At 46.4% G+C, this 57,671-nt stretch carries 49 protein-coding genes and 2 pseudogenes (1 of these 51 running past the window's edge); 22 read left to right on the forward strand and 29 right to left on the reverse strand.

Annotated elements, in window-relative coordinates; all coding sequences use genetic code 11:
- Positions 1-773 (forward strand): beta-ketoacyl synthase N-terminal-like domain-containing protein (locus Q0502_RS00045; RefSeq protein ID WP_298645684.1); only part of this gene is annotated, 773 nt, incomplete at its 5' end.
- A 1-nt stretch (position 774) separates the two neighbouring features.
- The gene (rnc, locus tag Q0502_RS00050) at positions 775-1,569 is read left to right on the forward strand and encodes a ribonuclease III (protein WP_298645686.1); all 795 of its coding nucleotides are present in this window, start codon (positions 775-777) and stop codon (positions 1,567-1,569) included.
- 71 nt (positions 1,570-1,640) lie between these two features.
- Here rnc and Q0502_RS00055 read toward each other — a convergent pair whose 3' ends face one another.
- The 15 genes and pseudogenes from Q0502_RS00055 to Q0502_RS00125 all read right to left on the reverse strand — a co-directional run bounded on the left by Q0502_RS00055 (position 1,641) and on the right by Q0502_RS00125 (position 22,398).
- Positions 1,641-2,654, reverse strand: coding sequence for an ATP-dependent 6-phosphofructokinase (locus Q0502_RS00055; protein WP_298645688.1), 1,014 nt, complete (start codon positions 2,652-2,654; stop codon positions 1,641-1,643).
- A gap of 118 nt (positions 2,655-2,772) precedes the next feature.
- Entirely contained in the window at positions 2,773-3,951 is a 1,179-nt protein-coding gene (locus Q0502_RS00060) for a lipid-A-disaccharide synthase (protein WP_298645690.1), read from the reverse strand.
- A 61-nt stretch (positions 3,952-4,012) separates the two neighbouring features.
- Positions 4,013-4,783, reverse strand: coding sequence for a 5'/3'-nucleotidase SurE (gene surE, locus Q0502_RS00065; protein ID WP_298645692.1), 771 nt, complete (start codon positions 4,781-4,783; stop codon positions 4,013-4,015).
- A 254-nt stretch (positions 4,784-5,037) separates the two neighbouring features.
- Positions 5,038-6,417 (reverse strand): FAD-dependent oxidoreductase, encoded by a 1,380-nt coding sequence (locus Q0502_RS00070; RefSeq protein WP_298645694.1) that lies wholly within the window; start codon positions 6,415-6,417, stop codon positions 5,038-5,040.
- Positions 6,418-6,428: 11 nt separating this feature from the next.
- Positions 6,429-7,403 carry a metallophosphoesterase gene (locus Q0502_RS00075; RefSeq protein ID WP_298645697.1) on the reverse strand — a complete coding sequence of 325 codons (975 nt, stop codon included), beginning with the start codon at positions 7,401-7,403 and terminating at the stop codon, positions 6,429-6,431.
- 42 nt (positions 7,404-7,445) lie between these two features.
- Positions 7,446-9,101 (reverse strand): sodium:solute symporter, encoded by a 1,656-nt coding sequence (locus Q0502_RS00080; protein ID WP_298645699.1) that lies wholly within the window; start codon positions 9,099-9,101, stop codon positions 7,446-7,448.
- Between the two features lie 137 nt (positions 9,102-9,238).
- Entirely contained in the window at positions 9,239-10,360 is a 1,122-nt protein-coding gene (locus Q0502_RS00085) for a DUF4998 domain-containing protein (RefSeq protein WP_298645702.1), read from the reverse strand.
- 25 nt (positions 10,361-10,385) lie between these two features.
- A complete protein-coding gene (locus Q0502_RS00090; protein ID WP_298645704.1) occupies positions 10,386-11,603 on the reverse strand; it encodes a DUF4959 domain-containing protein in 1,218 nt (405 codons plus the stop codon).
- Positions 11,604-11,643: 40 nt separating this feature from the next.
- Complete coding sequence (locus Q0502_RS00095; RefSeq protein WP_298645707.1) at positions 11,644-13,560, reverse strand: RagB/SusD family nutrient uptake outer membrane protein; 1,917 nt, start codon at positions 13,558-13,560, stop codon at positions 11,644-11,646.
- 13 nt (positions 13,561-13,573) lie between these two features.
- Complete coding sequence (locus Q0502_RS00100; protein WP_298645708.1) at positions 13,574-16,774, reverse strand: TonB-dependent receptor; 3,201 nt, start codon at positions 16,772-16,774, stop codon at positions 13,574-13,576.
- 564 nt (positions 16,775-17,338) lie between these two features.
- Positions 17,339-17,749, reverse strand: a pseudogene (locus Q0502_RS00105) (transketolase); the annotation flags it as partial.
- Positions 17,750-17,786: 37 nt separating this feature from the next.
- Entirely contained in the window at positions 17,787-19,130 is a 1,344-nt protein-coding gene (locus Q0502_RS00110; protein ID WP_298645709.1) for a sn-glycerol-1-phosphate dehydrogenase, read from the reverse strand.
- Between the two features lie 52 nt (positions 19,131-19,182).
- Positions 19,183-20,352: an MFS transporter gene (locus Q0502_RS00115; RefSeq protein ID WP_298645712.1), complete on the reverse strand. Its 1,170-nt coding sequence runs from the start codon at positions 20,350-20,352 to the stop codon at positions 19,183-19,185.
- Positions 20,353-20,369: 17 nt separating this feature from the next.
- Positions 20,370-20,696 carry a hypothetical protein gene (locus tag Q0502_RS00120; RefSeq protein ID WP_298645715.1) on the reverse strand — a complete coding sequence of 109 codons (327 nt, stop codon included), beginning with the start codon at positions 20,694-20,696 and terminating at the stop codon, positions 20,370-20,372.
- A gap of 61 nt (positions 20,697-20,757) precedes the next feature.
- Positions 20,758-22,398: a ribulokinase gene (locus Q0502_RS00125; RefSeq protein ID WP_298645718.1), complete on the reverse strand. Its 1,641-nt coding sequence runs from the start codon at positions 22,396-22,398 to the stop codon at positions 20,758-20,760.
- A 282-nt stretch (positions 22,399-22,680) separates the two neighbouring features.
- Between Q0502_RS00125 and Q0502_RS00130 the strand changes: the two genes are divergently transcribed.
- A complete protein-coding gene (locus Q0502_RS00130) occupies positions 22,681-23,445 on the forward strand; it encodes a DeoR/GlpR family DNA-binding transcription regulator (RefSeq protein WP_298645721.1) in 765 nt (254 codons plus the stop codon).
- A gap of 185 nt (positions 23,446-23,630) precedes the next feature.
- Positions 23,631-25,259 carry an alkaline phosphatase gene (locus Q0502_RS00135; RefSeq protein WP_298645724.1) on the forward strand — a complete coding sequence of 543 codons (1,629 nt, stop codon included), beginning with the start codon at positions 23,631-23,633 and terminating at the stop codon, positions 25,257-25,259.
- Positions 25,260-25,338: 79 nt separating this feature from the next.
- Here Q0502_RS00135 and Q0502_RS00140 read toward each other — a convergent pair whose 3' ends face one another.
- The 3 genes from Q0502_RS00140 to purD all read right to left on the reverse strand — a co-directional run bounded on the left by Q0502_RS00140 (position 25,339) and on the right by purD (position 28,260).
- Complete coding sequence (locus Q0502_RS00140; protein WP_298645726.1) at positions 25,339-25,845, reverse strand: DUF4251 domain-containing protein; 507 nt, start codon at positions 25,843-25,845, stop codon at positions 25,339-25,341.
- Between the two features lie 104 nt (positions 25,846-25,949).
- A complete protein-coding gene (locus tag Q0502_RS00145; RefSeq protein WP_298645729.1) occupies positions 25,950-26,969 on the reverse strand; it encodes a hypothetical protein in 1,020 nt (339 codons plus the stop codon).
- A gap of 13 nt (positions 26,970-26,982) precedes the next feature.
- Complete coding sequence (gene purD, locus Q0502_RS00150; protein WP_298645732.1) at positions 26,983-28,260, reverse strand: phosphoribosylamine--glycine ligase; 1,278 nt, start codon at positions 28,258-28,260, stop codon at positions 26,983-26,985.
- A gap of 213 nt (positions 28,261-28,473) precedes the next feature.
- Between purD and Q0502_RS00155 the strand changes: the two genes are divergently transcribed.
- The 5 genes from Q0502_RS00155 (at position 28,474) to Q0502_RS00175 (ending at position 33,408) form a co-directional block, all read left to right on the forward strand.
- Positions 28,474-29,424 carry a nitronate monooxygenase gene (locus Q0502_RS00155; protein ID WP_298645735.1) on the forward strand — a complete coding sequence of 317 codons (951 nt, stop codon included), beginning with the start codon at positions 28,474-28,476 and terminating at the stop codon, positions 29,422-29,424.
- Positions 29,425-29,480: 56 nt separating this feature from the next.
- Positions 29,481-30,305, forward strand: coding sequence for an MBL fold metallo-hydrolase (locus Q0502_RS00160; protein ID WP_298645738.1), 825 nt, complete (start codon positions 29,481-29,483; stop codon positions 30,303-30,305).
- Between the two features lie 7 nt (positions 30,306-30,312).
- Positions 30,313-31,170: a glycosyl transferase gene (locus Q0502_RS00165; RefSeq protein ID WP_298645740.1), complete on the forward strand. Its 858-nt coding sequence runs from the start codon at positions 30,313-30,315 to the stop codon at positions 31,168-31,170.
- Positions 31,171-31,185: 15 nt separating this feature from the next.
- Positions 31,186-32,091, forward strand: coding sequence for a glycosyltransferase (locus tag Q0502_RS00170; RefSeq protein ID WP_298645742.1), 906 nt, complete (start codon positions 31,186-31,188; stop codon positions 32,089-32,091).
- A gap of 504 nt (positions 32,092-32,595) precedes the next feature.
- Positions 32,596-33,408 (forward strand): hypothetical protein, encoded by an 813-nt coding sequence (locus Q0502_RS00175; RefSeq protein WP_298645745.1) that lies wholly within the window; start codon positions 32,596-32,598, stop codon positions 33,406-33,408.
- Between the two features lie 68 nt (positions 33,409-33,476).
- Here Q0502_RS00175 and Q0502_RS00180 read toward each other — a convergent pair whose 3' ends face one another.
- The gene (locus Q0502_RS00180; protein ID WP_298645748.1) at positions 33,477-34,193 is read right to left on the reverse strand and encodes a hypothetical protein; all 717 of its coding nucleotides are present in this window, start codon (positions 34,191-34,193) and stop codon (positions 33,477-33,479) included.
- Positions 34,194-34,257: 64 nt separating this feature from the next.
- Positions 34,258-35,709: a lipopolysaccharide biosynthesis protein gene (locus tag Q0502_RS00185; RefSeq protein WP_298645751.1), complete on the reverse strand. Its 1,452-nt coding sequence runs from the start codon at positions 35,707-35,709 to the stop codon at positions 34,258-34,260.
- A gap of 364 nt (positions 35,710-36,073) precedes the next feature.
- On the opposite strand from Q0502_RS00185, the gene Q0502_RS00190 reads away from it, so the two are divergent.
- From Q0502_RS00190 to Q0502_RS00215, 6 genes and pseudogenes are all read left to right on the forward strand, one after another.
- Positions 36,074-36,622 (forward strand): ORF6N domain-containing protein, encoded by a 549-nt coding sequence (locus Q0502_RS00190; RefSeq protein WP_298645754.1) that lies wholly within the window; start codon positions 36,074-36,076, stop codon positions 36,620-36,622.
- 51 nt (positions 36,623-36,673) lie between these two features.
- Positions 36,674-37,906: a glycosyltransferase family 4 protein gene (locus Q0502_RS00195; protein ID WP_298645756.1), complete on the forward strand. Its 1,233-nt coding sequence runs from the start codon at positions 36,674-36,676 to the stop codon at positions 37,904-37,906.
- Complete coding sequence (locus tag Q0502_RS00200; protein ID WP_298645759.1) at positions 37,893-38,615, forward strand: methyltransferase domain-containing protein; 723 nt, start codon at positions 37,893-37,895, stop codon at positions 38,613-38,615. The genes Q0502_RS00195 and Q0502_RS00200 overlap by 14 nt, the downstream gene beginning before the upstream one ends.
- Positions 38,616-38,619: 4 nt before the next feature.
- Positions 38,620-39,345 (forward strand): annotated as a pseudogene (locus Q0502_RS00205) (glycosyltransferase family 2 protein); the annotation flags it as partial.
- Positions 39,346-39,537: 192 nt separating this feature from the next.
- On the forward strand, positions 39,538-40,074 hold the full coding sequence (locus tag Q0502_RS00210) for an RNA methyltransferase (RefSeq protein WP_298645763.1): 537 nt from the start codon (positions 39,538-39,540) through the stop codon (positions 40,072-40,074).
- A gap of 89 nt (positions 40,075-40,163) precedes the next feature.
- On the forward strand, positions 40,164-40,490 hold the full coding sequence (locus Q0502_RS00215; protein WP_298645765.1) for a hypothetical protein: 327 nt from the start codon (positions 40,164-40,166) through the stop codon (positions 40,488-40,490).
- A gap of 147 nt (positions 40,491-40,637) precedes the next feature.
- Here Q0502_RS00215 and Q0502_RS00220 read toward each other — a convergent pair whose 3' ends face one another.
- The 9 genes from Q0502_RS00220 to Q0502_RS00260 form a co-directional block, all read right to left on the reverse strand.
- Positions 40,638-41,393 (reverse strand): UDP-2,3-diacylglucosamine diphosphatase, encoded by a 756-nt coding sequence (locus Q0502_RS00220; protein WP_298645768.1) that lies wholly within the window; start codon positions 41,391-41,393, stop codon positions 40,638-40,640.
- 32 nt (positions 41,394-41,425) lie between these two features.
- A complete protein-coding gene (locus tag Q0502_RS00225; protein ID WP_298645771.1) occupies positions 41,426-41,743 on the reverse strand; it encodes an iron-sulfur cluster assembly protein in 318 nt (105 codons plus the stop codon).
- A 48-nt stretch (positions 41,744-41,791) separates the two neighbouring features.
- Positions 41,792-42,481 carry a DNA repair protein RadC gene (gene radC, locus Q0502_RS00230; RefSeq protein WP_298645774.1) on the reverse strand — a complete coding sequence of 230 codons (690 nt, stop codon included), beginning with the start codon at positions 42,479-42,481 and terminating at the stop codon, positions 41,792-41,794.
- A 274-nt stretch (positions 42,482-42,755) separates the two neighbouring features.
- On the reverse strand, positions 42,756-43,517 hold the full coding sequence (locus Q0502_RS00235) for a YaaA family protein (protein ID WP_298645777.1): 762 nt from the start codon (positions 43,515-43,517) through the stop codon (positions 42,756-42,758).
- A gap of 13 nt (positions 43,518-43,530) precedes the next feature.
- On the reverse strand, positions 43,531-44,658 hold the full coding sequence (locus Q0502_RS00240) for an ATP-binding protein (protein ID WP_298645779.1): 1,128 nt from the start codon (positions 44,656-44,658) through the stop codon (positions 43,531-43,533).
- Positions 44,659-44,861: 203 nt separating this feature from the next.
- Positions 44,862-45,542 (reverse strand): DUF2461 domain-containing protein, encoded by a 681-nt coding sequence (locus tag Q0502_RS00245; protein WP_298645781.1) that lies wholly within the window; start codon positions 45,540-45,542, stop codon positions 44,862-44,864.
- A gap of 24 nt (positions 45,543-45,566) precedes the next feature.
- Positions 45,567-46,130 (reverse strand): elongation factor P, encoded by a 564-nt coding sequence (efp, locus tag Q0502_RS00250; protein ID WP_298645784.1) that lies wholly within the window; start codon positions 46,128-46,130, stop codon positions 45,567-45,569.
- 108 nt (positions 46,131-46,238) lie between these two features.
- A complete protein-coding gene (locus Q0502_RS00255) occupies positions 46,239-47,549 on the reverse strand; it encodes an NCS2 family permease (RefSeq protein ID WP_298645787.1) in 1,311 nt (436 codons plus the stop codon).
- A 17-nt stretch (positions 47,550-47,566) separates the two neighbouring features.
- On the reverse strand, positions 47,567-48,280 hold the full coding sequence (locus Q0502_RS00260; RefSeq protein WP_298645790.1) for a DUF5020 family protein: 714 nt from the start codon (positions 48,278-48,280) through the stop codon (positions 47,567-47,569).
- Positions 48,281-48,631: 351 nt separating this feature from the next.
- On the opposite strand from Q0502_RS00260, the gene cysS reads away from it, so the two are divergent.
- The 7 genes from cysS to Q0502_RS00295 all read left to right on the forward strand — a co-directional run.
- Entirely contained in the window at positions 48,632-50,110 is a 1,479-nt protein-coding gene (gene cysS, locus Q0502_RS00265; protein ID WP_298645793.1) for a cysteine--tRNA ligase, read from the forward strand.
- A 34-nt stretch (positions 50,111-50,144) separates the two neighbouring features.
- A complete protein-coding gene (locus Q0502_RS00270; RefSeq protein ID WP_298645796.1) occupies positions 50,145-51,479 on the forward strand; it encodes a sodium-dependent transporter in 1,335 nt (444 codons plus the stop codon).
- 309 nt (positions 51,480-51,788) lie between these two features.
- A complete protein-coding gene (locus Q0502_RS00275; protein ID WP_298645831.1) occupies positions 51,789-53,012 on the forward strand; it encodes a 3-phosphoshikimate 1-carboxyvinyltransferase in 1,224 nt (407 codons plus the stop codon).
- Positions 53,013-53,017: 5 nt separating this feature from the next.
- Positions 53,018-53,449, forward strand: coding sequence for a phospholipase (locus Q0502_RS00280; protein ID WP_298645798.1), 432 nt, complete (start codon positions 53,018-53,020; stop codon positions 53,447-53,449).
- Positions 53,450-53,471: 22 nt separating this feature from the next.
- The gene (locus Q0502_RS00285; protein WP_298645834.1) at positions 53,472-54,281 is read left to right on the forward strand and encodes a metal ABC transporter permease; all 810 of its coding nucleotides are present in this window, start codon (positions 53,472-53,474) and stop codon (positions 54,279-54,281) included.
- Positions 54,282-54,355: 74 nt separating this feature from the next.
- On the forward strand, positions 54,356-55,993 hold the full coding sequence (locus Q0502_RS00290; protein ID WP_298645800.1) for a DUF4980 domain-containing protein: 1,638 nt from the start codon (positions 54,356-54,358) through the stop codon (positions 55,991-55,993).
- A gap of 208 nt (positions 55,994-56,201) precedes the next feature.
- Positions 56,202-57,671 carry the 5' portion of a cell envelope integrity protein TolA gene (locus tag Q0502_RS00295; RefSeq protein ID WP_298645801.1) on the forward strand. 540 nt of this gene lie beyond the right edge of the window, so only the first 1,470 of its 2,010 coding nucleotides appear in the window; it begins with the start codon at positions 56,202-56,204; its stop codon lies beyond the right edge, outside the window.

Below are 57,671 nucleotides of genomic sequence, written 5' to 3' on the forward strand. Positions count from 1 at the left end.
CGGCTTGCGCTTCCTCGACAAATGCAATTGTCGACGCATTTAATCTTATTCGTCTGGGTAAAGCCAATGTCATTGTAACAGGTGGAGCCGAAGCAACCATCAGTCCCTCGGCAGTGGGAGGATTCAATGCTATGCATGCGCTATCCACCCGCAACGACTCCCCCGAAACGGCATCACGTCCTTTCAGCGCCAGTCGCGACGGGTTTGTGATTGGTGAGGGCGGAGCATCGCTCATCCTTGAGGAGTTAGGACATGCCCTGGCACGTGGGGCTACCATCTACGCAGAGGTAGTCGGCGGAGGTATGTCGGCCGATGCGCACCACATCACCGCTTCCCATCCCGAAGGATTGGGAGCCAAACTGGTGATGCGAAATGCGCTGGAGGATGCCGAAATGAGTCCGGATGAGATTGATTACATCAACGTACACGGCACATCCACACCTGTGGGAGACATCTCGGAGGTGAAGGCGATCCTCGACGTATTCGGAGAACACAGTTACAAACTGAATATCAGTTCTACCAAATCGATGACCGGCCATTTACTCGGAGGGGCAGGTGCATTGGAGGCATTGCTCACTATCCTGGCAATCAGGGATCAGATAGTCCCCCCCACCATCAATCATGAAGAAGGGGATGACGATCCGGAAATTGACTACAAATTGAATTTTACATTCAACAAAGCTCAAAAAAGGGAGATAAGAGCTGCGTTATCTAACACTTTTGGCTTTGGGGGACACAACGCAAGTGTAATTCTCAAGCAATTCAACAAATAGTGTGTTTAGAAGACTCATAAAGAGGATCAAGGCTTTCCCGCACAGAGGGAAAGAGCCTTACCTCTCGTTTTATAATATATTAGGATTCTACCCCGACAGGATAGATCTCTATAAGGAAGCCATGACCCACCGTTCTTCGTCCATCCGCTCGGAGAAGGGAAGATGGGTGAATAATGAACGTCTCGAATTTTTGGGAGACGCTATCCTTGATGCCATTGTCGCCGATATCCTCTATAAAAAATTCGAACATAAAAAGGAGGGGTTTCTCACCAGCACACGCTCGCGTATAGTACAGAGGGAAACACTCAACAAATTAGCCGTAGATCTGGGGCTTGACAAGCTTATTGTCTCATCGACCCGCAACCTGGCGCACAATACCAATATATATGGTGACGCTTTGGAGGCCCTTATCGGCGCCATCTATCTCGACCAGGGGTACCGGGTGGCCAAAAGATTCGTATTTGAAACGCTTATCAAACAACATCTCAACATCGACAAAGTACTGAAGAGTGAGGTCGATTTCAAATCCAGACTGATTGAGTGGGGACAGAAAAACAGGGTGGAAGTCAACTTCGAGGTGACGGAATCGAGTTATGATGCACAAAATAACCCGGTGTTCTTCTCCTGCGTGAAGGTGGGAGGTACAGAAATTGGTTCCGGAAAAGGATACTCGAAAAAGGAGTCCCACCAGATGGCGGCAAAAGTAGCCATCAAAAAGTTACGCGAAAGCAACGAACTACAGGAAGCGCTGGTTGAAACGACAGTACCACCCGCTTCCACCCCCGACAACGAGTGACGACCGGATTTCCACAATGGTGGTAATTGATGCCTGAATGACATCATAGCCCCGGGTTGCAGGGGCACTGATCAGATGCCGAAAGAAATTCCCATCTTCTTACCCTGGACCACAAGCTGGTTATCAGGTGTGACCAGCCGTAACTTACCCCCCACTTCCGACAGAGGCACATCGGTGATATCGGATCCGATCTTTGCTACCATCCTCCCGAATTTTTTTTCATGGATCAGTTCAGCCGCATGTCCTCCCAGCAACGTACCGAGATTCCTGTCGTATGGCGACGGTGAACCCCCGCGCTGAATATAACCCAGCACGGTCTCGCGGGTCTCATAACCGGTCTGCGCCTCGATCTCACGGGCAAAATAGGTGGCAGGATGCTCTTTAACCGGCAACTCGACTCCTTCCGCTACGGCTACGATGGAATAGGCTTTTCCTATCTCCATCCGTTGATTGATCTTGCCGATGATCACTTTCATATTATACCCCAGTTCCGGTAAAAGAATGATATCCGCTCCCCCGGCCATGCCGGCATGAAGCGTGATCCATCCGGCGTGATGTCCCATCAGTTCGATCACCATGACCCGCCGGTGTGAACTGGCGGTAGAATGAAGTCTGTCGATCGCGTCAGTGGCAATATTCACCGCCGTATCGAATCCAAAGGTTATATCTGTCCCGTATACGTCGTTATCGATGGTCTTGGGTATTCCCACCACGTTCAATCCCAGCTCCGAAAGCATCAAGGTGGTACGTTGCGTACCGTTTCCGCCGATACAGACCAGACAATCGAGATCCAGCTCGTTATAGGCATTCTTGATCTGTTCCCTGTCTTTCTCGTCGGGAGAGTTGATCATTTTACGGAATACTTTCTCCCGCGCCGTCCCCAGGATTGTCCCCCCCATATTCAGAATTCCCGAGAGGGACGGATCAGTGAGCTCCACAATATCCTTGTGCAGTAATCCGGAAAAACCGTTCTGAATACCGATCATCTGCATGCCATAATTATTGATGGCCGTTTTACCTACGCCACGTATAGTAGCGTTGATGCCGGGTGCGTCACCGCCCGAAGTAAGAATACCTACCTTCATCTGAGTTATGAATTACCAATTAAGTTATTCCCCATCCCCAATCTTGAATCTTGAATCTTTGAATCTTGATACCTGCAAAGGAAACAAAAAAAGAGAAAAAAAAGAAGTTTCGGCAAGATTATTTTCCGGGGGATGATTGCACACCCTGTCTGTTCCCATCATTAGCGGCACCCTTGCCATAGATAATCCCGGCAGCCCGCTCCGATGCCCCGGGGCCGCCCAGGATCCGCCGCATCTCTTCATAATTGTCGAGCATATTCTGCCGGTAGCTCTGCACATGAAGTATCTGTTTCAGCTCATTACGTATATTATCTACGGTGAAGAAGCGGGCAAACAACTCTTTGACGACCGGTCGTCCGCACACAAGATTCACCAGGGAAATATAAGGGGTATGAAGAATATGTCTGAAAATCCAATAAGTGAGCCGTGGCATCGGCGTCCGGTAGCAGACCACCTGCGGCACATTGAGCAGGGCTGTCTCCAGCGTGGCCGTGCCTGATGTCACCAGGGCGGCATCCGACTGTGCCAGAATGCGGTAAGTCTGGTTAAAAAGCACCCTCGCCGGGGGAAAGGAGGTGACGAAATCGTTGTAGAAAGCAGGATCAATACCCGGCGCCCCGGCTACAATCAACTGGTAACCCTCCGAATAGCCCTTCACCGCTTCCAGCATGGAAGGCAGGTTATTGGCGATCTCCTGCTTGCGACTTCCCGCCAAGAGAGCGATTATCGGCCTGTTTTCCAGTCCGTTTGCTTCTACGAACTGTATAAAAGTCTCCTCTTTGTGATCCCGGTATGTAACGGCATCTACCGTGGGATTCCCCACATAATGTACCTTGTATTGATGTTCCCTGAAAAAATCGACCTCAAACGGCAGGATCGAGAGCATCTCGTCTACATATTTCCTGAACAATCTTACCCGGTACTTTTTCCATGCCCACACTTTGGGTGAAATATAGTAGTAAATGGGAATGCCCAGTTTTGTCTTTACATACTGGGCGATCTTCAGGTTAAAGCCGGGGTAATCGACCAGGATCACCATATCGGGCCGATAAGCGGCAATATCCTTTTTGCAAAATGTAAGATTCCGGAGGATCGTACGTGCATTCAATACCACCGGAATAATGCCCATAAAGGCCATATCCCGGTAGTGTCTTACCAGCGTTCCACCGGCAGATTGCATCAGATCCCCCCCAAAGAAGCGAAAATCGGCGTCTTTGTCAAGCCTCTGTAACGACCGCATCAGATTGGATGCATGCAGGTCGCCAGATGCCTCTCCTGCTACAAGATAGTATTTCATTTTAATCAGAGTAATGAATAAAGAACATTCTCATCAATCCATACATGGGCACATTGGCACGTTAATAACCACCTTCCCACTTCTTCAATTGAGGAAGAAAATCATATGCCGTCATATCGATCTTCACCGGCACAACAGCTGCATATCCATTTGCCAAAGCCCACTCATCGCTGTTATCATTCTCCTCCTCCCAGTTCTCGAAATTACCGGTCATCCAGAAAACATCCCTTCCCGAACCGTCTTTCGAACGGTGGTATTCATTCACCCATTTACCCTGTGTTTGCGTAGTCATTTTAACCCCCTTTACCGCTCCTGCAGGGACATTCACATTCAGGCAGATTCCTTTGGGAAGGCCCTCGTCAATCACTTTCGCCGCCAGCTTACGGGCCACCTCCATGGTGAATGAGAAATCGGCATCAGGTGTGAAGTCACACAGTGAAAAACCGATGGAAGGCACATCGAATACACATCCCTCGATAGCGGCTCCCATAGTACCGGAATAAATGACACTGATCCCGGCATTGGAACCGTGGTTGATCCCCGAGACCAACAGGTCGGGCTTCCGGTCTACAAATTCGTTCAGCGCCAGCTTTACACAATCGACCGGCGTACCGTTACACATATAGGCGGTGAGGTTCTCCTCTTTCCGGTATACTCTTGCCCGAAGCGGGTGGGTGGGGGAAATGGCGCTCGACATCCCCGAACGGTGCGCGTCGGGCGCAAACACAATCACCTCTCCCAAATCTCTCATCGCTTCCGTCAGCGAAGCAATTCCTTTCGCCTGATACCCGTCGTCGTTGGTCACAAGTATCAGGGGTTTTCTATTCATCATTTTGCCTTACTTTTAAGAATTGCAAATATAAGGAATTAAAGCCATTTTCACACGATCGGAATTGTTATGATAAGGTTTATTCTTTTATCAAATTAATATATTTAGTCGAGCTTTAAAAAGCCTATTTTTCTTTAGTTTGTAAATTTATTCCTCCAGCATATACCAAGTTGTATTTTCAGCATTATAAATATCTGTTTCAAGAAGTGCCAGAAAGATGATTCCATTTGTTCATAATCTTCTTTCGTTATATGTCCCTATTCACGTAAATATGCACCCTCAGCCAGTAATTCATCTCTCAATCTTGAAATATCGACCTCAGACAGCAAACATCCCTCTTTCACTGCCATTTTTGCAGCACGTCCCGCGGCTTCACCCATCGCCATACAGGGAGCCATCACCCTGATTGCAGACATGGCCTCATGCGTCGTGGAAATACTTCGCCCGGCCACGATCAAATTTTCCACATGAAGCGGCAAAAGTGAACGGTAAGGTATATCATAACAATCCCCGCTCCATTCCAGTGTACAATCACCTCCAACCGGGTGATGTATGTCTAGCGGGTAACTAGCTACAGCTATACCGTCGTCAAAACGACGACAGTTGATAATATCCTCGCGTGTCATCACATAGGCACCCACGATGCGCCTTGTCTCTCTTATCCCCAGGAAAGGAGCTGTTCTTGCCAGATATGCTTTATCAAATCCGGGGACGTACCGGATCAGGTATTCCGCGATTTGGCCGATCTGTTTCCTTGCAATAAACTCTCCCCGCGTCAGGCTGGTCGGATTGGTACCATCTACCCCATTAACACGTGTCATATTGATCCATACCTCACCCTGTTTCAATCCGGTAATAATGATGGTTCGGTCGGTGGGAAGCGTGAATCCCTCCTCTCTTGCCTTTTGGATGAGACTACGCAGGCCTACAACAATAAATTGTCTGTTTTGTCCAAAATATTCATTGGGAATAAAATCGGTCAGATATGTACGGGGTTCTTCAGCAATACTCATCCGTAATTGTTCCGTATCCACCCCAGCCATGCTAAACATCAATGTAGGGGGTTGTACTCCTCCCTGCTCATTGCCCTGCTCGCAGGGAACTCCCGATCGATAAGCCACATCGGCATCTCCTGTACAATCAATAATTGTCTTTGCAAAAATAACCTCCCGACCCGACTTGCTCTCAATGACAACTCCCTTAACTGACCTTCCCTCCATGATTACATCCGAGAAAGAGGTATAGAGCAGTATTTCCACTCCTTTCTCCATCAGCATATCAAATGCAACTGCCTTTACTGCCTCGGGTTCTACCAGTGTGATACTCATATGAAGGGGGCAAGGCCGATGTTCACTGGCAGCATTGAGGACGGTAAGGCGGTCGATGAATTTCTGGGGTAATCCTTTGATGATCTGGTTCTTTTTCTGACCCAGGAAACCGAGTATAGGAAGACCAATGGTCATATTCCCTCCCAGAAAGCTTCGATTCTCAATCAACGCGACCTTCAGTCCGTCACCGGCTGCGGCCAAAGCAGCAATAATTCCCGAAGGCCCTCCACCCACAACCAATACATCCACCTCCATTCTAACCGGTAATTCTTTCCGCGATTCAATAAAATAGTGTACTTGTTTTTCCATGACATATATTATTATTTGATCGGAATAATTAATTCGCTCGTGGTGGTTCCCATCGATGACACTATAATATTATTTTCAGTTAAATGCACCAGCCGCCATTTATCAGCTCCGGTCACCAATGCATCGGTTCCCACCTGGACAATCTGTTTTCCATTCGACAGCGGAAAATTAATCACTTCTCCTTTGTGAAAATGCCCCGCGAGGATCAACCGTACTGAAGGGACAGAGGTAAGGGCTTCATAGAGTTCATTATTCGACTCAGGCAATGCGGACTCCTGAGTAAAGGGAATATGCATAAGGACAATTTCCACATCCTCTTCAGAAGCTTTCAACTCTGTCAGTAACCAGTGTAGTTGTGGCTTGTCGATATAAGGATTTACCATCTTCTCCTGTTTTTTAAATTGGTAGAAACTATTATCCAGGAAGATCAATCTGTAGGTAGTATTCCCGATTTCATATATACGACTATAGTAGGTACCTTCCCTGAAACAATCGAAGTTCCTTATCCATGCAGCCCTGGCTCGTCCGGTATGCAATTGATCAGGGATTACTTTATTCTTACCCCACTCATAAGAGAAAATATCATGGTTTCCCAAAGTCAGATAAATAGGATAGTGGTATTCATCCATTAACCGGGCGAAGAGTTCAACCTGATAAGCGAGCCTGTTTCCCTGCACCGTTTTTGCATCAAAGAAATCGATCATATCGCCTGTGGCAATGATCATATCGCTTCCGGTATCATCTGGCGTGGTTTTCATAAACTGCCTGAATCTATTATTGGCATCTTTATAGTTTCTTGTATATTCCCTGTGATACACGATATCCGGATCATAATTTTCCAGATTGAACATCGTATGCATATCGGTAATATGCAGGAAAGAGAGCGTATCTTTCTGTGCAGAAAGATCTCCAACTATCAGTAGAAAGATAAAAATCAAGAGGAATATATTCCCCAATCCTGAAAAAATAGATTTGAATATCATCATTTTTTTCTTTAAAAAATTATAGTTTTCATTAAATATCGAAGGCTATAAACCCTTTCTCAGGTTTGTTTCTACGATATTTGTCTTTTTTGTTTTATTGATCAAATATTTATACAGTAACATGAATATCGGAATCAACAACAGCAGTATAGAAAACAGCACCAGTATCTTTCGCTGCATCTTGTTAGTGATTGCCAGTCCTCCCACCGCGATACCCAGGATCACGAATGACCAGTTTACAATCTGTTGAGGCAGTTTGGATGTAGCGGGGATCGCACTCTTATTCTCTTCATTCTTGGTTTTTTTGATGGCGTTGAGGAAGCGCCTCCATCCGGGATCTTCCTCGCGCTTACGGGTCGTTATCTCCATAATAGTAAGGATTACCACGGGGATTACCAGACCAATGAAGGCATCTACCAACTCGGGATTACGCTCCACATAGGCCGATATGACTACTCCCGCATCCCAGGAACCTGCAAAAAATCCCTGATTGGCAAAACCTACTTTTGCAAAAATTCCCAAAGCATAAGTGATCCCCAGAGATAACCATACCGCTTTCTGAGTGATGCGGCGCGAGAAGAGGCCCCAAACGGAAGGTACGGCCATAGGACCCATCACCAGTGTCATTAGTGTTACTACTACTCTCTCTGCTCCTCCCAGTTTGGGTATTATCAAGGCCAACCCTATGACCAGTGCACCGTATACAGCGGTGAAGATACGTCCTACCCGCATTAATTTCTCCTCTGAGGAATGGGGACGGTAGGAACGGTAGATATCGTTGGTAAACACACCTGCAAATACGTTAGGCATCGAGCTCACCATACTCATGGTAGCCGAGATCATGGCAGCCATCATTAAACCCAGCATTCCCGCCGGTAAAACATGCTGGCTGATCAGAATATAAGCCTGTTCGGGATTAACATCGGGATTGATCACCCGGTAGATCATAGACGGAATTAACCAGATAAGGGGTGAGATGATATATAGGGCGGCCATCAGAAATGCTACCTTTTTCGCATCCTTTGCAGTGGGAACACTAATGTAGCGCTGTACAAAAGGCCAATCTCCACTCACCTGAAAAAACCAGAGGAAAAACCAAAGTATCAGCCATATGAAGGAGTATTCCCCACTCACCGGTCTAAAGAAATTCCGAGGTGCCTGTTCAATAAAGGCGCCCACTCCTCCCACGCTATTGAAGGAGAGCGGAACAAGTATGACAACCATCAGTACGAGCAGGATAAATTGCACCAGATCGGTCATCAGCACAGCCCAGAGACCACCAACCGCCGTGTAGACGACCGTAATAACACCTATGATCAAGACCGCCCAGGCAACGGACAGGTTGCCTGTGGTCGGGTCGGCAAGCAGATGTCCCGCGGGAAGCGGTATCAGTGCTACCAGTAGAATTGAGACTGCATAGAGGGCTACCGAAATACTGACACCCCTCCCCACGATACCCAGTAAAGTATATAGCTTGACGGTTGTCTGTCCGAATCGGACGCCGAGGAACTCAGCGGGAGATTTAATTCCTATCTCCCGCCATTTTCCTGCAACGAATATACCGACCAGTATCAGTGACAACCCGATGGTAGTGAGTATCGAAATAGCTACCAGTCCCAAACGGTAAGCTATGCCCCCCATACCACGAAAGTACCTGCCGAGAAAATCGTCATGTAACCAGAGATTCCGGCCACCCACCATGATGAGTTCCTTCCGGCTATAAACATGTCATTGGAATTTTTCATCTTGGCACTAGATATAATACCGATTATCAGTATACCAATCAGATATATCGCAATAAAAATTAAATCAATTGTTATCATTACTATTTTCAGTTACTAATATCTTACTACTGTGTAAACAGCAATTTCATATAGCCTTACCCTATTTTCGCTATATTCCGGCACGTAATACCTTACCTTGTCTGTAATTACCTCGGGGAAAGAGGCACCATACTCTGGATTTGTATTCCCTGTTACCTCTACAACATTGATCCACTCGCCGTTGATCCATGCCTGGAAGAAAAAATTCCCGGTGGGGTGACTCAAGAGTCCGGCATTTCCTGTCCATGTTTTGAAACCATTTATGGTGTAATCTTCCTGCAGGTCTATTTCCAGCCAATGCACACCCGATGCAGGACTCACCCACCTGGAGTTGTTGGCAATAATACCATCCACTGCCTTATCGGCTGTATCGTTGACAGAATTTACCCCACTTACCGTGGCGGGTTTATTCAGTGCAACATTTACGGTCATCGCGATTTCAGCCGGGGCATACGCGGTATAGAAAGTATCTATGGCCAGTGAATCGGGAAGGTACATAGTTCTGTAAGAGACTCCCTTCGGAACATCAAAACCGGAAATAAATACAGGTGATGTCAAGAGCGAGTCGACAAACCTGACTGTATTTTCTACTCCTTCCATATCGGTGTATCTCACTTCAACGCCTGTATCATCTTCATTAAACGGGCCCGAGAATTCGAGTTTCAAACTATTCTGCTCTTCGTCATACTCGGATGCATTTAGCACCCTGTTCAGAAGCGAGGAGCGATACTTCTCGCCATACACATTGATGTTTTTCTCCGTACGAAGCGAGTAATGCCCTAAGTTGTCACTGGTAATCGCCTGTAGTGTATAACTTCCCTCGTTGATTGTCTTCGTACTTCCGGATCCACCAATGATTACCTCAAAGGGATCATACGGAGAGACTCTATGCAGTTCATAGTAGAGTGAATCATCTTCCGGTACCCAATAGAAGGTAACTGATTTGGCTCTTGGATCTGAGACCCAGAATCGCAACATAAAACGTTCATCCCCGGGTAACACCCTCATTGAGTCTACCTTGCCAATATATACTCTCTCTCCATCCTGAAGAAACTCTTTGTGCACATCATTCATATCAGAACAACGAATCATCAGAAGCATCCCAAGAATTATTAAGCTAATATGATTTTTTTTCATTTTCATCTGTTTAAATTCATTGAACTTATCTTTCAACCTGCCCATAAAGTAGTACCCGCGGAGACTGAAATCCCGTGGAATTACTCCAGGTGCTGATAATATTGAATCGCAGATATTGAACCGAAGGTTGCCCGAGGAGGAACTCAAACTCTTCACCCGCGAGAATAAACTCCATATCTTCAGAGGTGGGCGCTGTACCTGGTTCCCCTCCGGAAGGTCTCACCGATTTAAAATGACCCAGAAGTATCCAATTGGGGTCTTCTCTCCACTCTGCGGGCAATCGTGTATGCTCGGCTGCTGTCACTGCTGAATTAGTACCCCATACCTCCAACTCTCTCATATTATGCAGCGTCCACTCATATCCGGCCCTGTGAAAATGGACTAAGCGTGAGAATACGGCTTTCAACCCCAAATCCACTGTAAACCAAGGCATGTAACCGTAAGGATTGCCGGCTCTGATATAGGTAGAGTTAGATGGGTTATCAAGGAACATTAGTGAATGATCGCGCCCTGCACCGAACAATTCAAAGTAGGGAGGTATAGGAAATGCCGTCAGGTTGTTGGTGGGTATTCGTTCCTCAAAATAGGGCTTTACGCCCACCTCAAGGGTATCGGTATAATTCTCAAACGGATCCTTCAGGAAGACGGCTACCTTTATCATTGTAGTGTCCAAACCTCGTATAGAGTAGATTCCATCCCTCTGGGCAGAATGAACAATATCCATAAAATTATAAAGATTATTGATGGTATCCGACTCCAGTATCTCAATGAGAACGTTCTCATTGAGTGGGTTCTCCCACTTCAAAGTGAATCCCCCGAATGCGGTCAGTACATCCATACTCTCAAAAATCTCATAAATGGGTGAGTCCATGGGTTCAATCTCTACCTTTACAGGATTCGATTCATTGAGACTCTTGTCAACAGAGATAAGCTCGATGAGATGTTTTCTCGATTTACCGAATCCTTTAATCACCATTGTATTGCTGAAGGCTGACACCTTGGTTTCACCCATTCCACCTGACGACAAGGGATAAATCGCTTTCACGTACATCAAATCCAACTCGTCAGGAAGTTCATAAGTAATTTGAACAGAACCCGGCATATTCACTACCTCCACATTACTCACCGCTTGGGGAGGAATCTGATCGGTAGGATACTGCACGTTAAACTTCTCTTCCTCGCAATTGGTAAGGAGAAGTGCAATTATGCCCAGCCAAAGATAAAAAACAATATCTTTCATCATTGTAGTAAAATTTATTCGTAGTTAATTTATTCGCAAAATATTACCAGTAAGGATTCTGGACAAGGTTTGTGTTTTGTCTCAACGCATACTGCCTTATGGGCCAGAAGTAATCTTTTGTTGTAAAAGTGAGTTCGCTGAAAGTGACCAGGTTGTAGTATTCCTCCGTGGTAGTCCCTTGCATGTTCCATCCTTTCACGGGACGATTCAACACCTCTTCGGCAATCTTCCATCTCCTGATATCCCAGAACCGTTTCCCTTCGAAAGCTAGCTCGTTCAATCGCTCCTGACGGATAATCTCCCTCAATCCTTCCTGTGTTGCAGGTTTGCTCGGGAATCTGGAGTACTGGCTCCAACTCTCTACTACATCTCCAAGGCCGGCACGTTCCCTGATCTGATCAAGGTAGGAGTAAATCTCTTCATCCGGGCCCGAATATTCATTTCTTGCTTCGGCATAAAGAAGATAGAGATCCGCCAGCCGGTAAACGGGATATACGATGCTTCTGTATGTGATCGCTGTATTGGTAACGGTAGTCTGGTAATGTACCAATTTGCGTGCATACATGCCGGTGATGGAGTAGCGCCAGTCGGAGGCCCTTCCGCTGGGATCACCGATCTTGTTCTTCACGACCCACGACACTTCGTCGCCGCTGCCCTTACCTACATCCTTATACCTTCCGTTGCCGAACCATACAGCTCCGTCAAATGCGATGGAGGAGTAGTAGCGCGGCTCCCTGTACTGATTCAGCTTAGCGGTCTCAAAACCTTCCTGGATATAGTACTTCTGGTCTGCCGGGGCGGGAGCGGTCTTGTAGCGGTTCTCGTAATCATAATACTTGTCTTCATCGATCGGCACCCCGTTACCGGAGTAAAACTGCTCTGCGATATGGATAGAAGGTCCCAAATCGGGACGGGCAATGATATACATCATCTGTTCATGGGTGAAGTAAGGCAGCGAATGCCTCTGCAATGCATTGAATGTACCGTTGGAGTAGCCCCAGATTACCTCTTCGTTCCATTTCTCGGCAAAAGCATTCCTGAGAGCCAAAATGCGATAAGTCTCCTCGGAAAGATCGTAATAGAGGTTAATAAACCTGTAAAGGGCATGGCTTGCCTCATGTGCGGCATCAATAGCAGCCTTCGAGGCATCCATTGCTTTTTTCCATTTCTCATGATCATACTCTGTATTAAATAACTTTACCCCTCTTGAATCCACGAAATTGGTATACGTCGTGTTCCCGTTGAAGAGCGGACTGGCAGCCATCACCAGTAGATCAGCCTTAACTGTCAACGCTATAGGGCGGGTAATGCGACCCAACTGTGATATCCTGTCGGTGATGGCGAGGGGCAGGTCGGGTGCCGCCTCATCAATCAACTCCACGATATAATCCACCACATCATCCACCGGCTCACGAAACACCTGCACCTCTTCAATACCAGCGTGAATAGGTAAGTTTTCCCGCACAATGGGTATCGCCCCATACATACGCAGCAGAAAAAAGTGATAGTAAGCCTTCAGGAATTTCACCTCGGCAATCCATAAATCACGCTCATTCTCAGTTATATCCAGTACTTTCCCAATGTTTTCAAGGAATATATTACAGTCCCTGATACCTATGAAGAGGTTTTTTCCGTCCTGTCGTCCTTCCCAGAAGTTAAGCAAGGGATCATTCACATTCTGTCTCCCCGGCAACTTCAGGTAATAGGTATTGGATACGACATGCTCCGTACGGTCAATATCGTGACTCCAAATCTCGTCGCTTCCCATCATGGCCGGATCCCGTATATAACCTAAATCGGGCAGATAGGAGTAACAGGTTACAAGAAATTTCTCAGCACTCTCCCTGTCCCGGAAAGCATAATCGATCGTGGCAATATTATCCGGTACTACATCAAGATAGTCACTACAGGAAAGGGTGAATGCCACCATACAAATCAAAACTGTTTTTATTTTTTTCATCTTTTTTTCAGTATTAAAACGAAAATTGAATTCCTATATTATAAACCTTCTGAATGGGGTAACCCAGACCATTCCCGGCCATCTCGGGATCCCACAGTTTAAATTTGCTAAAACTCAACAGGTTGGTCCCGCTCACGTAAACTCTCAGATCTTTTACATGAAGACGATTAAGCAGCTTGTCGGGCAATGTATATCCCAATTCTACCGATTTCAATCTCAGGAAAGAGCCATCACGCATAAACCAAGTGCTCCTTTGTGTGTTGTTTGCTATTACCCGGTTGGAGAGACGAGGCCAAAGTGCATATAGATCCTGATTAGTGGTCGACCAGTGACTGTCGGCGTAAACCTTCAGTAATGCATTTTTGGAGATCACACTGCTGTTATCGTCATTGTCTACAAAAGGGTGTGTAGCGGCAGCGTCTATCCAGAACGATTCGCGTGCCAGTCCCTGAAAGAAGAAAGAGAAGTCAAACTTATCATTTCCTGTAGAGAATCCGAAGCCGTAGATAATCTCCGGGCTGGTAGGATAACCGATAGGTACCATATCGAGCGATGTGATTTCACCATCGTTATTGATATCCCGGTATTTAATATCTCCACCCATATACTCTCCAAAAGTTTGAACCGGGCTGTTGGCTACATCAAACTCATCGATAAAGAGACGTTCTGCAATATATCCCCATTGCTGTCCGATAGGCCGGTCTACCCTACTAAGCCAAGGCGTATCACTGTTATCAATTTCATCATATACTTTGTATTTTGCCTGGGCCCAGGTAAAGTTGGCACGTCCCGTGAGCCACCACCTATTAGCAAAAGCTTTGTTGTAATCGATAGAAAAATCAATTCCCCGGCCTGAGGCTTCTCCCACATTTGTCGCCGGTATAGCCTGCAATCCCATGGTGGAGGGAATATCGGAACGACTCATCAGGATATTCTTTCTCTCTTCCTTATAGAGGTCGATCAGTATTTCAAAATCCCGGAAGAGTCCCACCTCTAAGCCTATATTGGTTTTGTAGGATGTCTCCCAGGTGATCAGATCATTTGCATAACGTGAGATGGAAACACCATTCACAGAATATCCGTAATCCTCGCCAAAAGTATATCCCTTGGATGAATTGTTCATATTCACTTCAGAGAGATAGAAGAAACGGTCATCCCTGTTACCAATGGCATCGCTACCCACTAGTCCGTAGGTTCCTTTCAGTTTCAGCTTGGAGATCATATCCTCCACTCTTCCCTTCCAGAAGGGTTCATTGGAGACATACCACGCCCCTCCTATAGAGGGGAAGAAACCGAATCGTTCATTTTGGGAGAATCGTTCCGAACCGTTATATCCGAAATTGAATTCAGTAAAGTAACGGCTGTCGTAACTGTAGGTAAAACGTCCCGACAGCCCTACGTTCCGTGAGGGGAGTGAAAGGGTAAGGCTTCCTGCATTTGCTTCGGTGTAGTTACGCATCACGGCTACCAGCAGTCCACTTACACCATGCTTTTTATCAAATGTATTGTCATAATTGACAGCCAGTTCCGAATAAGTAGTGGCAGAGACTTCCTTGGCCCCCTCCGTATATCCGAGGTATTCGGTACCCGTGTCAGGATTCATCTTAAAGAGATCAAAGGTATTATTCACTCTGTCATAATTCAGTACGCTATAGTAGAAGGGATTATAACTCCGGATCACGTCGAAATAAGAACTTCGGTTGGTACTGAAGAGTCCTCGCAGGTTCAGTCCCTGCGTGATAAAGTCGAGATTCTGTTTCATTTCAAACTGAGCCAGTATCAGCGACCTTGTATAATCCTTATATCCTTTCACCATATCTGCATAGGGGTTAATATAGTTTCCCCCTTCATAATTTCCAAACATGATATGCTGTACATGTGCCGTTTTCTCCGTCTTGGGGTAATAAGCAGGGAAAAGTGCCGGATCGGATCGCATCATCTTCTGATAAAGGGCAGAACCTCCGTCAATGGGGCCGGTATAGTCGTCAAAGGTACCGTGCAGACGTACGATCGCCTCCGTAGTAGGTGTAATATTGATGTTCACATTGGATCGCAACAGATACTTTCTCAGGTCTATGTTATTATTGAAGTTGCTTTGCTTATCTACATTCAGTATGCCGCTGTCCTGATTATAGGTTCCGGCAATATAGTATCTGGCAACCTTTCCACCACCACTCACATTGAAGTTGGCCCTTCTGTTTACGGCGAAATTCTTGAAGAGAAGATTGTACCAATCGTTAGCGGGATAGATAAGCGGATTGACTCCCCGTTCAGTAAAGTCGATTTTCTGTCGGGAATAGGGCATGATTGCCAACGGGTCACGAGTAGACACCGCTTCATTATTCAATTTCATATAGGTTACCGGATCGGCCAACTCAACTTTCCGGGTAGGTGTTGAATAAGATGTCTCATATCGGAAAGAGATACTTGCCGGTCCTTCCTTTCCTTCCCTGGTGGTCACAAGTATCACGCCATTGGCTCCCCGTGCCCCGTAGAGCGCGGTGGCAGTTGCATCCTTCATAATGGAAAAACTTGCTATATCATCCGGTTGAAGCCGGGAAAGATCAGCAGAGGTCATTTCTACTCCGTCAATAAGGATAAGCGGTCCCGCAGCATAAGAGAAAGAAGTAACGCCACGCACAAAAAAACTGGCATCATCTTGTCCGGGTTCACCGCTCCGTTGGTATGAAATAAGCCCAGCGACCCTTCCGGCCAGAGCCGTTGTGAGGTTGCTGGAGGGCACCTTTAGTTCTGAAGGCTTTACCGTGGAGATGGAAGCCAATACACTCTCCTTCTTCTGTCTGGCAAATGCAACTACTGTTACTTCATCCAATTCGTCGGCAATCACATCCATCACGAAATCAAGACGCGATTCACCGTTATACACTCGCTCTATTGTTTCCATCCCTACAAAGGAGACTACCAAAGTCTCTCCCACGGGACAATCGGGAAACTCATAATTACCGTCTATATCTGCTATCACGCCTCGAACACTCCCTTTTACCTGAATTGTAGCACCTGGCAATGCCTCTCCGCTTTTGTCGGTCACTTTACCCGATACCCTGGCTCTCCTGTCCTGTGACACAAGACTGTTATCCATACTGATGGCATTCAGATCAACCACAGCCAGAACGGTCAGAAGAAGCCATAAGTATATGCTTCTCCCGAAAGAAGAACCTTCTTTACAGCCATACTTTTTAATTAAGTGAATCATAACATGGTTTTTAATGGATTTTAAATAATCTGCAATTTATTTTATCACCTTTTTTATTCTATCCTCCACATATAATTATTTATAGAGAAAAACAGATATTTTCTTTAACATATTTTTTGCGCAAAGAAAATATAAAAATGTTACCAACCTATTTCGTTTTCGTGAAAAATTAGTTACAATGCTTCCCGGGGAATCTTCCTTATCCTCTCCTTTGCTTTGCTGTGTAACCGGCATGATCGGAAGCCAGTTCCACAGGGAGTACTACATCTTTGATAATTGACATAACTTATTGTTTTAAATTATACTCCTCTTACTCATTACCGGAGCGGCGAAACATCATTCTCTTCACCTGTTCATATACATTCCTGCCGGTATAGCCCAATTTTTCATCTAATACCTTGTAGGTGCCGAAAAGCCGAACGACTTCATACCCCAGATCTCACCATCAGTGCCTATCATCCCTTCTAAGGTCACCGGCAATCCCGCTGTCAGCCCGAATTTCATCACTCCCCGGGGAAGTACCGATTCCTGATAAGCCTGTGATTGTCTGCGAAAAAGACCTTCTGATGGCAGAAATTTAGCTGCAATCGCTGCGCCGGCTGCAAAGGCATGTCCCAGTCCTAGCGGACCTGAACTGTTCTCTATTCCCCGGAACAAATCCAGTTCAGGGTGTCCGGGTGTAAGACTTCCCCACTGACGGAATTCACCGAGATCATCCATCGTGAATTTACCACAGAGAGCAAGTGTTGCATACAACATGGGCGACATATGACCTGCATCAAGGAAGAAGCGGTCACGTCCCTCCCAAAAGGGGTTATCGGGATCATATCGCAGAAATTCAGTATAGAGTACATTGATAAAATCGGCTCCTCCCATAGGTCCGCCGGGATGACCTGACCTGGCTTTCTCTACCATTGCGGCCGACAAGATTCGGATATTATCGGCAGCACGATTCATTACTTTGTTATCCTTCATATCTCAATAGGTATATAATTACAATTTTTCCCATACTTTATCCCTGCTTTATCGTCCATATACCATTGATACCGAAGATAGCATCCAGCCATCTTTCCATCATATCTGTCCGCATTGCCAGATCAAGGATAGTGTAACGACGTCTGATGTATAAAGCACGGTAGAAGGTTTCACGCAGGTACTCCCTCGAGATACCTATCTCTTCCGGCCCGGTAGGCGCCCCCACAACCTGAAGACGTCTCCTTACCTCATTAAAGGGGATAATCTGTTCTGATAACCTGGCCCTGATGTACGGCCATTGCTGTTTTAACAGTATGAGTTGGTCCCTGAGTTTCTCTTTTGTAATATATTTGGCAATTATCTCATACACCCCTATCTGAAGGAAGTCGGTACCCTTAAACATATCTACGGCATGCCGGATAAAGAGATCGAGCGTGGGCCATTTTCTGCAACAGGAATCAACGTCAAGCTCTTCTATGGGTGTTTGCAGCAGTTGCTCATAGAGTGCCGTAAGCGCCAGGGTGCCTATGGCCACCTGAAAACCATGCGCTACCTGGCCTCCGTTATATACATGGTGTTCCATATCCCACAGGTGACTGAAATGGTGCTCAGCTCCGGACGCGGGACGTGTCGACTTGGCATGCTGCATGGCCAGGCCACATAGCATCAGCCGCTCCGTCAACAGGGTGTAAGTGCCTTTGTGGCGTCTAACAATCCCTTCAGGATGAGAAAGTGCTTCATGCAGTCCTCCCTGTACAATATCCCAAGCTGTGTGGTTGATCGGTTCCTCCCCCAACGCGTCTGCCAGGATCCAGTCGGCGCCGGCAGTCACCTTGGCAAAAATGTCGGCATAACCGGCGGCAGACATGGTCAGCGGTGCGTTACTGATGATATCTATATCGGCCAGGCAAGCCTGGGGGGCAGGGCAACTGAAGGTCTGTTTAGAGCCATCCAGGGTGACAGACGATCCAAAGGCGGTATAGCCATCGACTGATCCGGCTGTCACCACGCACATATACCTCCTGCAGGATTGATAAGATGCCAGCTTAGTAAGATCGTTGATGATACCGGATCCAACAGCCACAGGTATCGCACTCTGCTCTCTGAGAACTTTGGCGAGTAACTCCATATTTTCATAAGTTGCCGCCGGTATCCCGTTATCGAAAATAAAAGGTATTTCTTGCTCCACACCATTCTCCTTCAGCAAGAGTCCAATCTTCTTTCCCACCAGGTCGTACATATTCTGATCGGCCACAATAATGGCTTTAGCTCCGTCAAATTGACTTTTAAAGAGGTCTGCCACCTTGTTCACAGCCCCCCTCTCAATGACCAGCGCTTTCGTCTGATCTACATTTTTTAATACATCTACAATTTTCAACATATCATATACAAGTTATTAGGAATCGCTCTTCATTGTACAACCCGAAAAACGACTAATGATCCATATTCCCGGAATCTAAATGCTTAAGCGTTTTCGCGTTATTCGGCAGTGTAATAAACTTGGTAAGCAAGGCGCTGATCAGGTACAAGAGCGCCAATATCCATATCACACCGGTACTTCCCACCAACCCTATAAAGAGCCCCACGACAGCGGGTCCTACAAATACCGGCAAGCCGGCACCCAGATTGAGAATCGACATGGCAGCACCCTTGTCATTCTTCACCAGTGAAGGCACTAAAGCCGAGAGGGGTACATAACCGGCCAGCATGGCTCCCCAGATGATACCCGCTATCATCACGGCTATGAAGCTGTCACCAAACAGCTGAGGTGAATAGTAAAAGAGAAGAGTTGAGACGGCACACCCCACGCCTCCAAACCAGATGATGGTATTGCGCCATCCCAATGAGTCACCTATAAAACCGAAGATCAGGTTGAAGATAATATTACTGGTGAAGATTGTACCCCATATCTGCAACCACTCGGTAGTAGTAAAACCGTACAGGGCAAAAAATCCTTTAGCCACTTCCCTCATCCGGGAGCGAAACTCGCCCTGTACCGCTCTCTTTCTCTCTTTGGTCAATACCAGTACAAAGAAAGCACCTACCAATACCCATATTACCGCATTCCAGAGGGTGTTGATATATCCGATCCGGGGTATAGCCCAGCTGGAGTAGTAAGCACCCAGCACTACCAAACCACCGGTAAAAACAAACCAGAACCAGCCTACGGCCCGACCGAGCGACTTGCCAGGACTCACGTAGGCTATCCATACAAGGAAAGAGTATGCAAACAAAGGGTAACCAAATCCGCGCAGGGCATAGGTTAGTAACATCACCGTGAAATTCATGCCGGGCAGCGCGTAACCCACGAAACTTACCGTTCCGAACAGATAGAGTATCAATCCGGTGAACATTGTCTTTTTTATACCATAAGCTTCAGCCATTACACCCGAAAACCAAGACGCGATGGCTATAATGATCCCATAGGCAGAGAAGAGCATGGCGGATCGTTGCATTGTCAACCCGTTTTCAATCAGATAGGGACTAAGCCATCCCTGCTCCATGCCGTCACCCATCATAAAGATCAGGATCCCCACATACCCCCATGCCAACTGCCCGGGTATGCCTACCTTCGCAAAGAAGTTTACTTTTACTTCATTCATATCTTTAAGTCTCTATACTAAAAAATTAAATCGTTCAGCATGCCATCCTGCATCAGCACAATCACACTGTCTTTTGTCAATCTCGGATCCACTTCAAAAAAGATATCGGGAACCTGCTCCACGGCATATTGCAATCCTTCCAGCGAATTATCAGGATAGCCACTAGTACGCCAGTTGCCGCGGTGGCCACTGATAATAATTGAACTGTCTCCCCTGTATTGAAAAAACTGTTGAAGTGTTGTCCCACTCACCGTACCCGGGCTCTTTTCACACGGTTGTACACACTGGCCAAATAACAGCAAGATAAGCGCCAGGAAAAGGTAACTGAGTTGTTTGTATTTCATTCGTAGGGTTTTTTATGAGCCTGTTTTATTCTTCAGCCGGCAGAAGCGGTACTGCATTTTTTCATAGAGTACCCAGTCTGAGGTATTGCTGATAGAGTCGGTTATAGAGCGCATGCGCCTTTTCATCGGGCCGGTATATTCTACTGATCCCGCTCTCCATCTTATGCTGGGCATCTTCCACCCTTGCGAATATTCCTGCGGCAGTGGCAGTGCACATGGCTGCACCCAACGCTCCCGCCTGTTCTGTCTGCGCCACCTTGATGGGTAACCCCATCACATTGGAGAGCGTCTGCATCACATAAGGCGACTTTTGGGAGATTCCCCCTACACTCACATTATCCACCAGTTCCAGCCCTTCTTTTTTATAGTGTTCATAGATCGCTTTGGAACCGAATGCGGTAGCCTCCACGAGACTTTTGAAGATCTCGGGAGCAGTAGTACCCAAGGTAATTCCCGAGATGATCCCTTTCTTTGCAGGATCCGGGTTGGGGGTACGTCTTCCGTTCAGAAAGTCAAGGGATACAAGGGAAAATTCATCCGTTGGTATGAGTGCCGCCTTTTCGGAAAGTACACTTAACATCCTCTCCATTATCTGATTTCTTCGTTGCTGATCTGTAGCAAACTCCTCCAGCGTCCACCCCAGAAGGTTCCGGAACCAGGCATAGACGTCCCCGAAAGCAGACTGTCCCGCCTCTATACCTATCATGCCGGGGAGCACCGACCCGTCTACCTGACCGCTGATACCCTCAATCTTTTTATTACCGGTCATATTACGCGGAACAACCATAATATCGCAGGTGGAGGTACCTACTATCTTTACCATGGTCCCCGGCTTGACGCCCGCGCCAATGGCTGCGGCATGTGCATCTATGATGCCTGTGGAAACAATCACATTGGTAGAAAGCCCCAGCTTGTTGGCCCACTCCGGTGTGAGAGAGCCCTCCACTCTGTCGTTTGTAAAGGTTTCATTCATCAGATGATTCCTAATACTTCCCAGTTGAGGATCGAACTGAGACAAAAAATCGCGTGAAGGATATCCCCCCCATTCTTCTGCCCACATACATTTATGGCCCGCGGCACATCTGCTCCTTTTCACCTCTTCCGGTTTCAATACCCCAGTCAGTAGCGCCGGAATCCAGTCGCACAGTTCAATGACTGCATACGCCTCCTCACGGATTTGATCGTTACGCAGCAGATGCAAAGTTTTAGCCCAAAACCACTCAGGAGAGTAGTTGCCTCCCGAGAATACTGTGTAATCCACTTCTCCGCGGTGTGACAAGGCATTGATCTCATCCGCTTCCTTAATAGCAGTGTGATCTTTCCAGAGCACAAACATGGCATCGGGATTATCCGCATACTGCGGAAGAAGAGCCAGAGGAGCGCCCTCGCTGTCGGTCATACAAACCGTACTCGAAGTAGTATCACACCCTATGGCAACTATATTATTTATTGAATTGGGGGGTAACTTGGCCAGAAGTCCACGAATCACTTCCTGCAGCGACTCAATATAGTCGAGCGGATGCTGCCTGTATTTATTTTGTGAGTTATCGCAATAATGTCTCTTTCCCCATCTTCTGTAACAGGAAGTAGTCACAGTAAGCTCTTCACCGGTATCAGTATCGACGGCCAATGCTCTGCAGGAGTCGGTACCGAAATCAATTCCAATGACCAGATTTCCATTGTTTTTCTTGTTGTAAGGCATTTTCTGAAACTCTTTTATTAAATCCTCATCGAAGAGGTTATTATTTCTTAATAGGCATCACGGATAGTAAATAATTCGGAATGTAAATGAATCAAAATCGAAACGTTTCGAATTATATTAGATGCAAATATACACCATATATCTATTAAAAGAAATTATTCGAAACATTTTAGTAAAATATCTTGTTAATTAATATTAATTAGTTCAACTATGAAATAGTTTAGCTATCATAATAAAGAAATTGAAAGTTGTATTTTTTTATTAACTTTGAAAAAAAAAGCGATGTTGAGTATTGCAGAGAGACATAAAAGAATCATGGAAACCCTTAATAAAGATGGATTTGTCACCGTGGAGAATCTATCCAGGTTGCTGGATGTGACATCTGTCACCATTCGCAAAGATCTGAGTTATCTGGAGAAAAAAGGGCTTCTTTACAGGACGCACGGCAGTGCGAGCCCTATCAGCCCTCATATTTCAGAAAGGAATGTGGTAGAAAAAGAGAAACTGAATATAGACGAAAAGAAACGAATCGGAATTGCTGCTGCGAAATTGATCGAGGAGAACGACTCCATTATTCTCAATTCCGGCTCTACCATTTGTGAATTTGCTAAAAATATAACTCCACAGAGTTCTCTTACTGTGGTCACCTCGTCGGTGACAGCTACCCAAATACTGAGTGAAACGGAGAAGGTGAACCTGTTTCTGCTGGGAGGAAACTTCAGGAAACGATCTATGTCAGTGATAGGCAATTCCTCCATCAGTTTCCTCTCCAACATCACCTGCTCCAAATGTTTTCTAGGCGTAGACGGTATCGATGCCGAGTTTGGTATCACAACCTCTAACATTGAGGAAGCTGAATTAAACAAGAAGATGATGGACGTTTCCATCAGAACAATCATTTTATGCGATTCGTCGAAGTTTAGGAAAAAAGGATTCGTAAAGATCTGTGACATTGACAAGGTGGATATTATCGTAACGGACAGCGGCATCTCCGACTCAATGAAAAACCTCCTGAAAGAAAGAGGAATAGAACTGATCATTGCGTAACAACTCATTACTGTCAATTCTCTTCGGGAAACAGCAACATCAATTTTTCCGACTTTATTCCGACACTACCTTCAAAGTAAAGAGACAGCAACTCTCAACAAAAAATTTTATCATTATTGGGAAATGATGAATAACAACATTTTGTACCTTTGGGCATTTATCAAAATTTAAATTCAAGTGTTTCAATGAAAAAATTAAAATTTATCTTCTTTTTGCTCCTTGCTTCTGTGACCCTTATTGCACAGGAAGTGAGGCCTGTAAAAAATGTGATCATGATGATCCCCGACGGTACTTCCGTAGGGGTCTACTCCGCCGCGCGCTGGCTCAAGTTCTACAACGACATGGGAAATGAACTACACATAGATCCCTATTTCACCGGAACCGTTACCACCTTTTCATCGAACGCCCCGATCGGTGACTCCGCTCCCACCGGTTCATGCTACGCTACCGGGGTATTACAACAAACGGGCAACGTAGCCACTTATCCCGAAGTTTCGGAGAATGACCTGTTCCCCGTAGACGCATCGCGTACGTATCAGCCTGCCGCCACCATCCTTGAGGCTTCAAAGATCGAAAAAAAGAAGGCGGTGGGGCTGGTAGTCACCTGTGAATTCCCGCACGCCACCCCGGCAGACTTCTCCGCGCATCATTATAAACGGAGCAACTACAGTGCGCTTGCCTCACAAATAGCTTATCAAAACCTGGATGTGATGTTCGGAGGGGGCAACGGCATCCTTACCGACGACATGATAAATCATTTTGCGAACAACGGGACTACGCTCTTACAGAACGACAAAGAGGCGCTGCTCAATTATAACGGTGACGGAAAGGTATGGGCGCTATTCGGCAGCCGTGCCCTGCCTTACAATATCGACAGAAATCCCGACAAGGTACCCTCGCTCGCGGAAATGACCGAAAAAGCATTACAGATACTGTCGAAGAGCGAGAACGGCTTCTTTATGATGGTGGAAGGGAGCCAGGTGGACTGGGCGGCCCATGCCAACGATGCAGCCACCATGATCAACGAATTACTCGCTTTTGACGAGGCTGTAGGTAAGGCGATAGCGTTTGCCGAAAAGGACGGGAACACGGTAGTCGTGATTGCCGCCGACCATGGGAATAGCGGTTTCACTATAGGTACGAAGAATTGTCCGGGATACGACAAACTCTCCATCGAACAGCTCTTCGGCACGGTCTCCAGATACAAGCTAAGCGCCAACGGGCTGGAATCGATATTGGTCAACACGAAACCGGACGATATGAAAGCCGTTTTCAAACAATATACCGATATCGATATCACCGATGAAGAACTGGGAACGCTGCTTTCTTCCAAAAATTACAAGGAGGCAGACTACATGAAGGTCGGCACAAGTGACAACCTGGCCCACAATATCGTAAACATATTGAATTCAAGGACCTGCTTCGGTTTCACAACGGGAGGACACACCGGTGAAGAAGTGCTTCTCGCCTCTTACCATCCCCAGGGGGACGTGCTCAGGGGAAATGTAAAGAATACTGAATTGAACGAATACCTGCAGAAAGTGACGGGATTGGAAATATCCCTGCAGGAGTTATCCGACCGGATATTCGTGAAACACGATCAGGTCTTCTCAGGGATGAACTATTCCATAGACAAGAAGGATCCGGACTTTCCGGTACTCCGGGTAAAAAAAGGGAGGAATACCCTTGAAGTGAAAGCATTCTCATCCGTAGCCCATCTGAACGGGAAACCCTTCGACATAGGATCGGTTACAGTCTATATCGATAAGAACGACACCTTCTATCTGCCGGCCGCACTTGCGAAGAAATTATAGAGCACCTTTGCACCCATGCAACAAAAAAATCCACTTTCCGGGTGGATTTTTTTGTTTTTCATACCGCGAACTCCCGTCATTACTTCTCCTCCTTGAATGCCAGATCACCCTGAAATGAGATCGGTTGCCTGTCCACATCGTTCACGTCGAGACGAGCCGATCCGTTTTCCCAGATATCAAAGCGAAAGGTGACGGGACGATCCAGATCACGGATCGTGATCATCACGCTCCAGTTTCCCTTCTTGTTTCCCTCATTATCCACCTGATACTCAAAATCAGTGCTCGTAAACCGGTATCCCCCTTCACGCGAATCCATGGGCGCACGATAGGCGCGGCCATAATAAGGCAGATAAGCCTTCACCGTGTCGGGCGATACCCTCACATCATAATAAGGTGAAAGATAAATCGACTTATAACCGGTGGGATAAGCGTATGTGGCTCTAAATGTAAAGCCGGACATTTCCACCGCATTCCGTACATCGGCAGCCAGTTTTTCTTTTTCGGCAGCCGTCTGCGTGCTTCCGCAAGCATAAAAGGCCAGAACCGAAAGAAGCGCTGCAAATCCAAAAAGTGCTGATTTCTTCATATACATATCCTCCTTCATGAATAAGATATTGCGGACCGGCGATCATTATGCTGCCGGCGAGTAGGTTGTGAACTATATTATAACAGACGAAAAGAGGAAATGTTTTACAGCAGAGATCCCATCGAAGGAATAAGATGTGATAAATAGAAAAACAACATCCCTGACAACATACCGTATGCCAGATAAATATGGGTTTTTGAGATCGTCTTTGAATAAAAGTAAGCATTCAGGTAGGAGATCAGGGCAATGGAGAGCAGCAGAAAGAAAAGGGTCTCCTTCCAATAGACAGTCTGAAGCAACAGCAGAAAGACGATCAGAGAGACCACAAACCGCATCAACGACAGAGTGAGCACCTTGTCACGGGTATAAATCCTGATACTGAAGATCATGTTCGATATAAAAAACAGTCCGGCAAATACTACTCCACTCCACTCCAGAATGGAAAAAGCGGGGATTTCAGGTATTGAAAAGGAGGCAAAACGGAAAAGCGGCCGTATGAAACCGGGAATATCGTCCAGCAACCAGTAAATGGAAAACAGCGTTATATACACCAGAAAAATGCCGAACAACGACGAAACAAACGACCGGAACTGGGGGCCCCGCATCGACCGTTCCCCGCTCCACCACAGAGGTAGCAACACGAGCGCATAGATCTGGAATAAGGAAGCCACCGCAATCAGTATAGATGCGCGGAAAGAACAGAGATAGGAGTCCGGTTTCTGATATGACTCCAGAAGGGGGAAGAATGCCAGAAGTATAAAAGCAGTGCTGATATAATCTCCCGACATCACCAGAAAGAAGGGATGGAGACTCAACAAAAACAGTGGTGCCGTAAAAGGCAGGTTAGAACGTGAACGGAGCAGATTGAACCTGCTGTTGACCAGAGACAGGATCCAGGCGATAAGAAAAACGGACAACGTGGAAGCGATCAATGAAACCGGCGGATAGGCAAAGAGATGCGCTATCGGTTCCCAGAGATAGTTATCATCATGGGAAGCGATCTGCGGCCGATCCCCTGCATAAAACAGCGCGACCCGCATGGCGGTCATTCCCAAAGCGGCGAGCATGGGAACAAAACGTCCCTCGACAAAAGTTGTACGAAACGACTTGACAACAAAATGCATGGGTCCCCTTTTGTTATTGTGTACGGAGATCGAAGCCTATATCTTTTCTGAAGTAACTGTTCTCAAACCTGATCTTATCAATATTCCTGTAGGATGTCTCCAATGCTTCGTCCATGCTTTTCCCGTACGAAGTGACGGAAAGCACACGCCCTCCCGATGTAACCGTTTCTCCACCGGCATTTACCGTGCCGGCGTGAAAAACGATACTGTCCTGCACATCATTGAGCCCGTCTATGGGTTTACCTTTTTCATATGCTCCGGGATATCCGCCGGAGACCATCATCACAGTTACGGCATACCGGTCGTCCGTCTCCAATATTTTTTCATCCAATGTTTCCGTGGCCACGGCGAGAAACAGTTCCAAAAGATCCGACCGGATCAGCGGCACCACGACTTCCGTCTCCGGATCACCCAAACGGACATTGTACTCAATCACTTTCGGTTCACCCTCCACATTGATCAGCCCAATAAAAATAAATCCTTTATAGTCTATCCGTTCCTTTTTCAACCCTTCAACAGTAGGTTCCACAATCCGGCTACGTACTTTCTCCATAAAGATGTCATCGGCGAAAGAGACGGGCGAAACAGCCCCCATCCCGCCGGTATTCAGGCCGGTATCACCCTCGCCGATCCGCTTGTAGTCTTTGGCTACCGGCAGGATCTTGTATGATCTCCCGTCTGTCAGTACAAATACCGAGCACTCGATACCCGACAGGAATTCCTCTATCACCACGCTGTTACTCGCAGCGCCGAATTTCCCGTTGAGCATCTCCCAAAGTGACTGCTTCGCTTCATTCAGGTCGTTTATGATCAACACCCCTTTCCCTGCCGCCAGCCCGTCCGCTTTCAGCACATAAGGCGAGGGGAGCGAATCGAGGAAAGCATTCCCTTCCATCACATTATCCAGGGTAACTGTCTTGAAACTTGCGGTAGGGATATTGTAGCCGGCCATAAATCGTTTGGCAAAATCCTTGCTTCCTTCCAGTTGCGCCCCCTTCCCCGACGGCCCGATGACGGCAATATGGCAAATATCTTCATCTTCATGGAAGTAATCATAGACACCCTCCACCAAAGGAACTTCAGGTCCAACGACGATCATATCAATATCATGGTCCAGCGAAAACCGTTTCATCGCTTCGAAATCCGTCACCTCGACGGGCACGTTCGTACCTAACAATGCCGTACCGGCATTACCGGGAGCGATATAAAGATTATTCAGGAGTCTGCTCTTTCGAATTTTCCAGGCCAGCGCATGTTCGCGCCCACCGGAACCAAGAAGAAGGACGTTCATAGTGCCAATGTCATTGAATCATTATTATACAGGATACAAAGCTACTAAAAAAAATGAAACAGCGATGTAACAGAATTTGAAATTTGAACGCAACCGTTTAGGGGAAATGAGAGCTGGTCCCGAAAGACAAATATTGATTTTGTTCTACGGCGATAGGGTAAAATCGTGGAGAGGTTGTTATCTTTGTAACTTCAAGCGACAAATATTTCAAACATGAATATAAACCGAATATCGGCCCTTTTTGGTATTCGCTATCCTATCATCCAGGCAGGAATGGTATGGTGCAGCGGCTGGAAGTTAGCGGCGGCAGTAAGCAATGCCGGGGGACTGGGACTGATTGGAGCGGGATCCATGCATCCCGACATATTGCGCGGGCATATCCAAAAATGCAAGGCGGCGACCGGGAAGCCTTTCGGGGTGAACATCCCGCTGATGTATCCCCAGATGGAAGAGATCATGCAGATTGTGCTCGAAGAAAAAGTACCGGTTGTCTTCACTTCGGCCGGTAATCCGAAAACATGGACAACAACACTCAAAGCGGAAGGAATAAAGGTTGCACATGTGGTGTCAAGCTCCAAATTTGCACTTAAAGCTGCAGAAGCAGGCGTCGACGCCATCGTCGCCGAAGGGTTCGAAGCCGGGGGGCACAACGGGCGTGAAGAAACCACCACCTTTACACTTATCCCGCAGGTGAGAGAGGCAGTCGATCTGCCGTTGATTGCCGCCGGGGGTATTGCCACCGGAGAGGCGATGGCTGCCGCGTTTGCGCTGGGCGCCGAAGGGGTGCAGGTGGGCACCCGGTTTGCCCTGACCGAAGAGAGCTCCGCCAGTGAGGCCTTTAAACAGCAGTGTATCTCTTTGAATGAGGGAGATACTGTATTATCGCTCAAGAAGGTAAGCCCTACGCGCATGATCAGAAACGAGTTCTACCGACAGGTACAGGAGATGGAAGACCGGGGCGCTACTCCTGATGAACTGCGCGAACTGCTGGGAAGGGGACGTTCCAAGAGGGGCATCTTCGAGGGTGACCTGTCGGAAGGAGAACTGGAGATCGGACAGATCGCTTCACATATAAAGGAGATCATCCCCGCCGGGCAGGTTATCGAAGAAATGATCGGGCAATACAACCAGGCTGTTAAGCAACTATCCGTGCAGACATTCTGATACGGGATCACTCCCCGTTTCATCTTTAAGTTATTTGCTTTATCTTTGTAGGCAATATGCAGTATGAACTTTTCCCATCGGAACGATTCTCTTTCTTCAGCCTCAGCAGCGGTAGTTGTGGCAACAGCTACTATCTGGGAAATTCTCATTACGGTATCCTGATCGATGCGGGCATCGGCCCGCGTGTCATTAAAAAGCGCCTTGCCCACTATGGAATTGAACTCTCATCGATTATGGCGCTCCTCGTCACCCACGACCACTTCGACCATATCAAATCGGTGGGTTACCTGGGAGAGAAACTGTCCATCCCGGTGTATGCCACCCGTGAGGTACACAGGGCAATCATGCACCATCCCCTTGTCCGCAACAACCTCAACGGTTCCACAAGATATATTGAAAAAGGAACGCCATTTCAGATCGAAGATTTCCGCATCACCGCCTTCAACGTGCCCCATGACAGTATCGACAATTCCGGCTACTTCATTCAGTTCGGCAATCACAGGTTCACACTGGCTACCGATGTGGGAGTCATTACCGACGAAGTCGCTTACTACATATGCAAAGCCAATCATCTGGTCATTGAAAGTAACTACGATGAGGAGATGCTGAATAACGGCCGCTACCCTTATCCGCTGAGACAACGTATTGCCTCCGGATGGGGGCATTTGAGCAACCGGCAGACAGCCGAGTTCTTAGCCAATAACTACTCGTCCGACCTCCGTAATATCTGGCTCTGCCACCTCAGCGGCGACAACAATCACCCGGAACTGGCCTATCAAACGGTAGAAAGCCGGTTGGCACAAAAGGGGATTAAAGTAGGACGAGATGTGGCATTGCATGTCCTGCTGCGAAACATTTTATCCCAGAAGACAGAATTTTAACAAACCTGTGAAGAGAAGTATGGCGATGAAATCATCCATTACCCTTATACCCTACGGCGGGCTGGCAAACCGTATGAAAGCCATGGAAGCCCTTATAGCTCTGATACAAGACACAAATGTACGTGCCACCGCAATCTGGTTTAAAGATAAAGGATTGAATTGTTCTTTCGAGCGATTGTTCCAACCTTTGGATATTCCTCAACTTACATTCCGTAATGCTATCCTTACAGATTACTTACTGAACCATCGTCCACGAAAAAACAACTTCTACATTCCATACCTCTTTGAAACAATACGTTTCAGCAGTTGCCTGCATGAAGATGAGGTCACACAAAGAACATACCAAAACTTTGATTTTCGCCAATGGGTGTTGTCCAATAGAAAAACCTATTTATCGGCATGCCTGCAATTCTATCCCGGGGATAAACAAAATAGTTTTTCATCTTTTATTCCTATTCCCGAGTTGCAGGAGAGAATCAATGAAAGAAGCAGAGATTTTACACCCCATACCATCGGCATCCATATCCGTCGCACCGATAATATTATTTCCATCGAAAAAAGCCCTACAGAATTATTCATCCTTCGAATGAAAGAAGAGGTCAAAATACATGACGATGTATCTTTCTATCTAGCTTCTGATTCACCGGAAGAAAAAAAGAAGCTGATAGCTATTTTCGGCAACCGCATTATTACAGATTACACCCCGGTTTCACGCTCTACCCCCGAAGGAGTACAAGATGCTTTGGTAGAATTATATACCCTGTCGCGGACGCAGAAAATAATAGGTTCATATTATAGCTCATACTCTGAAACGGCTGCTGATATTGGCAACATACCTCATGAGAAAATAAAAAGGAAAACATAACCAAAATGTTCATGTATGTCACCCGCTCCCATTTTACTCTTTACGTATAATCGACCGTCCCATACGCAGCAAACGTTGAACGCATTGCTGAACAATGCACTTTGCAGCGAAAGTGAATTATTCGTATTCTCCGACGGATACAAAAATGAGACAGATAAAAAGGGGGTCCAGGAAGTACGGAAAATCATTCATTCACTGGATGGGTTCAGAAAAGTCCATTTCATAGAGAATACCCATAACCTTGGATTGGCAGAAAATATCATCACGGGGGTCACCCGCGTGATCGGGGACTACGGAAAGGTTATTGTACTGGAAGACGACCTGGTGACATCCCCCTATTTTCTTACGTTCATGAATGAAGCTTTGGATATGTTTGAGACCGAAAACAGAATTGGACACATACATGGCTACTGCTACCCTCTGTCGGAATTGCCGGAAGCCTTTTTGATAAAATGGACGGGAAGCTGGGGCTGGGCTACCTGGAAAAGGGCTTGGCAAGAATTTAATCCCGATGGGAAAGCGTTACTGAATGAAATAAAAAGCCGCAAGCTATCCCGATCGTTTGATTTTAACGGTAAATATCCTTACACTCGGATGCTCCGGCACCAGGTGAAGGGACAAAATAATTCGTGGGCTATCCGCTGGAATGCTTCGCTATTCCTGAAGGATATGCTTTCGGTCAATGCCGGGAGATCGTTGGTAAAGAACATAGGCTTTGACGGCAGCGGAACGCATAGCAGCAGTCAGGACATTTACGCGACCAATTTATATACAAGGAAACTGTCAATCAATATTCCGGTAATAGAAGAAAACGAAGCTGCACGAAAATCAATTGAAAGATACCATGTAAAAACCAATTCGTTTTGGGCGAAGGTAAAACGAAGGATACAAAGGCATTTCCCCCGGCTACCTTATAATTGACTATACGGGGTTAATCCCTGTCCTGATTCAATCTATTAAAGAGTTGAAATCCGGGATTGTTAATTTGCGGAGTGGCCAATTGGCCAGCAATACTATCATTTCAAGGAATGACAACACCCGGCCGGAGGATAACAGCCAGTACCGACGTCTTATCATCAGGACAACTCCTGCCAGAAGAGAGGTGAAGATTAACCTTTGTGTTTCCGGAATATAAAATAAGTAGGAAAATAGAATATCCCGGAAAATGATATTTGAAATAATTATTTAAACATACACAGAGAAAAATAGATTTTATTTTATTTTTCCCCGTGTTTGCTATTACTTTTGTACATTATCGGGGAAATGGGGATCGGGATATGAACGGATATTATAGAAACTATTATGACACTAAATGCCTATCAATTATTAAACAAGTCTTTCAAAAAAGAACTTATCTATAAGGTCGGAATGAGCGCGGGTTTTTTCTCGGAATATAATTGCATGATTCTCTCGATGTTATATTGTTTGGAACATAAAATACAGTTTAAACTTTGCTCCGGAGCTACCAACTTCCATCCGGAAGGTTGGAACGGGTTCTTCCTCCCTTTTTGTGAACAGGTAGAAGATAACAGTAAACATTATAAGACTTCTAACTGGAGATACGCCCTTAAATTAATCATAAGAGACGGCAGATTTTCCAACTACAGAAGCCTGATACCATATCTGTCATGGACAAAAAAGAAACTCAAAACACAGGATGTCTTCGGACGCAGCAGATCCTCCCATAGGGCAAAAAAGAATTATCAAATACTGGGATTGGGAATTAATGGCAACATACAGGAAGCCTGTTCCAAATTGATCGAGATCACGTGGCGCTATAATGAAAAGACACAAAAAGGGATCGACGGGTTAAAGGCTTCCGTAAACATTTCGGGGGACTATATCGGATTTCATATCCGCGGAGGGGACAAATTCATAGAGCATAAGATAGAACCGGTAGAAGCCTACTTCGACAAAGTGAATGACCCGAATATCCGGACGGCTTTTGTACTTACGGATGATTATTCGGTCATTGAGAATATTCACCGGCTCTATCCCGGATGGGATATCAAAACCTTATGTCGGGAGGAAGAAAGGGGATATTTCTTCGAGAACTTTCTATCGCAACCGGAGGAACTGCAAGGACGACAATATCTGAGACTTTTTGCATCGATTGATATACTTTCCCAATCGCAACAGTTTATCGGGACATACAGTTCCAATCCAGGAATGTATTTAGGGATGCGTAACGCTAAAATATGTACCGGGGTTGATTATGATACATGGGTACTCCGGTAATAAAAATGACCGATAGGTTCAATATAACCAGTTTGCATGATAAAATTAACCCGGATGAAGTCGCCAGATCAGGAGAGGGACATCTTCCTGAAAAAACTGGTTTTACAGAATGCATGCTGAAAAAAGACCGGCCCCTGAAATTCGGTTTTTTCCCATATACCGGGGTTTTGAAGTTCAGAGAATCCTGCCAGGTAATATTTCCTATCCGTGTTATCCACGACTAAGTAACCGCCTTTCCTTACATGAGGGATAGCACGTTTTATACAGCAGTTACGTACCCGACCATCCACCACAACAATATCAAAATAATTATCGGGATATTGGTCAATGGCTTTTACATATTTCTCATAAGAAAGCCCGATAGAATTCCTGTCGTTGGAAACAAAATCGTCAGGATTCCGGTAATCTCTCTGTGCCCAACCGGAAATTCTCTCTCCCGGAACTTCTTTGTAATCCACATTCGTCACGGAAAACTCTTTCAATTTATTGGCTAAAAGTTTACTCCATTTTTGATCATGCTCAATACTTATTATACGACAGCATCGTCTCGCAAAAAAAAGGGTAGACCCGCCCGATCCCCACTCAAAGATTGTCATATCGGGTGTACAGATCGATGACAGGAAGTCGAGCGCATCGTATGTCATCCACGGTAATTCCCGTATCAGCGTGTTGTCCCCGGAACGCTTGTCTTTCAACCATCGGCGGAGTTGTTTAATATGCGACAACGTGGCATTTTGCATCGCAAATGTCAAGGCAAACCGGATATACAGTAAAATATCTTTCATACAATCTGTTTATTTTTTCTTTGTGACGTATAGAACCTTTTTAATATTTGTTTCCGTGTCCTTTTTATACTTTTGTCTTTTTTCTTGAAGCGAACCATTCATCAATTTCTTTCGTCATCTCCACTTTGAATAATTTGCATAATGTAATGTAGACTGAGGCAATCAGCACAGGATTTACGAGAATGAAAAGAATATCGTTTGTAATATGCCGGGTAAAGAAATAGGAAATAGCGGTACTGATCACAGCTCCCAAAAGATATGGGAATATATCTTTCATGAACTCGAAAAGGGAATACTGTATCACCTTCCCGGAAAAGATCATCGACAGTATCAACGTCACAATCATATACACAACCCAACTGACCGCCAACCCCATAATTCCCTTCGGAAAAAAAAGGACAATCAGCAGAATTAATACAATCCCTTTCACGACTTCAAGTCCCAGAAAAAAAGCAGATCGTTCTTTTGCGATAAATAGTTCGTTGAATATAACTGTAAAAGGCAAAAACATCCCGGCAAGTGTCAATACCTGGAAATAGGGTACCGAAGCCAGCCACTTCTCTTGAAAGAAGAGATAGAATGTGGGCTCGGCAATAAGTATCATCACAAGGGCTATCGGAAAAGAAAGGAATGCAATGGATTTTATCAGTTTACGTACTACACGTTTCAAACGTTCCGTTTGGTCGTTAATTTCCGACAGGATCAGCATGGCTACTGACCGGAAAGTATTGGAAAACGTAAGGAACGGGATTTCCTGGTATTTCTTTGCCTGATTGAAAAATGCCACATGGCTCATCGGATAGAACACTGCTATAAGACTTGGATAGATGTTGTTCACGGTAGTGGAGATCATCGAGGACAACATTAATTTATAGCTGAATCCGAAAAAAGATTTCAATCGGGGAAGGCTGACCTCCGCAACCGGCCTCCACGATGAAGAAAACCAGAAGAGAATAGTCCTGAAGAAAGCGAATAACACTATCTGCACTACCAATGCCCAAACACCGTATCCTGTGAGAGCCATCGCAATAGCAACAATATCGGCAATAAGCAAAGCGAGCATATTCATCTTCGTGATCTCTCTGAAATTTGCCCTTTTTATCAGGATTGTATAATGGATCGATCCGAATGCATTGAAAATCAACGCCAAAAATATCACCCTCGAAACAGGGACAAGTGCGGGAGCATTGAACAAAACGGCAATAAACGGGCTCAGAAAGAAAAGGATCAGATAAAGAAAAATACTCAATCCGGCATTAAAATAAAAAACGGAACTATAATCCGTAGCGGAAATTTCCTTCCGATTCAACAAAGCTCTGCCGAAACCGCTGTCGATAAGGATGGTGGAGAATGCCGTAAACACAGCCAGTGATCCGATCAACCCGTAAGCATCCGGAGCGACAATGTTCATCAGCACAAGCATACTCACGAAATTGAGGATCTGCTGCCCGAACTTATCAATAAAGCTCCAGAAAAGCGAATGGGTTGTTTTAGTCTTTAAAGCGGAATCAGCCATTTACAACATAGATTAATAAACGAAATAGTTCATTAAAATTAGGCGTTTTCTCGCTATGGCATAATACAAACAAGTTGATCTTCTGCTCATTTAGCTTAATGAAAACGTTCATTAAAATTAGACATTTTCTGCGCTCGGCAAAACAAATGAATTTGTTCTGCTCTTACTTAACGAAAATGTTCAATTACCTTAGACTATTTCAAATCATTCTGCAAAAATACGCAACTTTTTAACAAGGATAAAGATAGAAGCCAAGAATCATGTAGGAGATGAGATATTTTATGTTTAACTGCGTATATCTACACCTCATGTCTCTAAAATCGTTACTTTTGTATGTGTAATAAGTATCCGGAAATAAAAGAATATGGAACTCCAAGCAATCGAAAACAAAATCTTTACGATTCAGGGAAAACAAGTAATCCTTGACAGTGATGTAGCCGAATTGTATAATGTAGAGACAAAACGTATCAATGAAGCGGTAAAGAATAATCCCGATAAATTTCCCGAAGGATACATTATTACTTTGACGGATGATGAAATGCGTTCTTTAAGGTCGAAAATTTCGACCTTAGAAAATACCAGGCGCGGTAAACATACAAAATACAATGCAAAATGTTTTTCCGAGAAAGGTTTATATATGTTGGCAACCATCCTGAAATCACCAAAAGCAACCGAAACCACCATTGCGATCATTGAAACTTTTGCAAAAGTCAGAGAATTATCCCGTACGATCTCTCAATTATCGGAACAATCCGATAAAGAGCGACAAAAGTCTATGATGAAAAAAAGTGGAGAACTGATTTTTGACATATTAAGCGATGATTTCCAAACAGTAGGGACGGAAACTACAATTGAATTTAACTTTTCAGTACTGAAAGTCAAGCATACTGTTAAGAAGAAACCCAAAGAATAACTTATTATCCAAAATCGTTACTTTTGTAACCTTACGCTCGAATATCCGGAAATGAAAGTACTTTTCATCAGCACATACGATATACAGGGAGGGGCTGCCATAGCGGCCACCCGGTTGCTGCATGCGATGCGCAATGCGGGATGCGATGTGTCGATGGCAGTGCGAACCAAGCAGGGGGATGATGCGGCGGTATTCACCGCGGGAAATAAAAAGGCGAATGCGTTGCGGTTTTATTGGGAACGGGGCGTTATTTATTTGCATAACCGCCTGTCGAGAGAAAACCTGTTCGATGTATCGATCGCAAACACTGGCGTGGCGATTACGGAACTCCCCGAATTCAAAGAGGCCGATGTAATCCACCTGCACTGGATTAACCAGGGGATGCTCTCTGTAAAAGAGATCGGACGGATCCTCGCTTCCGGGAAAAAAGTAGTTTGGACAATGCACGATATGTGGCCATTTACCGGCATTTGCCATCATGCCGGCTCCTGTAGCGCTTACACCGCCGGCTGCGGCCATTGTCCCTATCTGGCCGTACCGGACGGCAACGATATATCTACCCGTGTTTTCCGGCGGAAACAGGAGGCATACCGCCGGGGAGAGATAACCTTTACGGCCTGTAGCAACTGGTTAAAAGAGCTGGCCGAAAAAAGCCCTCTCACCCGTGATCATCGCCTGTTCTCCATCCCTAACCCCATCGACACGGAGACCTACCGCCCGATGGATAAAAAGGAAATACGAAAAAAACTGAATCTCCCCCTTGACAGCAAGATCATCCTGTTCGCAGCGGTGAAAGCCTCCGATCCGCGCAAAGGGATGGACTACCTGGTGGAAGCCGGCAGGATGATGGCAAGCCCTTCGGACGATCTCCTCTTCCTGATCGCGGGTAGCGGGGGAAAGGATATAGAGGAACGACTTTCCCTGCCGGCAAGAAGTATGGGATATCTCCCTCCGCAACAGATGCCCGAACTCTATAATGCCGCCGACTTGTTTGTCACCCCCTCCCTGCAGGAGAATCTGCCCAACACCATCATGGAAGCAATGGCCTGCGGAACGCCCTGCGTGGGGTTTCGCACGGGAGGAATCCCGGAAATGATCAATCACCGGGAAAACGGATATGTGGCCGGATACAGGGATGCGGCCGATCTCTCGGAAGGGATGCTATGGATACTACGGGAAGAGGTTCACGCTACGCTCTCCATCAACGCCCGCAGGAAAGTGCTGGTGAAATACGCCCAGGAGAAAGTCGCACAACAATACATGGAACTATATGAAAGAGAATAACAATATCACCGATAAGAAGTACTGGGACAACTACTGGAGCAATTACCGGTACGACAGGGTTCCCCAAAAAGTGGTATTCGAGAAATTTATGCCCAAGCTGACCTGGGGACAGGACTTTATCGAGATCGGCGGTTTCCCGGGAGTGTTTGCCGCCTTCTTCTACCGGCGGGGCGTCAGTGATGTAACCATACTCGATTTCCATATCAACAAAGAGATTGTCCGGAAGTTTGAGAAGACCAACGGCTTGCCGGAAGGAAGCATCCGGTGTATCGAAAGCGATTTTTTTGCATTTTCTCCTGATAAGAGATATGACGTGGTCTTCTCCTCGGGTTTTATCGAGCATTTCGAAGATACACGGGATGTGATCAGGCGCCATGTGGACCTGCTTTCGGAAAAAGGGCAACTGTTGATACTCCTCCCCAATTTCCTGGGATTGAACGGAAAGCTCCAGCAGCGGTTCGACAGGGAAAACCTGGACGCTCACAACCTACAATCGATGGAGATATCCTACCTGAAAGAGATCATGCAGACATTCAATCTTCACGATGTATCGGTGGATTATCTCGGAAAGCCAATGCTTTGGCTCGAACCGAAACCGGAACACCGGAACAGGAGAAAGTGGGTGAAAATGCTGAGTTACGCCGTCAAATTATTCCCCGTGAAAGGAAAATTCCTGTCTCCCTTTATCGCTATATATGCGAGAAAATAAGAAAATGAAGAAGCTAACGGTCATAACGGTTACCTACAACGCGGAGAAAACACTGGAAGGAACATTGAAGAGCGTTCGCGAACAGACATATCCGGCGATCGAGCAGGTGGTGGTGGACGGACGGTCATCGGATGGGACGGTATCTTTGATCAAAGCGTACGCCGATGAAAAAACGAAATGGGTCAGCGAGGCCGACAAAGGGCTCTACGATGCCATGAACAAGGCTATCAGCATGGCTTCGGGCGATTACCTCTGCTTTTTGAATGCAGGTGATACCTTTTTCTCGCTGGATACGGTGGAGAAGATGATGCGCTCATTCGATGGGGAGAGGCCACCCGATATACTCTACGGGGAGACAGCCATCGTGGACGATGAAGGCTTTTTTCTCCATATGCGCCGCCTGAAAGCGCCCGACAGGCTCACATGGAAGAGTTTTAAACAAGGGATGGTGGTCTGTCACCAGGCTTTTATCGTAAAGCGGGAACTGGCTGAACCCTACAACCTCTCCTACCGCTTCTCATCCGATTTCGACTGGTGCATCCGTATGATGAAGAAAGCTGCATCTATTCACAATACCCACCTCATACTGGTCAATTACCTGAATGAAGGGATGACTACGACCAACCGGAAGGTTTCATTAAAGGAACGTTACCGTATCATGGCGAAGTACTACGGACATATTTCCACCTTTTTACATCATATCTGGTTTGTGATCCGGGCGGTTTTGGAAGGAAAAAAGTTATACACCGTAGAAGAAGCCTTTGACGGACTACGGAAAAAAGAAAAACAGCACTGCTCCAAAAAATGAAACAGTTTCAGGTTGTTGTTTCTGAGGAAGCTAAATCAGACATTGATAATTTATTCGATTTTATAGTAACTGAATATAAAAGTGAATTAACCTTCAACCATTTCGGAAATATAAATGAAACGACGAAAACTGAAATTAGAAGAACTGAACCGTATAACTGTTGAAGAGTTCCGTGAAGCAAAGAAAATACCGCTGGTAGTAGTGCTCGACAATGTGCGCAGCCGGCACAACATCGGCTCGGTATTCCGCACGGGCGACGCCTTTCGGGTGGAGGAGATACTTCTCTGCGGCATCACCGGCACACCGCCCGACGTTGAAATTCACAAGACTGCCCTCGGCGCCGAAAATTCGGTAAAATGGCGTTATTCCGAACAGACCCTTTTAGCCGTAGAAGCGCTGAAAGCGGAGGGGTACACCGTCTTTTCGATCGAGCAGGCAGAGAGCAGCGTCTTGTTGGAAGAGATGCAACTGGAGAAAGGAAAAAAATATGCCGTGATCTTCGGACACGAAGTGTATGGCGTAGCACAACAGGTGATAGACGCATCGGACGGATGCATTGAAATTCCACAGTATGGCACCAAGCACTCCCTCAACGTATCAGTGACGGCCGGCATAGTGATATGGGATTTTTTTCAACGGCTCAGGGATTAGGCGTCTTCAGTTGCAGGCTCTCCCCGTCGAATTCTGATACCCTCTTTTTCTGTGCACAATATTTTTATTACAATGCATAGAAACTTTCTTTGTCCTTAAATCGATTCGTCTCGGTCAACAACACAGACTATGTATTGACCGGCCGGACTATCCATGGCGGTGATTTGATATACCGGACCGTTGACAGGGACTCCATTTTCGGGACATTTACAAGTTCCGATGCGAGCAGGCTGTCGGACATCACGATGAATTATAATGACCGGGAATATAATTTCACCGTGGAGAAAACCAAAGACGGCATTCATTATTGCGTACTCAAACAAGACTTGACGGCCCTGTTTTATGATAAGTACCCGAATGTGAATGAGGTTTCCGTAAAAACGTCTGCAATAAAGGTCTGGACGTCTTACAACTAAAATGCGACTATTCCCCGCATTTGAATATAGCAGAAATCCTCAGGGGAGAGCTGAAGGAAGAACCGTTGGATCCTCCCGATTACCTGACTAAGGATGCCCTTGCTTATGCCCTCAACAGATGCATGGCCGGGATGGGGATTGTCGGTGTCAAAATAAACCGGCTGACCGGTACTGTTTCAATTGTACGTTTTCCCCGTCGAACTCTGCATAGGAAAAAAGAGTGAGCCAGTCGCCCAGCATGATCACGCGGCTCTGCTCCGCGACAGGCAGGTCGAGCAAAACATGGCGGTGCCCGAAGATAAAGTAGTTGACATCAGGCATCTCTTTGAGCTTATTTTTCGCGAAACGGATCAGGTATTCCCGCTCCTCTCCCAAATAGGGGGTGACGCCTCCACTCTCGCGGCTGCTGTTCGACCAGGCGTGCGCCAGCGGTATAGTCCAGCGCGGATGAACGGCCGAGAAACATTTCCGCAGAAATTTACTGTGAAACAGTTTCCGGAGAAAGTGAAACGAACGGGAATCATCCCCCAGGCCGTCGCCATGGGCAAGGAAGAACTTGCGGCCCCCTATCTCCGTGATAAACGGTTCTGAATGCAGGATCATTCCGCACTCAACAGATAGGTAGTCGGTCAGCCAAAGATCGTGATTCCCGGCGAAGAAATGGACTTCCACACCGGTATCGCCCACTTCAGCCAGTTTGCCCAGGAGACGTGTAAACCCTTTAGGTACGACATACCGGTATTCATACCAGTAGTCAAAAATATCTCCCATCAGAAAGATCGCAGCGGCATCATGCTTCACCTCATCGAGCCAGCGGCACAATTTACGTTCCGTTTCAATGGAGTCGGTATGCGATTTGGAGCCCAGATGGGCATCGGCAAGAAAATAGACTTTATTTTTCACGGTCAATTTATTCAACCATCCCTTAACTCCAATTACATCATTCCCAGTTCCAGCAAGGCCTCTTCACTCATCATCGACCGATCCCAGGGAGGATCGAAAGTGAGGTCGATATCCACTTTATTGACCTCCGGGATCGATTCTACCTTCAGCTGCACATCCATCAGTATAAAATCGGCCGCGGGGCAACTGGGTGAAGTGAATGTCATCTCAATGGTGACATTATTCTCCTCATCGATATCCACATCGTAAATCATTCCCAGGTCATAAATATTCACAGGGATTTCGGGGTCGTACACCGTGCGGAGCATGACCACTATCTTATCTTGTAATGCTTGTAACGCTTCGTTCATAATCTTATTTTCTATTAAACCGGTTAGCCGGCATATTGTTTAATTGCATCAGATGATTCCTTCGTCCGCAAAACTGAAATAACTATCGCCACAGACGATAATGTGGTCGAGTAGCGAAATATCCATCCATTGGGCCGCCTCTTTCAATTTCTTTGTAAGATGCGTGTCCTGCGGACTCGGCCTGCATTGGCCGGAAGGATGATTGTGCCCGAGCACAACCCCTGAAGCATACTGGCTGAGCGCTTCCCGGAGGATCAACCGGACATCGACCACCGTTCCCGAAATGCCGCCCCGGCTCACCTGAATGGTGCTGAGCACCTTGTTGGAGCGATCGGTCAGCAGGGCCCATGTCTCCTCATGATTCAGGTCGGAAAGCAGGGGAAAGAAATACTCATAGGCGATCTTCGATGAAGTGATCTTTCTCCGGTGGGGCGTTTCAACGGCCTTCCTTCGCCGTCCCAGTTCAAGGGCTGCAATTACGGTTACCGCTTTCGCCTGGCCGATACCACGGAAACCACTCACCAGATCGGATACGCTCATCCGGGCCAGCTTATTCAGGTCGTTACCGGCTTTGGATAAAATATGCTGGCTCAACTCTACCGCGCTCTGCTGATCATTGCCCGAGCCGATAAGGATGGCGAGAAGCTCCGAATCGGAAAGTACTGAAGCACCTTTCAGCAATAACTTTTCACGGGGACGGTCCTCCTCCGCCCACTGTTTGATGCTTAACCTGCTCATAACGGCTCACTGAAGTTAGACGATTTCAAATACTTTGGACTATTTCCTATCAGACTTTTTCTCGCGACAATATAATCCGAATAAATTCGTCTTCTGTATTCCGCTTAACGAAAAAGTTTCCGCCATGGCATAATGCAAGCCAGCTCGCTTTCTGCTCATTGGGCTTAACGAAATAGTTCTGCGTTCGGCAAAGCAAATATACAAAGAAAATTCCGATATGGTCAAGTTCCGGTTTCAAATAGTTCTGTTACCCGTCACATAACGTCTGTTCAATTTATCGTACGAACACCCACGTATCCTCTTTCGAAAGGGTAGGATAGAAAAAATATCCTTCGTAATCGAACCCTTTCACTTCTTCGGGGTCGGCAAGCCTGTTTTTGATGATAAAGCGGGACATGAGCCCGCGTGCTTTTTTGGAATGCACCACAATCTGTTTCAAATCGTCATTCTCCTGTTGCAGAAACTGGATGTCGATGATTTTCGCACTTCTCGGCAGTTTGTTTTTCCGGACTACCTTTGCATACTCTTTGGATGCCACATTGATGATGGTCTTATCCCCTTTCCGAAGTTTTTTCGAAAGATACGTATTGACCTTCTCCTGCCAGAAATCGTACAGCGTGTTATATCCCTGCGGCACAATTTTTCGCTGCATCTCAAGCCGGTAAGGCTTAATCGCATCCAACGGACGGACAATACCGTATAATCCGGAGATGATATTGAGGTGCTGCTGTGCAAAATCAAAATCCTCCACAGAGAAATCATGGGCGTTCAGCCCTTTGTATGCGATGCCGTTATATGCCAGCGATGCGGATTGTTGCGGTGTGGACCTGAGATCGAACATCTGGAAGTATCCATATACTTCATGTGCCATTTTGGCACTGATCTTCATTTCCACCGCTATCTCCTTTTCCGGTAATTGCCTGCATACAGCCGCCAGTTCTTTCGTCTTTTCCGGAAAAAGCGGCTTAGTGGATTTTATATCTCCCGCTCCACCCGAAAAATCCATCAACTTGGCAGGTGAAAGAATTATTTGCATATTATTGATTTTATCAAAACCTTCTCACATTTTTCTTAAACCACAATTTAAAAATAGGGTCGTTGAAACTGACGGTTTTACCCGAGATATCGATCAATTCCTTGTTTTCAAGCGATGTTTTCAATCGCCTTATATTGGCCGATGTCCCCAACTGATAACGTACCAAGTTCTCGCTGCGGGTAAATTCGGACGTTACACCCACGGCAACAGCGTAGAGAAAATTAAGCTGATAGGTAGTCAAACCATCTATATACTTAAAATAAAGCATCGAATTTTGATTCAGCAAATCGGTATATGCTGCTTCGAAACCGGCTTCAGTAGCCTTTACATCCGTTTGTACCCATAAGAGCCACGCAAGCTGCTGCACATACGATGAGTGATTCTCCACCGTGAGACAAATTTTTTCCGCAAGTTGGGGTGATATCTGCTTTCCGGTAACTTCAAACCGGCGACAGATAAACGCTATCCAGTCGGCCGTATTAATTTTCTGCAGATAGATTACATCACCGAATTTATAAAACGGCATGCTTTGTTTCGAAAACAATTTAGTCATCAAGTGCTGTTTGCTCCCATAAAGGCAATAGGTTACATCCTGATGCAACTGCCATGCCGACCGCAATTTCCGCTGAAAATAGAGCGCATTGTCAAATTCGGCGATTTGCTGAAACTCGTCCAGACATACCACCATGTGTATGCCTTTTTCCTTCGCGATTTTTTGGGGAAGATTCAGCACCTCTTCATTCTGTTGCTGATTGGAAAAATCGAACGAAAGTGTAAAATCGGTCATCGGGTCGACGCCGAAACTGATCCTGGGAACCAATCCCGACAAAAAACGTTTCGCGTTTTCCACCCATTCTTCCCATCTGCTTGCCGTTTGCTTGATCAACTCGGTGGCATACAGCGTGTAGAACTCTTCCGCGTTACGGCACGCGAATACATCCATAGTGACCACTTTCAGATTCGATGAACGGACATCTTCACTCACTTTGCGCACAAGTGAAGTCTTGCCCCAACGACGCGGCGAAATAAGTATTGTATTCACACCATACCTGAAATTTGCCGACAGGCGCTTTGCGTCTGTTTCACGGTCGGTAAACCATTCGCCCCATGTGGCCAAACCAAAAATAAACGGATTCTCCATGTACTTACCTCCTTTCCGCTACAAAGATAAGTAAAAAGAATTACAAACAACTTTGTTACAAACAACTTTGTTACAAACAACTTTGTTACAAACACATGAATTCCAAAATCGGTTCAAAATAAAATAGTTATCCAAAAAAATCGATAATATTTTTTAGAATTTCAAGTATTAAAAAACATCAAATTTAATATATGCAGGCTCTCTTACCCTTTCGGATTCCGTTCATCTTTCACTGCCCTATTCAAAAATGCATTGAGTGGATATTGGATCTTGCAGAGTTCTATCAACCGGTCGATCAGCCCGTCCTGAAGGAAAAACTCATTTTTGAGAGGATAATAAGTGATAAAGTGTTTGTTTTTCAGCAGGTCGATTTCCTTAAAATCTTTCGGATAGCCTTTTGGCGGATTTTTTAGTTTTTCCTCAGCGGATAGTTCGGGGAAAGTTTTTTTGAATTTGCGGTTATCAAGGATATGCCGGATCTCATCGGGATATTGATAAATTTCGTTCCTGACAGACTCTAACGCGGCAGGATCAGGATTATAAATACCACCGGCAAAAAATGACTCATCCGGCTGTATGTGAATGTAATATCCGGCTAACCGGGTTTTCTTGCCACCATTCCCTATAAAGGCGCTGAAATGGGTCTTATAAGGTGTTTTATCATGCGAGAATCGGGTATCACGATAGATACGAAAGATACACTCATTGGCCGTAACCGTTCCGATACCCGGATCCAGCTGAGCAAGCGGCACAATGAGTGTATCGATAAAAGTTTCAAAGTCGGCCCGGACTTCATTATACTCGAATTTATGCTCGTTAAACCAGTTGCGGTCGTTATACATCTGCAACCGGACAAGAAAATCGAATATACTACTGAAATCCATCCGTTTAAATACTATTTACAATTATTATCTGACACGTTCAACGTATGATCCGTCACGTGTATCCACTTTGATCTTTTCACCCGTATCGATGAACAGGGGTACCCGCACTTCGGCACCTGTCTCTACAGTGGCGGGTTTCAGCGTATTCGTCGCAGTATCGCCTTTAATACCCGGTTCGGTATAAGTAATCTCCAGTACGACATGTACCGGCATTTCGGCGGTAAGGATCGTGCCGCTTTCGGCATGGATCTGCACCTCCACGATGTCTCCTTCTTTCAGGAACCGTACCCCTTCGATCTGCTCTCCCGGAATGGGGATCTGTTCGAAAGTTTCGGTATTCATAAAATTATACCCCATATCATCGCGGTAAAGATACTGGAACGGGCGGCGTTCAATACGCACCTCATCCACCTTTACACCCGAATTGAATGTTTTTTCAAGTATACGTCCCGAAGTTACATTTCTCAGTTTAGTCCGGACAAAAGCCGCACCTTTACCCGGTTTCACATGAAGGAACTCCACGATGAAATAATACTGGCCGTCCAGATCGATGCACATCCCGTTCCTGAAATCAGCAGTTGTCGCCATAAGCTATTTATTGTTACGATTTTATATTGGTTGAGGCCGCAAAAGTAGTCATTTCAAACGACATACACAAGCGAATATACTCCATGCTCACCGGCAGGTGAAAAATAGTTACAGCACATTCATTCCATCCAGCACTATTTTCACAATAAACAGCGCGAAGATAACCCACATGGTAGCCGATATCTGTTTAAATCGTCCGCTCAATGCTTTCAAAAAGACAAAAGAGAGCATGCCGAATACAATTCCCTGGGCGATACTGAAGGCAAACGGCATCATCACAATGGTGAGAAATGCAGGCAACGCCTCAGTCATATCTTCGAAATTAATCTTCACCACGGAAGTAATCATAAACAGGCCCACCAGGATCAGTGCGGGAGCTGTAGCCGAGGCCGGCACCATCAGGAAGAGCGGGGCAAGGAATAACGCCAGGGCAAACATAGCTGCCGTAGAGAGGGAAGTCAGGCCCGTACGGCCTCCTACAGCTACTCCCGAGGCGCTCTCCACATAGGAGGTAACCGTACTGGTCCCCAATACAGCGCCGAAGGTCGTACCGAGCGCATCGGCAAAGAGGGCGCGTTTAATTTGCGGGAAATTGCCGTTTTCATCGGTTATCCCTATTTTCGAAGCTACTCCCAACAAGGTACCTACGGTGTCGAACAGGTTCACGAAGAGAAAGGTGAAGACTATAATCAGCATGTCAAGGGTAAAAATATTGCTCCATTCGAATTGTACAAAAATAGGGGAAATATCGGGAGGAAGGGCAATCAGGTTTCCTTGGGGAAAATGGACCAACCCCAGGACAACGGCAAAGATAGTTGCCGCCGCAATCCCGATAAGGAAAGCCCCGTGCACTTTTTTATAATAGAGCACGCCGGTGAGAATAAGTCCCAGCGAAGCCACCCATATATGGGGGTTAGACATAGCGCCCAAGGTGACCATCGTATTCTCATCCTTCACGATCAAACCTGCATTTTGCAGGCCGAGAAGAGTGATAAAAAGCCCAATCCCCACTGGGATAGCATTTTTAATGGTATTCGGGATACTTTTCACGATCAGTTCCCGTACGTTGAAAAAGGTGAGAATAATGAATATGATCCCTTCGATGAAAACTGCCGTCAGCGCCATCTGCCAGGAGTACCCTAACCCTATCACTACAGAAAACGCGAAAAAGGAGTTCAACCCCATACCGGGCGCTTGCGCTACCGGTAGATTGGGGATAAATGCCATAAAAAGCGTCCCCAGCACGCTGGCGAGCGCCGTCGCGGTAAAAAGTGCAGCCTTGTCCATCCCCGCCGCTCCCAGGATATTGGGATTGACCACCAGGATATAGGACATGGTGAGAAACGTAATGATACCGGCTATGATCTCCGTGCGTACATTGGTCTTATTCTGCTTCAGTTTAAATATTTTTTCCAGCATGATCTTATGGGTTTACATTAAAAATTCCATTTGGTGGCTATCGTGGGAATGGCGTAGAATTTGTCCGCTCCCGCAAAGTTATAGCTTAGTTCAATCTCGCTTCCCAGGGCAAATTGAGATGTAACATTGTACCATATCTGTGGCTCGCTCAACAAAATAAGTTTTTTCCCGGACTCTACTCCCGTACGGTCTTTGTTTTCGCTCCAGAGATCGAAGAATCCACCCAGCGAAAGTTTCCCGCCGGCAAGGGAGGAGTTCCATGTGATAGTCCATTGTGCATCATGGCTCACCTCCTGAAAGGCATTCAGTTTATAGGCCACATACGTACTCATGAAAAAATTGCCCAACTGGAAAGGATAACCGAATCCGCCCAGATAGGAACTCGGTATGGAGAAACCGAAGTTCTTCTCCCTCACCAATCCCAGTCCGCCGTTGTATTCAATGTGGGGCAGCAGGGGAAAGTCGCCGATCTTAAATTCGCGGGCTATTTCAGCATAAGCAAGTCCGGGATTACGTTTATCGAAATTAAAGTCGAAATCCACGAACATAAAAGTGCTTCCCCACTGGTCGGGTTTAAACATCTCGAAGGTGGCGGTCAGGTAATTAACCGGAGCACCCACCTTATCGCCATACAATGAATTACGGGGATCGAAGTGCAATTGCAGGTTCTGCGCCTGGATAGTCCCTGCCACACATAAGATCGCAACGGATAGAACAATGTTTCGTACCATAAAGACTTTTTGTTTTAATATTAAGTTCATTAAAGTGAGACTATTTCCCGCCATGGCAAAGTTCCAGTACACCTGACTTTGCTCATTTGGCTCAACGAAACAGTCAATCAAAAGAAACGGCAAAAATATTAAAAATATGCAAAGTATCCTCATAAGTAAGGCTCTTTTTTTATGTGATTAATTTGTTGAAAGATTTTCATCCATTAGTGATTAGCAAATTATCAGATTTACTGATTAATAATCATCCTATCAACAAATTATTAGCTCAATCCCTCTTTATTCTTTACTCTTTGTTCTTTATTCTATTATAATTTGTATTTTTGTCTTTCTTAAAAAAAGTCATCATTCATTATGAGCGAAGAAAAGGAAAAAAGGTTGACCATTTACAACACACTCAGCAGGACGAAAGAACCCTTTGAACCGCTGCATCCCCCTTTTGTGGGCATGTATGTGTGCGGACCCACTGTCTATAGTGATGTGCATTTGGGGAATTGCCGCACCTTTATCTCCTTCGATATGATATACAGGTACCTGCTCCACCTCGGCTACAAGGTCCGCTATGTCCGCAACATCACCGATGCCGGCCATCTGGAGGGCGACCGTGATGAGGGCGACGATAAGTTTGCCAAAAGGGCCAAGCTGGAGCAGTTGGAACCGATGGAGATCGTACAGAAATATACCCTCGGATTTCATGAGGTATTGGCGCTCTTCAACACGCTCCCCCCCAGCATTGAACCGACGGCTACCGGACATATCCTGGAACAGATCGAGATGATCAAAAAGATCGTGGCCGAAGGGTTTGCCTATGAGGTGAACGGTTCCGTCTATTTCGATGTGGAGAAATACAGCAGGGAGGACGATTACGGCCAACTCACCAACCGGAAGCTGGAAGACCTGCTGGAAGGTACCCGCGATCTGGACGGACAGGATGAAAAGAGGGGACGGCTCGATTTCGCCCTCTGGATCAAAGCCAAACCGGAAACCCTCATGCAATGGCCATCGCCGTGGGGATGGGGATTTCCCGGATGGCATATAGAATGCTCGGCAATGAGCACCAAATACCTGGGTACTACCTTTGATATACACGGGGGCGGAATGGATCTCCAGGCAACCCACCACACCAATGAGATCGCCCAATCGAAAGCCTGTAATCATACGGCGCCTGCGAAGTATTGGATACATACCAATATGCTTACCGTGAATGGAGCCCGAATGTCCAAATCGGCAGGTAACGGCTTCTTACCCGGAGAACTGTTCAGCGGCGACCACCCTCTGCTCGAAAGAGGCTATACCCCAATGACCGTCCGGTTCTTTATGGCGCAATCGCACTACAGAAGTACGCTCGATTTTTCCAACGAGGCATTGCAGGCAGCCGAAAAAGGATACAAAAAGCTCATGGAGAGCCTGTCGATCCTGGAGAAACTTCCACCCTCGGCATCCTCTTCGGTGGATATCTCCGGACTGGAAGAAAAATGCTATGCAGCCATGAACGACGATTTCAACAGTCCCATACTGATAGCCCATCTCTTCGACGGGGTACGTATCGTCAATTCCGTCAACGACAAAAAGGAGACCCTTGCCGCCGCCGATTTGGAGGCGTTGAAGAAACTGATGCGCACCTTTATTTTCGAAGTACTGGGATTATGTGACGAGTCAAAGAGCATGGGTGGAAGCGATGTGATCGGGGGACTAATGAATTTGATCATCGATATCCGCAGAACAGCGCGGGAAAATAAAGACTGGAAAACTTCCGATAAGATCCGTGATGAACTGAAAGCCATCGGCGTGGAGATAAAAGACACCAAAGAGGGTGTGGAATGGAGAATTTAAAAGAAAACACAAGGAGTAAATAAAACATCTACATATGTCTGAAAAACGAGCGACATTCGCCTCAAAGATCGGAGTGGTGGCCGCTGCCGCGGGATCAGCCGTAGGTCTGGGTAATATCTGGCGTTTTCCGAGCCAGACAGCCGACGGCGGGGGCGCTATCTTTATCATGGTATACATCGGTTGTATCTTGTTTTTCGGCATACCGCTCATGGTGAGCGAGTTTCTGGTGGGACGAGCCTCACGGGCCAATACCGCGGGCGCTTATCGCAAGCTGGCACCCGCCACACAGTGGAAATGGGTGGGTAGACTGGGTGTGCTCACCGGATTTGTCATCATGGGATTTTATATGGTCGTGTGCGGCTGGACGCTTGTTTATTTCTTTCAGTCGCTTTCAGGGCATCTCTATGGGGTCACCGATTTTTCGGCAAACTTCACGGACCTGCAGAACAATCCCGCGAAACAGATCGTCTGGATGATCATCTTTACACTCCTGACCGCATTCTTTATCCTTTTTGGTGTGAAGAAAGGGATTGAACGATCTGCAAAAATAATGATGCCGCTGCTCTTCCTGCTCCTTCTTGTGCTGGCCATCCGCGCCGTCACGCTCGACAACGCCGTCCAGGGCCTGGATTTTCTTTTCAAGCCCGATCTGTCACATGTAAAATCGACCGTATTCCTCGATGCAATGGGGCAGGCGTTCTTCTCCCTCTCCCTCGGCATGGGATGTATGATCACCTATGGCTCCTATTTCAATGACAACACACCTCTTGTAAAAACGTCGGTACAGGTATCCATCCTCGATACGCTGGTGGCTGTTCTTGCCGGCGTAGTCATCTTTCCGTCGGCATTCGCATTGACTACCAACCCCGGAACCATTGTGGACGACCTGGTAGCCGGCGGTCCGGGGCTCCTCTTTATTACACTGCCTGAACTTTTCAATCAGATGGCAGGATCCATGATCTGGAGCGCTCTTTTCTTTTGCCTGCTGGCACTGGCTGCGCTCACCTCTACCATTTCACTGATGGAGGTGGTAACGGTATACCTCCACGAAGAATATCGTATCTCGCGCAGGAAAAGCACCCTGCTGGCTACTGTCGGCGTGATCATTCTGGGTACCTTCTCCTCTTTCTCGTCCTCTTTCTTCAATATTCTCGATGTTTCTTCCGCTAAAATAATGTTGCCGGTAGGCGGCCTTTTCATCTCTCTCTTCGTAGGCTGGTATCTCGATCAGAAACTTGTATATGTGCAACTCACCAATAACGGGAGACTGAACTTCGGCACCGGATTCCTGAAAACCTATATAATCCTGTTACGATATGTGGCTCCCCTTGCGATACTGGCCATTTTTATCTATGGACTGGCCGGATAACGGACCAACTTCCCATCATAAGAAAGGCATTCCCTTGAAACGAGCATGAGAATTGTTCACACACAAGAAGATAATTAAAAGCGAGTTCCATAGGGTACCTTTGAACTTTTTCGATAAGTGAATACAGAGGCAAAACAAGTTTTGACTATGTTGAGCGCAGAAAAAGTATAATGAAAGAGAAAATAATAGTTTTACATATGAAAGAGAAAAAAGTTTAAATCAATTAAAACAACGTAAAAGCGAAAATAAACCGCTCAACCTTCGCTTTAAAATACTATTTTTGTATCACTATTTCACACCAAAATGCCACTGCAGTATAAAATATTTCCGCCCGAGGCCCTTCGCACCACCGTGCACCTTCCTGCATCCAAAAGTATGAGTAACAGGGCGCTCATCCTGAATGCCCTGAGTTTAAGCCCGTATCCGATCCAGAATCTGTCCAACTGTGAAGATACGCAAGTGCTCATAGACGTATTCAATTCCCAATCCAACGTGTTCGACATCAAGGCAGCCGGAACTGCCATGCGCTTCCTGACAGCTTTTCTGGCCGGAATGGAGGGTGAATGGATCGTCAAGGGTTCTAAACGGATGCATGAGAGACCTATCCATCCGCTGGTGGAAACGCTCATTGCCTTGGGTGCCGAGGTCGACTATATAGAAAAAGAGGGGTATCCGCCCCTGAAAATAAAGGGTAGAAAACTGAAAGGAGGAGAAGTCTATCTCTCGGGCAATATCAGTTCGCAATTCATCTCTGCCTTATTGATGATAGCCCCCCTGATGGAAAACGGACTGGTAATGCATATCGAAAAGGAAATTGTGTCCAAACCATACATCCACCTTACTCTCAGCATGATGGAGAAATGCGGTGTACAGGTCAAATGGGAAAACAACCATATCACGGTGAAACCGCAAATATACAATGCGGTGAAATTTGCGGTGGAACCGGACTGGACTGCCGCTTCGTATTGGTATGAGATGACCTCTCTCATTCCCGGCGCGGAAGTAACACTAAAGGGATTGGAGAAGAACAGTCTTCAGGGCGACGCCAATGTAACCAACCTGTTCAGCTATCTGGGTGTCACTACGGAATTCCTGCCGGACGGCATCATCATCAGGAATACAAAAAAAAGGACCAAAAAATTTTTCCACGATTTTGTGAATGAACCTGACTTGGCACAAACTTTTGCAGCCACCTGTTGTTTTATGGGAGTACCGTTTCTTTTCTCCGGGATCCAAAGCCTGAAGATAAAAGAAACTGACAGGGTAGCCGCACTGATCAACGAACTGAAAAAGTTAGGCTATCTGCTCAAAGAAAACGGGAAAGGGATGCTCGAGTGGGACGGGGAACGTTGTTCCCCTGAAAAAGAACCCGCCATCGACACCTATGACGACCATCGGATGGCGATGTCCCTGGCTCCGGGTGCCATTCTATCCGGCTCACTCATCATCAATGATCCCAAAGTGGTATTCAAATCCTACCCTGATTTCTGGAACGACCTGAAACTGGCGGGGTTTACAATTGAGGAAAGGTAATTATTATGCAAAGTTTATTTCTTTTTACAGGTATTATACTCTTTTTCATACTGGCGCTTACCATCTCCAACTATTTGCAACGCAAGAAAGGGAACGATAAGCCCCGCGAAGCAACTCCCCCTGCCTTGGATCTGGGTGGAAGCGGCTGTTGCGGCGCACATGAAGTGTGTGAGCGGGACAGTTTGATCGCTGCTTTTGCAGAGAAACCGGAATATTTCGACGATGAGGAGCTCGATCAATATGCATACCGCGATTCGGACGGCTATGCTGCCAATGAAATAGATGAGTTCCGGGAGATCTTTTATTCCGTACTCGACCAAGAAAAGCCTCGCTGGGTAAGGAGTCTCTGTATGAGAGGCATCTCCCTCCCCGATCAGTTGAAAGATGAGGTACTGATGATCGTCAATGAACTGAGGACCGAAAAAATGCACGCCTGATGTCGTTGAACGGATGAATATCATCGAACTCCTTGACTACCTTTTTTTTCGCAATGCTCTGTTAGGCAGCCTTTTTGCAAGTATTGCCGGAGGGATAATCGGCACCTATGTCGTTACAAAAAGACTGGTATTCATTAGCGGCGGTATCACCCATGCCTCCTTCGGAGGATTAGGAATAGGTTTCTATTTCGGACTGTCTCCCGTTTTGTCGGCTATGGCCTTCTCTATCCTGTCGGCATTCGGTATCCAATGGCTGTCCCGGAAGCAGGGAATACGCGAGGATTCGGCCATCGCGGTCTTCTGGTCGCTGGGAATGGCCATCGGGATAGTACTCACTTTCCTCACGCCCGGATATGCCCCCAACTTGTCGGAATACCTTTTTGGGAATATCCTTACCATCACCCGTAGCGATATTACAGCTCTGCTCGTTTTATCGCTGATCCTGATGCTTTTTTTCATCCTGTTTTACCACGCGATTGTTTCCGTGTCTTTCGACACCGAATTTGCCAGGACACGACGTCTCCCCACGCAGTTTATCGAGTATGCCATGATGTTTTTTATTGCCATTACCATCGTGCTGAGCATCCGGCTGGTGGGAATTGTCCTGCTGATGTCGTTGATCACTGTACCGCAGATGACGGCCAACCTCTTCACGGTAAACTATTCGAAGATGATCTTCCTGTCCGTTCTGTTCAGTTTTGCAGGATGTGTGGCGGGGTTATTGCTCTCTTACTATCTGAATGTCCCCTCCGGCGCATTCATCATCTTTGTCCTTATCATGATATTCTTTATTGCCAAGGCAATAAAAGCCATTGCCGGGAAACCCCGTTAACAGATTGCCTCGCCGGCAGTTCTTTTTCTCCTTCATTTCCCATTTTACAAAAAAATAATTACCAAAAACAGAGTATGATCCAGCGACTTGTATTTCTTGTCATCTCACTATTGACACTTATCCCCCCCTCTGTTGCCGACACCATCACAATAAAAGCAGCAAAAAAATACCTGAATATTCCCGTTTCCCATGCCGTTCAACGGGAAGTAATGGAAATCAAGGTAGACGGCAGGATAGAACGATTTTTCGAGATCCGTTTAGCGTCGGAGAAACCCGATTATTGGGTCTTTTGCGATATCTCGGCATTCAAAAGCAAAACCGTCAGCATCTCTTTTCCATCGCCGGGCAAAGGGTTATCCCAAATCTATCAGTCCGATGAAATTGCCGGACAGGACAGCCTGTATGGAGAAAAGAACAGGCCGCAATTCCACTTCTCAAGCAGAAGAGGATGGAATAACGATCCCAACGGCCTCCTCTATTACCAAGGAGAATACCACCTCTTCTACCAACATAACCCTTATGAACGGGAGTGGGGAAATATGCACTGGGGACATGCGGTGAGTGAAGACCTGATCCACTGGGAAGAGCTTCCCGTAGCGCTTTACCCGGACGAACACGGTACTATGTTTTCCGGTTCGGCCGTGATGGACTATCACCACAGCGCAGGATTCAATAAAGGAGGTGAACCGGCCATGGTGGCTCTATATACCGTTGACAATGCCGACAGGCAAATACAGTGCCTCGCCTACAGCCTGGACAAGGGACGCACATGGACCAAATATGCACACAATCCGGTGATCGACTCAAAAGAGAAGTGGGGCAGCAAAGACACACGCGACCCTAAGGTATTCTGGTATGAACCCGGCAAGAAATGGGTCATGGTCCTCAACGAAAGGGACGGACACTCCATCTACAATTCCACCGACCTGAGAGAATGGATATTCAAAAGTCACATTACAGGATTCTGGGAGTGCCCGGAACTGTTTGAGCTCCCTGTGGATAATGACGTATCCCATAAAAAATGGGTGATGTACGGAGCTTCAGGCACTTATATGATCGGAAGTTTCAATGGTGAAGAGTTTATTCCTGAATCAGGCAAACACTACTATACCACCGGTTCAGGCTATGCGGGACAAACATTCAACAATATTCCGGAATCCGACGGCAGGCGTATCCAGATAAGCTGGGGTCGTATTCCCGCAGCAGACATGCCTTTTAACATGCTGATGTTGCTGCCGACCGAATTAACGCTACGCACAACCCAAGGGGGGGTCAGGCTGTTCAGTTATCCGGTTAAAGAGGTGAATCGACTGGTCAATAAAAACAAAAAGTGGAAAAACCTGAGTACCGAAGAAGCAAACATAGCTGTTAATGAATTCCGCGATGAATCTCTGTTGCACATCAGGCTCACTTTAAGTCTCTCACATGCTACGGGAGCAGGCCTCGATTTCAAAGGACAAACCCTGTTGAATTACGACATGAATTTCAACACGGTCAATGGTGTCTTCTATTCTCCCGACAATATGACCAGTATGGAGATTTCAGCGGATATTTTCATCGACAGGACCTCTGTGGAGGTCTTCATCGATAACGGTGCATACTCCTGCTCTTTCGAAAGAAAGACAGCAGACCCGGAGAAAGGATTCAACTTCTGGGGAAATAATATCAGAATCAAAGAACTTGAACTGTCTACGCTCCTATCTATCTGGTGAAAAAGATATCCCGTTTGAAAAGGTTTATCCGAACCCGGATGTCAAAAATTAAACAGCAGCCAAGGGAATACGAAACAATAAAATCCTTTTTTTCGAGTTAAATAAAAAGATAATTACTCGGAAAAGGAGATCACCGGTGTTGTTGAAAGAAAAAACAGAATTGATTTTTTTGGTATATTCATCTGCTTGCCGGCATTGTTGTGAGCAGTTGAAAGAAAAAACAAGCTCCATCCTTTGGGGAGTGGCCTGCCTTGTTCTTTTTACGGGATGTTCTGCCGGAAAGAATACAACCGGCACACGCGCCTACCATGAACTCACCACACGCTATAATATCTTTTTCAATGCCGAAGAGGCTTATTATGAAATCCTGAAGGAGAGATCGGAAAACTTCCGCGAGGATTATGCCGAGGTACTTCCTTTTTACCCCTCCACCTCCGCTGCGGAGAAGCCGGTATCCGGCGGACCTTTCGACCCGGTGATCGACAAAACCGGGAAAGCCATCCGGGAGCACTCCATAACGGCAAAACCACGCCGCGATCCCACCAAAGCCCCTTCACAGGAATACCGCCAATGGCTCCGTCGGGACGAGTTCAACCCGTTCCTGAAAAATGTATGGCTGCTGCGGGGGAAGGCCTTTTTGCAAAACGGGAATCATGACCAGGCGCTTTCGGTATTCTCCGGGATGCTGCGTCTCTTCAGCTATGATACCGGCCTGACAGATGAAACGGAGATCTGGCTGCTGCGGACATACGCGGAGATGGGAAGAACATACGACGCGGAGAAAACAGCCTATGCTTTAAAAAGCAAGAGGTTACCCGGGCACCTGGAGAAACTGTTCAATGAGCACTACACATACTTCCTGATCCGGAAAAAGGAGTTTGCAGAGGCGATCCCTCACTTGCGGAAAACAATAGAGAAAGAATCCGATTATTCCCGAAAGAAAAGATTACAATTCCTTCTCGGGCAGATCTACGCGATAACCGGAGAAGAGGGTAAAGCCTGCCATGCTTTCGAAGAGGTGAAAGGGATCCGTACCCCTTTCGAACTCACACTGAACGCCACTATCTGGCAATCAGCCCTGACATCGGGGGGGCAACAACATACAATAATGCGCCGCCTGAAGAAAATGGAGCAAAAGATCAATGATACGGATTCACTCATGTTTTCCAATCAACGCTACCGGATCTACCTGAAGACCGGCAACGATTCGCTGGCGCAGGCTTTCCGCCCCCCCGAACCGGACAATGATGCGGCAAAGGAGACAACAACGGCAGCAGCCGTCACTGACTCAACCGCCGGGAACCTTCAGGGCATAGAAAACACTCCTCAACGCTTGTCACAGGGAAGAACCCTGGCAGAAAATGCCGCTTTACACAGGCAGTGGCAATCCCGAAACGGGCTATGGCAATCCCGGCCAGCCGGCTCAACGGAGTCAACAGAGTCAACAGAGACGGGAAAAGATAAGATGGCTCCATTCAGCGCCAACCGAAATGGTCCGCATTACCTCCTGCTTACCTTTACCCCGGGCTCGGCTGATAAGAACCGTCTTCTCTTCACAACGGCGGACTTCAATTTTTCCCATTTCAAACTTCGCAGGTTCAATTTCTCCTACATTTACCTGTCGGCATCGGAAGCACTTCAAATAGAGCCTTTCGGATCATTTGAGGAGGTATCCCGA

It is taken from the genome of uncultured Proteiniphilum sp. (assembly GCF_937873925.1).
Lineage (GTDB): Bacteria > Bacteroidota > Bacteroidia > Bacteroidales > Dysgonomonadaceae > Proteiniphilum.

Coding starts and splice junctions, on each gene's coding strand:
- Q0502_RS00290 (WP_298645800.1), top strand. CDS start 54,356: ATGATCCAGCGACTTGTATTTCTTGTCATCTCACTATTGACACTTATC.
- Q0502_RS00110 (WP_298645709.1), bottom strand. CDS start 19,130: ATGTTGAAAATTGTAGATGTATTAAAAAATGTAGATCAGACGAAAGCG.
- Q0502_RS00095 (WP_298645707.1), bottom strand. CDS start 13,560: ATGAAAAAAATAAAAACAGTTTTGATTTGTATGGTGGCATTCACCCTT.
- Q0502_RS00195 (WP_298645756.1), top strand. CDS start 36,674: ATGAAAGTACTTTTCATCAGCACATACGATATACAGGGAGGGGCTGCC.
- Q0502_RS00075 (WP_298645697.1), bottom strand. CDS start 7,403: ATGATGATATTCAAATCTATTTTTTCAGGATTGGGGAATATATTCCTC.
- Q0502_RS00115 (WP_298645712.1), bottom strand. CDS start 20,352: ATGAATGAAGTAAAAGTAAACTTCTTTGCGAAGGTAGGCATACCCGGG.
- Q0502_RS00125 (WP_298645718.1), bottom strand. CDS start 22,398: ATGCCTTACAACAAGAAAAACAATGGAAATCTGGTCATTGGAATTGAT.
- Q0502_RS00200 (WP_298645759.1), top strand. CDS start 37,893: ATGAAAGAGAATAACAATATCACCGATAAGAAGTACTGGGACAACTAC.
- Q0502_RS00210 (WP_298645763.1), top strand. CDS start 39,538: ATGAAACGACGAAAACTGAAATTAGAAGAACTGAACCGTATAACTGTT.
- Q0502_RS00055 (WP_298645688.1), bottom strand. CDS start 2,654: ATGAAGGTAGGTATTCTTACTTCGGGCGGTGACGCACCCGGCATCAAC.
- Q0502_RS00280 (WP_298645798.1), top strand. CDS start 53,018: ATGCAAAGTTTATTTCTTTTTACAGGTATTATACTCTTTTTCATACTG.
- Q0502_RS00270 (WP_298645796.1), top strand. CDS start 50,145: ATGTCTGAAAAACGAGCGACATTCGCCTCAAAGATCGGAGTGGTGGCC.
- Q0502_RS00090 (WP_298645704.1), bottom strand. CDS start 11,603: ATGATGAAAGATATTGTTTTTTATCTTTGGCTGGGCATAATTGCACTT.
- Q0502_RS00120 (WP_298645715.1), bottom strand. CDS start 20,696: ATGAAATACAAACAACTCAGTTACCTTTTCCTGGCGCTTATCTTGCTG.
- Q0502_RS00185 (WP_298645751.1), bottom strand. CDS start 35,709: ATGGCTGATTCCGCTTTAAAGACTAAAACAACCCATTCGCTTTTCTGG.
- Q0502_RS00080 (WP_298645699.1), bottom strand. CDS start 9,101: ATGGTGGGTGGCCGGAATCTCTGGTTACATGACGATTTTCTCGGCAGG.
- Q0502_RS00145 (WP_298645729.1), bottom strand. CDS start 26,969: ATGCATTTTGTTGTCAAGTCGTTTCGTACAACTTTTGTCGAGGGACGT.
- Q0502_RS00255 (WP_298645787.1), bottom strand. CDS start 47,549: ATGCTGGAAAAAATATTTAAACTGAAGCAGAATAAGACCAATGTACGC.
- Q0502_RS00070 (WP_298645694.1), bottom strand. CDS start 6,417: ATGGAAAAACAAGTACACTATTTTATTGAATCGCGGAAAGAATTACCG.
- Q0502_RS00180 (WP_298645748.1), bottom strand. CDS start 34,193: ATGAAAGATATTTTACTGTATATCCGGTTTGCCTTGACATTTGCGATG.
- Q0502_RS00240 (WP_298645779.1), bottom strand. CDS start 44,658: ATGGAGAATCCGTTTATTTTTGGTTTGGCCACATGGGGCGAATGGTTT.
- purD (WP_298645732.1), bottom strand. CDS start 28,260: ATGAACGTCCTTCTTCTTGGTTCCGGTGGGCGCGAACATGCGCTGGCC.
- cysS (WP_298645793.1), top strand. CDS start 48,632: ATGAGCGAAGAAAAGGAAAAAAGGTTGACCATTTACAACACACTCAGC.
- Q0502_RS00225 (WP_298645771.1), bottom strand. CDS start 41,743: ATGAACGAAGCGTTACAAGCATTACAAGATAAGATAGTGGTCATGCTC.
- Q0502_RS00130 (WP_298645721.1), top strand. CDS start 22,681: ATGTTGAGTATTGCAGAGAGACATAAAAGAATCATGGAAACCCTTAAT.
- Q0502_RS00155 (WP_298645735.1), top strand. CDS start 28,474: ATGAATATAAACCGAATATCGGCCCTTTTTGGTATTCGCTATCCTATC.
- Q0502_RS00135 (WP_298645724.1), top strand. CDS start 23,631: ATGAAAAAATTAAAATTTATCTTCTTTTTGCTCCTTGCTTCTGTGACC.
- efp (WP_298645784.1), bottom strand. CDS start 46,130: ATGGCGACAACTGCTGATTTCAGGAACGGGATGTGCATCGATCTGGAC.
- Q0502_RS00140 (WP_298645726.1), bottom strand. CDS start 25,845: ATGAAGAAATCAGCACTTTTTGGATTTGCAGCGCTTCTTTCGGTTCTG.
- Q0502_RS00190 (WP_298645754.1), top strand. CDS start 36,074: ATGGAACTCCAAGCAATCGAAAACAAAATCTTTACGATTCAGGGAAAA.
- Q0502_RS00085 (WP_298645702.1), bottom strand. CDS start 10,360: ATGAAAAAAAATCATATTAGCTTAATAATTCTTGGGATGCTTCTGATG.
- radC (WP_298645774.1), bottom strand. CDS start 42,481: ATGAGCAGGTTAAGCATCAAACAGTGGGCGGAGGAGGACCGTCCCCGT.
- Q0502_RS00235 (WP_298645777.1), bottom strand. CDS start 43,517: ATGCAAATAATTCTTTCACCTGCCAAGTTGATGGATTTTTCGGGTGGA.
- Q0502_RS00060 (WP_298645690.1), bottom strand. CDS start 3,951: ATGAAATACTATCTTGTAGCAGGAGAGGCATCTGGCGACCTGCATGCA.
- Q0502_RS00100 (WP_298645708.1), bottom strand. CDS start 16,774: ATGATTCACTTAATTAAAAAGTATGGCTGTAAAGAAGGTTCTTCTTTC.
- Q0502_RS00170 (WP_298645742.1), top strand. CDS start 31,186: ATGTCACCCGCTCCCATTTTACTCTTTACGTATAATCGACCGTCCCAT.
- Q0502_RS00260 (WP_298645790.1), bottom strand. CDS start 48,280: ATGGTACGAAACATTGTTCTATCCGTTGCGATCTTATGTGTGGCAGGG.
- surE (WP_298645692.1), bottom strand. CDS start 4,783: ATGATGAATAGAAAACCCCTGATACTTGTGACCAACGACGACGGGTAT.
- Q0502_RS00160 (WP_298645738.1), top strand. CDS start 29,481: ATGCAGTATGAACTTTTCCCATCGGAACGATTCTCTTTCTTCAGCCTC.
- Q0502_RS00245 (WP_298645781.1), bottom strand. CDS start 45,542: ATGGATTTCAGTAGTATATTCGATTTTCTTGTCCGGTTGCAGATGTAT.